Raw genomic sequence first — 57,671 nt, 5'->3', positions numbered from 1 at the left:
CCGGCGATCATTCTGGTGCGGCCCCAGCTTGCGGTGAATATCGGCATGTGCGCGCGGGCCATGGCCAATTTCGGCCTGTCCGACCTGCGGCTGGTCAGCCCGCGCGAGGGTTGGCCGCGAACGGGAGCGCGGCGCAAGGGCGCCTATGCGGCCGCCGCGGGCGCCGTTCATCTGCTGGAGCGCGCCACGGTTTACGATTCCACCGCGGCGGCGATCGCCGATCTCAATCATGTCTGGGCGACCACGGCGCGCGAGCGCGGCCAGTTCAAAAGGGTCGAAGTTCCGGCGCTCGCCATGCCGGAATGCGCCGCCGCCACGCTCGCGGGGGAACGGCACGGCATATTGTTCGGCCCCGAGCGCACCGGGCTCGACAATGACGACATCGCGCTGGCCAGCGCCATTCTGACCTTTCCGGTCAATCCGGCCTATGGCTCGCTCAATCTCGCCCAGGCCGTGCTTTTGTGCGGCTATGAATATTTCAAGGCGCGCGAGGGCGGGGCGCAGCCGTTCGAGCGTGACGAGCGCTCGCCCCCGGCCCAGCGCGAAATGACTTTGTCCTTCTTCGAATTCGTCGAAGGCAAGCTCGACGAAGCCGGCTTCTTCCGCCCGGAATCGAAACGCCCGGTGATGCAGCGCAACCTGCGCAACATGTTCCACCGCATGAACCTGACCCAGCAGGACGTGCGAACGCTTTGGGGCGCGATCGTCCGCCTGGTCGAGGGCCCGCGCGAAAAACCGCAGACGCGCAAGAGGATCAAGCAGAAGAAGCCGGAGGCGGCGGAGCCGGGCGAGGGCGGCTAGCGCCGCCGTTTCCCGATGTTGAATGATGCGGTTTCCGCGCGAGTGGAATAGTTTCCCGAATGGATCGTTCGGAAAGCGTGCAACGCCAAACGGGGCGGAATTCGGCGATGAGCCGAAGGTCTGGCCCGGGCCGGACGCCTTCAGACGGTCGAGGCCTCGCGGGATGCCCCGCCCGCCGTGCGCGTCGTCGCCGTCAACAGAGCATGCAACGCGTCAGGATCCGCGGGTTTGGCCAAGTGACGATCGAAACCCGCCGCGACGCCGCGCCTGCGATCTTTATCGCGGTCCCAACCGCTCAGGGCGACCAGCATGATGCTGCTTCCCTCCGGCATTTTTCTGATTTTCTCCGCGACTTCGTAGCCGTCCATTTCCGGCATGCCAATATCGATGAAGATGATGTCCGGTCTGAATTCGGGGATGCTGACCAGCGCCTCGGCGCCGCTGTAGGCGACGCGGACCTGCGCGCCGTACCCATCCAGCAACAGCGAGAAACTGTCGGCGACGTCATGATTGTCGTCGACGATCAACACCCGCGGCGCCGGGGCCGGGGCCGAGGCCGGGGCCGTTGCCATCGCCGGCGTCTCCTTGGCGCGCGCCGGCGCGGCGGTGAGCGGGAGCCGCAAAGTGAACGCGCTGCCCTTGCCGAGGCCGTTGCTTGCCGCACTTATGGCGCCGCCGTGCAGCGCCGCGAGGCTTTGCGCGAGGGATAGGCCGACGCCGACGCCATCCGCCGGCCGGTCGCCATCGCGCTCGCCCTGGAAGAAAAGGTCGAAAATATGCGGCAGGGCCTTGGGAGATATTCCCGCGCCATTGTCGCGCAAGGTCGCGATGGCGAAAGCGCCGTCGCGCCGGGTTCCGACCTCGATTTGGCCGCCCGACGGCGTATATTTCAAGGCGTTGCCGAGAAGATTCCCCACGATCTGGACGAGACGCACCGGATCGCCATCGACCGAAAGCTCCTTGGCGGCGAGGGAAACGCGCAGATCGCGCTTGTCGTCGAGCGAAGGCGTGGCCGCTTCGACCGCCTCGCGCACGATGGCGTTGAGATCGACGATCCGCCGTCGCAATTCGATCTTGCCTTGCGCGATGCGCGAAACGTCGAGAAGATCGTCGACCAGACGCTTGAGATGCGACGCTTGCCGCCCCATCATTGCGTGCAGCCGCTCGGCCTCGCCGGCGGCCAACCCGCGATGTTTCAAGACTTCCAGAGCATTGACGATCGGCGTCAGCGGATTGCGCAGTTCGTGGGCCAGCGTCGCCAGGAACTCGTCCTTGCGCCGATCCGCCGCCCGCACCTCCTCGCGCAGCAAATGAGCGTGGACCGTGTCCGCCGCCCGTCGCGCGCAGATTTGCGTGAGCCTCCGGTCGCGATCGGCAAAAGTCCGCGGCTTCCGGAAATGCACGGACAGCACGCCGAGGACCCGCCCCGTGGTGCAGCGCAACGGCGTCGAAATGACCGCGCGAACCCCGGCCGCCCGTAATTCCTCAAGGATTGGCGCGAAAATCGGATCAGCTTGAACATCGCCGACTTCCGTCTGCCCGTCATGGGCCAGCGCCAGGGCGCCGGGCGAGCAGTCCCCGACGGCCGCCACGGCGAAGCGGTCGATGTAACGCTGGTCGAAGCCGCGCTGCGCGACGATGCGCAAAGTCTTGTCCTTTTCGTCCAGAAATTGGACGACGCCGAAATCGGCCTTGAGCAATTCGATCGTGGCGTCGAGAAATTCTCGCAGCGGCGCGATGATTTCGCCGCTGTCGAATACGGCCGTGCTGAGGTCGTGCAGACTCGTCAAGGCCTTCAACTCCTCGGCGAGATCCTGTTCGGCGCGCTTCAGCCTGGTGATCTCGGCGAAAGTCAGGACGAGGCCGCTGATCCGCTGATCGAGGGTGCGATAGGGGCGGATGCGCGCCAGCAGCCAGCCGCCCTCCGTCGTCGGGATTTCATGTTCGATCGCCGTCAGGCTTTTCAACACCTGAACAGCATCCTGTTCCAGGCCGGGATAGTCGAGCTTGCGGGTGAAGTCGGCAATGGCGCGTCCGACGTCGCCTTCCGCGATGCTGAAATATTGGACGACTGCTGGCGTGAACATCCGGATCTTGAGATCGCTGTCGAGGAAAATCGTGGCGATTTCGGTCGCCGATATCAGGTTTTCCAGGTCGCTGTTCGCCGCCGAAATCGTCTCCAGCTTGCTTTTCAACTCGCTGTTGAGGGTCTGCAATTCCTCGTTCAGCGATTGCTGTTCCTCCTTGCTGGTCTCCAGCTCCTCGGCGGTCGAGCGATATTCCTCGTTGATCGACTGCAATTCCTCGTTGGCGCCGAACAATTCCTGGGTCGCCGCCTCCTGCTCCTTGCGGCTGGCGATCAGCCGGTCCTGCGCAGCGCTCAGCTCCTCGCGCAGGCGGACGACCTCCTCGCGATTGATGTCCTCGTCGCGCAGAGGCGCTTCGCTCGCCGGCGCCTCGCCGGCGTCGAGAAAGAAAACCAAAGCCTGGCCGCCGCTCTCGCGGGCGGGCGCCACCTGCAAGGCGGTCAGGCGGCGACGGCCGTCGAAGTTGACAACGACCGGCCGCGTCAGCGTCGATTGGCCTTTTTCCAGCGTGCTTTGCAGGGCCAGTTTCAGATCGACGCGCAATTCTGGGCGGGCATGTGCGGCGAGGTCAGCCGTGAATCCGCCCTCCGGCGCGCACAGAAAACGACCGGCCTGGGCGGAAAGGTGGACGATCCGGCCCGCGCCGTCGACGAGAGCGCTCGGCGGCGCCGCATGTTCGAGGCCGGCGGCATGGGCCTGCCGGCTGCTGAGCGGCGGCTCGGGGCCTATCAGTCTCAACTCCTCTGCGAACGCGACGTTGCGGCTGCGGACCAGTTGCGGCAACGGCGGCGCAACCTTCTGCGCCGGCGGCAGCGAGGCAAAAATCCGCGCGTCGCGATCTACGGCGTTGAACAGGCCCGAGGCGATTTCGACCGTCTCGGCCGAGCCGAGAAACAGATAGCCGCCTGGCTTGAGCGCGTAGTGAAAAAGGCTCAGGAGCTGACGCTGCAATTCGCGTTGCAAATAAATCAGGAAATTGCGGCAGGTGATCAAGTCGAGCTTGATGAAGGGCGGGTCCTTCAGCGCGCTGTGCGAAACGAACAGAATCAGGTCGCGCAGTTCCTTGCGCACCCGGTAATCGGCTCCGTCGGCGATGAAGAAGCGCCGCAGGCGCTCTTCCGAAACGTCAGTGCGGATCGTCCCCGGGTAGCGGCCTTCCCGCGCCACGGCCAGGGCGTTTTCGTCGATGTCGCTGGCGAAGATCTGGATCGAGGGATGAAGGCCGCGCCGGTCCGCCTCCTCCAGCAGGATCATGCCGACGCTATAGGCTTCCTCGCCGGTAGCGCACCCAGCCACCCAGGCGCGGATGGGCCCGTCGCCCTCCAGCCCGTCGAAGATGGGCGCGACGGCCTTCTTGGCCAAAGCCGCGGAGGCATCGGGGTCGCGAAAGAAAGTCGTGACCGAGATCAGCAGGTCGGCCAAAAGCGTTTGGGCGTGTTCCGGCTTCTCGCAAAGATACTGAAAATAAGCAGCCAGGTTGGGCTGGCGGGCGAGTTGCATGCGCCGGGAAATGCGGCGAAAGACGGTGGCACGCTTGTAGTTGGAAAAATCGTGGCCGACGCGTTCGCGCAAGAATTTCAGAATACGTTCGAGATTTGCCTCTGATTCCTGCTTGTCCAACCCGCGGAGCGCCTCCCCGCCGCGCATGGTTTCGGCCAGCTTCGCGGCGATTTCCGCGACCGGGGCGACGAAATCGGCGATGCCCGCGGCGATCGCGCTGTTCGGCATCATGGCGAATTCGGCTTCGTCCGGGTCCTGGACGAAAACGACGCCGCCGGCCTCCTTGATGGCGCGAACGCCACTCGCGCCGTCCGAGCCTGAGCCGCTCAGAACGATCGCCACGCCGTCGGCGCGCGCGGTGGCGACTGATTCGAAGAACACGTCGATCGGATGGCGGCGCCCGCGCGGCTCGTTGAATGGCCGGGCCTTGATGTCATCGCCCTGAATGACGAGTTCCCGGTCCGGCGGGATGACATAGACGCAGTTCGGTTCGAGCCGCGCCGACTTGGCGACCGCCTGGACGGGCATGGCGGTCGCCGCCGCCAGAATTTCGCTCAAAGCGCTAGGCTGCTCAGGCGCAAGGTGCATAATCACCACGAAAGCCGCGCCAAGGTCCGAGGCGATGTGGGAAAAGAAATCCCGCAGCGCGGGCAAACCGCCCGCCGATGCGCCAATGGCGCAAACGGGCGTGTGATGCGGCGTCGGGTCGCCGTTGCTGGCAGTATTGGCCATGCCTTGCAGATACCAGGGGCTGGCGGAACAGGAAAATCAGATGAGCATGCGAAAACACGTAGCCCTTATGTTTTCGTGACTTTCGACAAATATCCGAGCGCCCTTGCGGCGATCATAGAGCCGACCGAGGAGGGACGCAAACCGAAAGCACTGCGGCTCGATATTGACGGCCGGCTCGAGTCGCGGTCGGTCCCAGCCCTCAGCCCACCCTTTTCCACCCCTCCGGGCCGAGGCGCTCCTGCGGCAGATATTGCGCCTTGTAGCCCATCTTCTTCGAGCCCTCGACCCAATAGCCGAGATAGAGATGGGGCAGGCCGAGGGCGCGGGCGCGGGCGACGTGTTCGAGGATCATGTAGGCGCCCAGCGAGCGCTGCGGCTCGCTGGGGTCGTAGAAGGAATAGACCATCGACAGGCCGTCTTCGAGGATGTCGGTGAGGCAGGTCGCGACCAAAGGCCCGGCGCCTGCGCGTGCGCGCAGGCGATAGGCGATGAGCCGGCTGTCCACATGGCTGTCCTCGATCATCATGGCGTAGTCGAGCATGGCCATGTCGGCCATGCCGCCGTCGCTATGGCGCGAATCGAGATAGTTGCGAAAAAGAGCGAATTGTTCGGCGTCGGCATGCGCCGGGCCGATGGTCGCGGAGACGTCGGCGTTGCGGGCGAGGATGCGCCGCTGGGTGCGGCCGGGCGCGAATTCGTCGCATAGAATCCGCACCGAGACGCAGCCTTTGCAATGATCGCAGGCGGGACGATAGGCGATGGTCTGAGAGCGGCGAAAGCCGGAATGGGTCAGGGCGTCATTGAGATGCGCCGCGCGTCGTCCGACCAGATGCGTGAAAACCTTGCGCTCTTCCTTGCCGGGCAGGTAGGGGCAGGGCGCGGGGGAGGTCAGGTAGAATTGCGGCGGATCGCGCGGCTCGCTGGTCAATGGTTCCCCTTTCTATTCACGCGCGGCGTAACACGATGACCCCGGCGAGAATGTCGTGCAAGCACCTTTTGTCGGAAGCGAACAGGGAAAACAGCAGGACGGGCGCGAACAGGTACAGGCTTAGGTAGAAGAGTACCGCATGGACCGAGGCGTAAAGGAACGGCACGCGCGAACCGTCGGTCAGGCGCATTTCGAGGTCCATCGCCTTCATGCCCGGCGTCGCCATGCTTGAGCTGGAAATGGTCAGGCCGTTGTAGAAAAAGGCGACGAAGGGAAAGAGCGGCGGCAGGAACAGCCACGCGATCCCAAGCGTCAGCAGACCCAGCCCGAAGAAGATGGCGAAGGACAGAATCGACACCAGGATCAGGTCGAGAAGCAGTGCGAAAATGCGCCGGCGCCGCACCCCGGCCAGGGCGCTGGCGGGCAGGGGAGCCAGGGGATAGACGGCCGGACGGGCAGGTTCCCAGCTATTGGCGTTGCTCATGGTCGCGCGCTCCACACTTGCTGCGAAGCATTAATTTGGCGGTGGTCCTGGCCGGGCGCAAGAGGCGCGTTCACGCGCCGTTATGATTCGACGTCGGCGCGTTCACGCGCCGTTATGATTCGACGTCGGCGCGTTCACGCGCCGTTACGATTTGACGACGGCGCGCGCCCGCGCCGTTATTATTCGACAACGGCGGGCGCCTCATAGACCAGGAGCTGGGAGCCCCTGCGCGCGCCGCTCGCGCCGCTCGGCGTGAAGCCGAGCTTTCGCAGGAGCCGCCACGACGCCGCGTTTTCGCGCGGGCATTCGGCGATGACGCGCCTCTCGGGAAAGACTTCCCGCAGCCTTTCGAGCATGGCCCGCGCCATTTCCGCGCCGTAATGCCTGCCGTGGAAAGGCGCCCCCAGCCAGAAGCCGATCTCGATGTCGTTCGCGCTGCGGGCGACGGCGCCGACGCAGCCGATCATCGGCCCGTCAGCGCCGGCTCGCACGACGCCGAAACAGCCTTTTCTGGCGCCGGGCAGACCGATGAGATCCTGGGCGTCGGCGATGGTGAAGGGCTGGCGCAGAAACGAAACTCCGGCGGCGACCAGAGGATCGTTGGTCAGAACGACAAGTTGGAAAGCGTCGGCCGGCTGAAGCGGCCGGATGAATAGGCGTTCGGTCCGCATTCCCTCGTCGGGGAAAAGCTTTTCGCGCAGATGATCGATTTTCGCTCCACGCCCGACTTGCCTTGCACCCATAACACTTCCCCCAACCAGAGGACGCTTCCCCAATTCGGGCGGAATTTTTTTGGGCGCATGCGCGGCGCGGACAGGGCCGCCGGCCGCTTCTGCGTTCAAGCGCTCTTTTTGAGCATTTCCGCCACTTTCGGCGCGAAATAGGTGAGGATGCCGTTCGCCCCCGCCCTTTTGAAGGCGAGTAGGCTTTCCAGCATGGCCTTTTCGCCGTCGAGCCACCCATTCCGCGCCGCCGCCATAATCATCGCATATTCCCCGGAAACTTGATAGGCGAAGGTGGGTGCGGCAAAGCGCTCCTTGACCCGATGGATAATGTCGAGATAGGGTAGGCCCGGCTTGACCATGACCATGTCGGCGCCCTGTTCGAGATCGAGCGCGACCTCGCGCAAGGCCTCGTCGGTATTGGCTGGATCCATCTGATAGGTGCGCTTGTCGCCGGTCAGCACCGCCTTGGTCCCGATGGCGTCTCGGAACGGGCCATAGAAGGCCGAGGCGTATTTGGCGGCATAGGCCATGATCTGGACGTCCTGAAACCCTTCGCCGTCGAGCGCGGCGCGAATGGCGCCGACCCGCCCGTCCATCATGTCCGAGGGGGCGATGACGTCGGCGCCGGCGCGGGCCTGGTTGAGCGACTGCTCGACCAGAATGGCGACGGATTCGTCGTTGAGAATGGTTTCGCCCTCCATGACCCCGTCATGGCCATGGCTGGTATAGGGATCGAGCGCGACGTCGGTGATCAGGCCGACCTGCGGGACTTCCTTCTTTATCGCGCGACAGGCGCGGCAGACGAGATTTTCGGGATTGAGCGCCTCCGAACCGTTGGGGTCGCGCAGTTCGGGATCGGTATAGGGAAAGAGAGCGAGCGCCGGGATGGCGAGTTCGGCGGCCTGGCGCGCGGCGGTGACGGCCTGGTCCACCGAAAGGCGCTCGACCCCGGGCATGGAGGCGACCTCGGTCCGCACATTCTCGCCCTCGACGACGAAGATCGGCCAGATCAGGTCGTCGGCGGTCAGGACGTTCTCGCGCACCAGCCGCCGGGTCCATTCCGCCTTGCGGTTGCGGCGGGGGCGGTGGGTGAGGCCCAAGGAGCGGTCCATGGAAAGGTTCGGGGAAGGGCGGGGCGCGTCGGTCATGATCTCGTTCCGGAAAAGTCGCCTCCCATAACATATTGCGGCGGGCCCGCGAAAAATTTTGCCGCGCATGGTCAAATGCTTTATCGCAAGTGCGATCCAGCAGGATTTCCGAAAAGTGGTCGCCGGTTTTCGGACAAAAATCCTGCCAAAAAGAATGTGCAGGACCAAAGCGAATGGACAAGGCGGACCGCGCGCGCAAGGAATTCGACCCTGAGGGCTGGGGCGCCATCAAGGTCGGCGCGCGGCCGGGCCCCGAGGCGGAGGAGGCGCGGCGGCTGTTCGCCCTGACCCTGTTCGTCCGGGTCGTGGCGCTGCTGTGGATCCTGCAGGCGCTGGAGCAATGGCGGCGCATCATCGCGCCGGCGACCGGCTCCTTCGCGGACCTTTCGCCCTCAATGATGACGGCGACCATCTTCTTCGCCGTGCTCGATCCGGCGGCCGCGGTCGGGCTCTGGCTGCTGGCGCCCTGGGGCGGGGTGGTCTGGCTACTGACCCTGATCGCGCAGCTCTTCGTAGCCTGGTTCAAGCCGTCCTTCTTTCTTCTCGGCGGCGCCTTGAAGATCGCCGACGGCGTGCTGCTCGCGCTTTATCTCATCCTGTCCTGGCGCGCCAACAACGCTTCGGGAGAGCCTACGGCAATCGACAATCTCATCGCCCGGCTGCGCGAACTGGCGCGCCGGAAAACTCCGGAAAGCTGAACGGAAATCAACGTAAAGACTTGTTTTATTTCACACAAGATTCACTTCAATTCCGGCAAAAATCGGTAACGGGAGATTCAGCCTGTTATTTAAACTGGTTTTCATTCGGGCTGTTTACATTGCGGACTATCGAGGCCGCCGGGCAACAATCGGCGCGCAAACAAACCGCAGGGACGACCACGATGAACAACATGATGAAGAACAGCTTGTCCGCCGGCCGAGCCGAACGCTGCGCCGAAGTTCGCCCGGCCTACCTTGAGGCCCTCACCCTGGTGGAGCGCCTTCATCGCCGCCTGCTCGACGTCATCAAGGACGAGTTCGACCGCCGCGGTCGCTCCGACATCAACGCCGTCCAGGCGCTGCTGCTCTACAACATCGGCGATTCCGAACTGACCGCCGGCGAGCTGCGCACCCGCGGCTATTATCTGGGCTCCAACGTCTCCTACAATGTCAAGAAGTTGGTGGAAATGGACTATCTCCATCACGCCCGCTCCCGCATCGACCGCCGTTCGGTGCGCATCAGCCTGACCCCCCAGGGCAAGGAAGTGCGCGACATCGTCGCCGCCTTGTACGAGAAGCACGTCCTCACGATCGAGCAGATCGGCGGGGTGTCGGTCGAAGAGTTCAAGGTGGTCAACAACGCTTTGACCCGCCTGGAGCGCTTCTGGACCGACCAGATCAAATATCGCCTCTGATTTCAGGGCGCGCCGCGCCTTGACGCCTCGATCGATTGTTGCGCCGGGCCCACAGCGCCCGGCTTTTTTTTCGCCAGCCGGCGCCGCCTTAAATTCGCCGCGCTATTCGCGCCTTTTTAACCCTCATGATGGACACTAATCCGCGCGTAGTCCGCCGGCGCCGGCGCGCAAATGCGCCATGAAGATCGGCCTGGACCCGGGAGTTTTCGGAGCTTTATCCTTGAATATCGCTGAATTGTCGAGAAGCCGCGCTTTCTCGCCGCGCCGTAGGGGCGCGCTCGCCCGTTTCGCCCTTGGCGCCGCTTTCGGCGCTTTTGCTTGCGCCGCCCCGGCCTTGGCCATCGATGGGTTCGGCCAGGCCGAATGGGCGCAACGTTATGATTCCGATGCGGAACTGTCGGTCCAGCGATCCAATACGCCGCTGCTGTCGCCGCGGACTCTGGCGGCCACGGAACAGGCGATCGAGAGGTACAAGGGCATCGTCGCCAATGGCGGCTGGAACAAGGTTCCCGCCGGCGCGACGCTAAGGATCGGCTCCAGCGGCTCGGCGGTGCTCGCCCTGCGCAAGCGCCTGGCGATCACCGGCGATCTCGATCCCTCCGCTTCGCGCTCGGGCGTTTACGATTCCTATGTCGAAGCCGGCGTCAAACGTTTCCAGGCGCGCCACGGCCTGATTCCGACCGGCGTCGCCACGGCCCAGACCATCGCGGTGATGAACATCCCGGCGGATTACCGCCTGCACCAGCTCGAAACCAATATCGTCCGCCTGCGCACCTTCGCGGCCAATCTCGGCTCGCGTTTCGTCGAGGCGAACATTCCCGCCGCGATGGTCGATACGGTCGAGAACGACACGGTGATCACGAGCCACCGCGCCGGCGTTGGCCGCATCGACCGCCAGTCGCCGGTCATGCAGACCCGCGCGCTCGACGTCGATTTCAATCCCTATTGGACGGTGCCGGCCTCGATCATCCGCAAGGATTTGATCCCGCGCATGCAGGCCAATCCGAACTATCTGACCGAAAACCACATTCGCATCTACGACCGGAACAACAACGAGGTTCAGCCCGACCAGATCAACTGGCATTCGATGGACGCGGTCAACTACCGCTTCCGCGAGGACCCGAGCACCGAGAACTCGCTCGGCGTGGTGCGCATCAACATCAACAATCCTTACGGCGTCTATATGCACGATACGCCGGAAAAGGGCGTGTTCGGCGACGATTTCCGCTTCGTCTCCTCGGGTTGCATGCGCCTGCAGAACGTGCGCGACTATGTCGCATGGCTGCTCAAGAACCAGCCCGGCTGGGACCGCGACCATATCGACCAGGTCATCGCCTCGGGCGAGCGCGTCGATGTCAAGATCGATCCCCCGGTCAATGTCTATTGGGTCTATATCACCGCCTGGGGCCAGCCTGACGGCGTCGTGCAGTTCCGCGAGGACATCTACCAGCGCGACGGCTTCTCGACCGCGAACGCGGGCGCCGCGCCGGTGATCCAGCCCGTGGCCCAGGACGGCGTCAATCGCGGCGTCAACCGCGGCGCGGACCTCGACCCGGGTCCGGACGACCGTTAATTCGGCTTCGCTCCCGCGCCTCCGGCGTTTCGCGGCGGGGGCGTCGTTTTTTCAGGCGCTGCGAAACATCGGTCACGGCCGTCGCGTCCGTTCCCGTTGTTCAAGGTTGATTTCGATCGGCCAAGGCATTTGTTTTGTTCTTCAAAATCTGCCTGCCTTTCTCTCCATCGCCGCCCTTCTCGCGGCCGCCGCCGAGCGCCTCCTGTCCTGGCTCCTGCTGCTCCCGATCGGAGTCACGGGGCTTTGGGCGGGCGTAACCCATATTATCTTTCCCGAAATCGCCGCCGCTTACATTGGATGGCAGGTCAGCCCCTTCCAGTTCGAGGTCGGCATGGCCGACCTCGCGATTGGCGTGACCGCCTGTCTGGCGTTCTGGCGCGATCTGAGCTTCAAAGCCGCCGCCGTCGTCGTCGCCTCCATCTTTCTCCTCGGCGACGCCATCGGCCATGTCAGGCAGATGATCGCGACCGGCGATTTCGCCCCGGCAACGCTGGCCTTCCCTCCTATCTGGACCTCGTCTGTCCCTTGCTTGCGATCGTCCTTCTGGCGTTGGCGAAACGCGCATCGGGCGCCGCGCGCGATCGCTGACGATTGCGCCCGCGCATTCCAATAGCCTTTCTTCGCTGCGTTTCGCATGGTAAGTGGCGGGAAAATCCCCGTTTCCCGATGGAGCCCGAAATGAGCCAATCCAACGCCGCGGTGGCGACGAATCTCTCCAACAGCTTTTTCGGCGCCGCGCTGGCGGAATCCGATCCCGAAATCGCCCGCGCCATCGGGCTGGAGCTTGGTCGCCAGCGCAAGGAAATCGAGCTGATCGCCTCGGAAAACATCGTTTCGCGCGCGGTGCTCGAGGCACAGGGTTCGGTGCTGACCAACAAATATGCCGAGGGCTATCCGGGCAAGCGCTATTATGGCGGCTGCCAGTACGTGGACATTGTGGAAAACCTCGCCATCGAACGGGTGACGAAACTGTTCGGCTGCCGCTACGCCAATGTGCAGCCCAATTCCGGCAGCCAGGCCAATCAGGCGGTCTTTCTCGCGCTGCTCCAGCCGGGCGACGTCTTCATGGGCCTCGATCTCGCCGCGGGCGGTCATCTCACCCATGGTTCGCCGGTCAATATGTCCGGCAAATGGTTCAAGCCGGTTTCCTACGGCGTCAGCCGCGAAACCGGCCGGATCGACATGAATGAGGTGGAAAGGCTCGCCCATGAGCACAGACCAAAACTGATCATCGCCGGGGGCTCGGCCTATGCCCGGTTCTGGGATTTCGAACGGTTCCGGGCGATCGCAGACGCGGTTGGCGCTTATCTCTTCGTGGACATGGCCCATTTCGCCGGATTGGTGGCGGGCGGCGTCCATCCCTCGCCTTTTCCCCACGCCCACGTTGTGACTTCGACCACTCACAAGACGTTGCGCGGCCCACGCGGCGGCCTGATCCTCGCCGACGACGAGGAGATCGGAAAGAAAATCAATTCGGCGATCTTCCCCGGCCTGCAGGGCGGACCGCTGATGCATGTCATCGCCGGCAAGGCGGTCGCCTTTGGCGAGGCTTTGCGCCCGGAATTCAAGTCTTATGCGCGCAGGGTCGTGGACAATGCGAAGGCTCTGGCCGACGCCTTGCTCGCGGGCGGGTTCGACCTCGTCACCGGCGGCACCGACAATCACCTCATGCTGGTCGATCTGCGGCCGAAAAAGCTCACCGGCAAGGCGGCCGAAATCGCGCTCGGCCGCGCGGAAATCACCTGCAACAAGAACGGCGTGCCGTTCGATCCCGAAAAGCCCTGGATCACCTCGGGCATCCGCCTCGGCGCCCCCGCCGCGACCTCGCGCGGTTTCGGACTGGCCGAATTCGTGCAGGTCGGCGAAATGGTCGTCGAGACGCTCGACGGCCTCGCGCAAAACGGCGAAGCTGGCAATGCGGCGGTCGAGGCGTCGGTCCGGGCGCGGGTCGCGGCGCTGACCGACAGATTCCCGATTTACTGAAGACGGGCGCCTTGTTTTCGCAAAACGGCCGCTGAAACAATATAATTTAGAAAAAGTTGCGATTCGGCCGAATCGCGCTCTATTCTAGGGCGCGGCGCGGCTTTCGCGTTGCAAAAATTCGGGGAGCCACCGCCCGGCCTTGTTGTCGCCTTGTTGCGCACAGGCTTTGCCGGAATGGTAGGCTGTCTCGGCCTCGCGGGGATTGCCGTGCGACGCGAGGTGTGGAGAGGATTTTGAAGCGTAATCTCAAACGGCCGGAAACGGCCGGCATCAATGACATTCTGTCGCGCGACGGAGGAAATTTCGCGCTCTTTCTCGACTTCGACGGCACTTTGGTGGATATCGCGCCAACGCCCGGCGCCGCCGTCGCTCCGCCTGGGCTGCCCGAACTTCTCGCCCGTCTCGAAGCCCTGCTCGGCGGCGCGCTGGCGGTGGTCAGCGGCCGCGAAATCGCCGACATCGATCACCGCCTGCGCCCCTTTTGCGGGCGCGCGGCAGGCGTCCACGGCGCCGAAATCCGGTTCGATCCGAAGGGCGCGGTCACGAAACAGGGCGCGCTCGACCCGTCCGTTCTGGCCGGCGTCCGCCGCGTGGCCGCGCCCGATCCGCGTCTCCTGATCGAGGACAAGAGCGAGTCGGTCGCCATCCACTATCGTGGCGCCGCCGACGCCATGCCGGGCCTGGAGCGCGCGCTGGAAGAGGTCGCCGCGGCGGCGCCGGACGGGCTTTTGCTGTTGCGCGGACGCATGGTTTTCGAAATCCTGCGCGCCGGCGTCTCCAAGGGCGAGGCGGTGTCGCGTTTCATGGCGGCGGCGCCTTTCGCGGGCCGGCGCCCGGTCATGGTCGGCGACGACCGCACCGATGTCGCCGCGATTGAGGCGTGCATCGCCCACGGCGGCTATGGCTTCCGGGTCGCGGGCGGCCTGTTTTCCAAAGGCGAAGCGGAATTTTCGGACCCGGCGGCGGTCCGCGCCTGGCTCGCCGATCTGGCGGCCGGGCTTTCTTCCTGACGGGAGCATGATGAATGACGATCCATCCGTCGCTTGACCTTGCAGTGATCGGAAATGGCAATCTTTCGGCCCTGGTCGACCGTTCGGGAGCCATTGTCTGGATGTGCTGGCCGCGCGTGGACGGCGATCCCTTGTTCTGTGCGCTGATTGACGGCGAAAAGCCGGAAGACGGCTTTTTTTCCATCGTTTTCGACGACGAAAAGGGCGAAACCGAGCAGAGCTATGTGCGCAATTCCGCCATCGTGCGGACGATCGTGCGCTCGGAAAGCGGCGCCGCCTTTTCGATCACGGATTTCGCGCCGCGCTTCCACCGCCACGACCGCCTGTTCAACCCGCCGACGATCGTGCGGGTCCTGGAGCCCCTGTCCGGCCTGTGCCGCATCCGCATCCGCCTGCGGCCCCGCATGGCTTACGGCAGCCTGCGCCCGACCCCGGTCATGGGCAGCAACCACGTGCGCTTCGCCGCCGACGGCGGCGGGTCGATCCGCCTTTCGACCGACGCGCCGGTCTCCTATGTCGCGACCGAAGGGGCCTTCGTCCTGTCGCGGCGGATGACGCTGATCCTCCATCCCGACGAGCCCATGTCGGATTCGATCCCCCGCGTCGGCCGGGAATTCCAGGACAGGACTCTCGACTCCTGGCATACCTGGGTGCGCCACCTCAACCTGCCGTTCGAATGGCAGGAGCAGGTCATTCGCGCCGCCATCACTCTGCAATTGTGCAGTTTCGAGCAGACCGGCGCGATCGTGGCCGCGCTCACCACTTCGATGCCGGAGGCGCCGCGCGAGCAGCGCAACTGGGATTACCGCTATTGCTGGATTCGCGACGCCTATTTCACCGTCCTCGCCCTTAACCGCGTCGGCGCCTCGGTGACCATGGAGCGCTTCATCGACTATGTCACCAATATCATCTCGATGGAGGGCGGCTCGAACATGCGGCCGGTCTACGCGATCCTGCCCGAGTCCGATCTTGAAGAACGGGTTGCGCCCGATCTTGCCGGCTATCGCGGTTACGGGCCGGTGCGGATCGGCAATGACGCGGTCAACCAGGTCCAGCACGACGTTTATGGCAGCGTCATTCTCGCCGCCTCCCAGATGTTCTTCGACGAGCGTCTGCCGAAAAAGGGCGACGAACATCTGTTCGCCATGCTCGAACCGCTCGGCATGCGGGCGCTGGCGGTGGCGCTGACGACCGACGCCGGAATCTGGGAATATCGCGACAAGCCCTCGATCCATACCTATTCCGCCGCCATGTGCTGGGTCGCCTGCGACCGCCTGGCGCGAATCGCGACGCGGCTCGGCCTGCAGGAACGCGCGGAGCAATGGCGCAAATCGGCGGATGGCTTGCGCAACGAAATCCTCGTCCGCGCCTGGAACGCCAAGCTGAAGGTCTTCACCGGCAGTCTCGATTCCGACCACATCGACGCCAGCGTGCTGCTGCTCGCCGAACTCGGGCTGGTCAAAGCCGACGATCCGAAATTCGTTTCGACCGTCGAGGTCATCGGCGATGTGCTCGCCCGCAACGGCTATCTCTTCCGTTATGCCGCGCCGGACGATTTCGGCGCGCCCTCGACGGCCTTCACCATCTGCAGCTTCTGGTATGTCGAGGCGCTCGCCGCGATCGGCCGCCCCGAGGAGGCGCGGGTTCTGTTCGAAAAAATTCTCGCGCGCCGCAACCACGTCGGTCTGCTGTCGGAGGACATCGACCCGGTGACCGGCGAACTCTGGGGCAATTTCCCGCAAACCTACTCGTTGGTCGGGATCATTCTGTGCGCCATGCGACTATCGAAAAGCTGGGAGGTGGCGCGATGAGCCGCACGCGCCAAAACCTGAGGGCGTTTCTGGACAAGCCGGGCGTTTTTTACACCGCCCTCGGCATCGTCGCCGGCATCGTGCTCGCTATCGCGCTCGGCGCGCTGTCCTCGCTGATCATCAACGGCTGGATCCAGCGCGACATGGATCTGCGCGCCGAACTGATCTACCGCTCCATTCGCGATCAGGCCGCGGCCTCGGGCATCAACGAGCATAGCGCCCTGAGCAAGGTGATGGGGCGGATCGCCGAGGACGACCACATTCTCGGACTGGGCTATTGCACCAAGGACGGCAAGCTGGCGATCGCCACTTCTGCCATGCCGATCAATCTCGACTGCAAGGAATTCGCGCAGGCGAAATCCGGCGGTCTGACCGTGCTCACGCCCAAGCACGGTCACATCCGCATCAACAGTTTTCCCCTCACCGTCGGGTCGTCATCGGGCGAATTGCTGGTGGCGCACGATCTCGACGTGGTTGAACGCCGCGAACGCGACGCCCAGATTTACGTGACCGCCGCGCTCGCGGCGGTGGCGGTCGCATTCGCCATCCTCGCCACCGCCCTGGTGCTCGCGCTGCGCCGCAGCTGGATGCAGTCGCTGCGCGTGGCTATCGGCGAAAGCCTGCACCAGACGCCGCCGCCGGCGCAGCCGAACGGCCAATCCGCCGTCGATCGCCAGATTAACGCGCTGCTGGCGGACCTGCGCGTGCGGCGTAAATTCACCCATGGCATCTATGTCAAATGGTCGCCGGAAAGCCTGCGCCAGCTGCTGCAGGACGAATTGCCCGACGCTCAGGTGATGATCGTCTCGAACCGCGAACCCTATATCCACAACAGGATCGACGGTGAAATCCGTCTCCAGATTCCGGCGAGCGGCCTGGTGTCGGCGCTGGAGCCGGTGATGCGCGCCTGCCGCGGCGTCTGGATGGCCCATGGCGGCGGCTCGGCCGACCGGGAGACGGTCGATCGCAACGACCGGCTGATGGTCCCGCCGAACGACCCGACCTATAGCCTGCGGCGCGTCTGGCTGAGCGACGAGGAGCAGGACGGCTATTATTACGGCGCCGCCAACGAGGGCCTGTGGCCTTTGTGCCATCTCGCCTTCATCCGTCCGAACTTCCGCGAGTCGGATTGGGCCAGCTACAAGGAGGTCAACCAGCGTTTCGCCGACATCGTCGTGCAGGAGGCCAATTGCGAGAACCCCATCGTTCTCGTGCAGGATTATCATTTCGCGCTGCTGCCGCGTATGATCCGCAATCGTCTGCCCAAGGCGACCATCGTGACCTTCTGGCATATTCCCTGGCCGAACGCCGAGATCTTCTCGATCTGTCCGTGGCGCGAGGAAATCCTCGACGGCCTGCTCGGCTCGTCGATCCTGGGCTTCCACACCCAGTTTCACTGCAACAATTTCTTCGAGGCCGCCGACCGTTTCATCGAAAGCCGGATCGACCGCGAGAATTCCTCGATCTGTCTGCGCGGCGCCGAGACCCTGGTCAGGCCCTATCCGATCTCGATCGAATGGCCGCCGCGCGCGCTCGTCGGCCAGCCGCCGGCCAGCGTGTGCCGGGCCAATGTGCGCGCCCGCTTCGGACTCAACGAGGACGTTCGCATCGCCGTCGGCGTCGAGCGTTTCGATTACACCAAGGGAATTCTCGACCGTATGCGCGCGGTGGACGATCTGCTGACCATGTCGCCGCAATGGCGCGGCAAATTCGTGCTGATCCAGGTCGCGGCGCCGACGCGCTCGAAACTCGACGCCTATGCCGCCTTGCAGCAGGAGGCCGAAAATCTCGCCGAGACGATTAACGCCAAATATGCGCGCGGCGGCTGGAAGCCGATCCTGCTGGTGGTGCGGCACCACGAACCGAACGAAGTGTTCGAACTGTTCCGCGCCGCCGACGCCTGCGTCGTGTCGAGCCTGCACGACGGCATGAATCTCGTCGCCAAGGAATTCGTCGCCGCCCGCGACGACGAGCGTGGCGTGCTGATCCTGTCGAGTTTTGCGGGCGCGGCCTTCGAATTGCCGGAGGCGCTGATCGTCAATCCCTATGACGCCCACGGCATGGCCCGCGCCTATGACCGGGCCCTGCGCATGGACCCGGAGGAACAGGCCGAACGCATGCGGATCATGGTGGACCAGATCAGCGAGCGCAACGTCTATCGCTGGGCGGCGCAAATGCTGCTCGACGCCGCCTGGCTGCGCAAACGCGAAAGAATCGCCGCGCGGGTATGATGCGGGGAGAGCCGGGTCCGAATTGAGGGCACGACCGTACTCCCTCTCCCCAGCTCATTTCAATCCTTGCCGGCCGGTTTCTTCCGCGCCGGCTTCTTCGCGGGCGCGTCGGGCTCGAAGGGCGGTTCGTCCGAATCGACGATCTCCGGCTTTGCCTTGGCGCCTTTGGCCGCCGGCTTTTTCGCTACCGCGGTCTTTTTGGCCGCTGCCGTCTTTTTGGCCGGGGCCTTTTTCGCCGGCTTTTTCGCGCCGCCGGAGTCTATTTTGTCCTCGATCAGTCTGATCGCCTGCTCCAGCCCGATGTCGTCGAGCGTCATCGATTTGGGCAGGGTGGCGCTGATCTTCTCCCAAGACACATAGGGTCCGTAGCGCCCGGCGCGGGCTGTGACCTGGCCGCCGTCGGGATGTTCGCCGAGCACGCGCCCGCCGCCGGACGGCGCGCCCGCGGCCTTGGCGTTGACCAGCTCCACCGCCTTTTCCAGCGTCAGTCCGGTCATGTCGGTCCCGCGCGGCAAAGTGGCGTTGACCTTGCCCCACGCCAGATAGGGTCCGAAACGTCCCGCCTTGAGCGTGATCGCGCCGCCTTCGGGATGGTCGCCGAGCGCGCGGATTTCGCCGCCGGAGCCGCGCGCGCCGCCGCCGGCCTCCTTGGTCACGATGAGATCGATGGCGCGATTGGCGCCGATCTCCAGCACGTCGTCGTCCTTGGCGAGATTGGCGTAGGTCTTCTTGTGCTGGACATAGGCGCCATAGCGACCGATGCCGGCGAGAATCGGTTCGCCGGTCTCGGGATGTTTCGCCACTTCGCGCGGCAGCGAGAGCAGCGCCAGCGCCTTTTCGAGGGTGACGTCCTCGGGCTTGAGGTTGCTGGAAAGCGACGAGCGGCGCGGCTTGTCGTCTTTTCCTGCGTCTTGGCCCTCCTGGACATAGGCGCCGAAACGCCCGTCGCGCAAAGTGATTTCCTTCCCGGTCTTCGGGTCCTCGCCGAGAACCTTGACGCCGGGGCGCTCGCCCTCGACGCCGTTGGCCTCGCCGCCGCGGTTCGACAGGGTGCGGGTATATTTGCACTCCGGATAATTCGAACAGCCGATGAAGGCGCCGAACTTGCCGAGCTTCAGCGACAATTGGCCATCGGCGCAGACGGGGCAGGCGCGCGGATTGGAGCCATTTTCCTTGGCCGGAAAAATATGGGGCCCGAGCAGGTCGTTGAGGCTGTCGAGCACCTGCGTCGTGCGCAACTCCCTGGTGCCGTCGATGGCTATAGAAAAGTCGCGCCAGAAGTCGCGCAGCACCTGTTTCCAGTCGATCTCGCTGTTGGAGACGCGGTCGAGCTGCTCTTCGAGAGCGGCGGTGAAGTCATATTGGACGTAGCGGCCGAAAAAGCTTTCGAGAAAGGCGGTGACCAGCCGGCCCTTGTCCTCGGGGACGAGGCGTTTCTTGTCGAGCTTCACATAATCGCGCTCGCGCAGCACAGCGAGGGTCGAGGCATAGGTCGAGGGACGGCCGATCCCCAATTCCTCCATGCGTTTCACCAAAGTCGCCTCGGTATAGCGCGGCGGCGGCTCGGTGAAATGCTGGGTCGCGTCGATCTTGTCCTTCTTCAGGATTTCGTCGGGCGCGAGCGGGGGCAGGCGGCCGGAGTCCTCGTCCTCCTCGTCGTCCTTGCCTTCCTGATAAAGCTTCAAAAAGCCGTCGAAGCGCACCACCTGGCCAGTGGCGCGCACGTCCAGAACGCGGCCTCCCGCTTTCGCCTCGATCTCGGCGACGGTGCGTTCCAGCACCGCCGATTCCATCTGGCTCGCCACCATGCGGGTCCAGATCAGCTCATAGAGTCTGGCCTGGTCCGCCTGGAGATGGCGCGCCATGTCTTTCGGCAGGCGGGAAACGTCGGTGGGGCGGATCGCCTCATGGGCTTCCTGGGCGTTCTTGGCTTTGACCTGATATTTGCGCGGGACGCCGGGCACATACCGGTCGCCGAATTCGCGGCCGATCACCGCGCGGGCGCTCGCCACGGCCTCGGGCGCGACATCGACGCCATCGGTTCGCATATAGGTGATGAGACCGACGGTCTCGCCGCCGAGGTCCACGCCTTCATAGAGCTTCTGCGCCACCCGCATGGTGATCTCCGGCGCCATGCCGAGTTTGCGCGACGCTTCCTGCTGAAGGGTCGAGGTGGTGAAGGGCGCGTAAGGATGGCGCTTGGCGGGTTTGGCCTCGACGGAAACGACGCGGAAAACCGCATTTTCGAGGTCGCGCTTGAAGCCTTCCGCCTCGGCGCCGGCGCCGATGTCGAGCCGCGTGATCTTCTTGCCGTCGGCGCCGACGAGGCGCGCGGTGAAGGGCGCGCCGGCCTGGTTGCGCAGATGCGCGACCAGCGACCAATATTCGCGCGCGACGAATTTCTCGATCTCCAACTCGCGGTCGCAGACGAGGCGCAGGGCCACCGACTGCACCCTCCCGGCGGAGCGCGCGCCGGGCAGCTTGCGCCACAGCACCGGCGAGAGATTGAAGCCGACGAGATAGTCGAGCGCGCGGCGGGCGAGATAGGCCTCGACCAGATTCTCGTCGATCTGGCGCGGATGTTTCATCGCCTCAAGGATCGCGTCCTTGGTGATGGCGTTGAAAACCACGCGTTCGACCGGCTTGTCCTTCAGCACGCGCTTGGCGCGCAACACTTCCAGCACATGCCAGGAAATGGCTTCGCCCTCGCGATCCGGGTCGGTGGCGAGCACGATGCGGTCGGCGTTCTTGACCTTGGCCGCGATGTCCGACAGGCGCTTGCCGGCCTTGCCGTCCACTTCCCACAGCATCTTGAAATCGGAGTCGGGATCGACCGACCCGTCCTTGGCGGGCAGGTCGCGGACATGGCCGAACGAGGCGATGACCTCGAAGTTCTTGCCCAGATATTTGTTGATCGTCTTGGCCTTGGCAGGCGATTCGACGATGACGACGTCCATGCGGCAACCCCGAAGGCCGTTTGAGCGGCCTGCAAATCCCTTCGGGACGCGCCCCCCGCGGCCCTGAACGGGCCGGGAAAATGGGGGACCGGGGCGCGTCTGTCAAATGGTCCTTGCGCCGCGCCTGAAATTTGCGCATGGCTTCCCTCGCGCCCGCCGCTCACCCGGAGAGAGCCTCAAATATGTCCATTCCCGGCTTTTCCTTTGCGCACAAGCATCTGCTCGGCATCGAGGGCCTCAGCCGGCTCGACATTCTCCACCTGCTCGATCTGGCGGAGGAGGCGATCTCGGTGTCGCGCCAGGTCGAGAAGAAAAAGGCCCGGCTGTCGGGGCGCACCCAGATCAATCTGTTCTTCGAGGCCTCGACCCGCACCCAAAGCTCGTTCGAACTCGCCGGCAAACGCCTCGGCGCCGACGTCATGAACATGTCGGTGGCGACGAGTTCGGTGAAAAAGGGCGAGACCCTGATCGACACCGCGATCACGCTGAACGCCATGCGGCCGGACATCATCGTCGTGCGCCATCATCAGGCCGGCGCCGCCCATCTTCTCGCGCGCAAGGTCGATTGCGCCGTGGTCAACGCCGGCGACGGCGCGCATGAGCACCCCACGCAAGCCCTGCTCGACGCTTTGACCATGCGCCGCGCCAAGGGCCGCATCGAGGGGCTGACAGTCGCGATCTGCGGCGACGTGCTCCATTCGCGCGTCGCGCGCTCCAACATCATCCTGCTTTCGGCGCTCGGCGCGCGGGTCCGGGTGGTCGGGCCCTCGACCCTGATGCCGACCGGGATCGCGCAGATGGGGGTCGAGGTTCACAACAATATGCGCGACGGTTTGCGCGACGCCGACATCGTGATGATGCTGCGCCTGCAGCGCGAGCGCATGCAGGGCGCCTTTATTCCCTCTACGCGCGAATATTTCCGCTTTTTCGGGCTCGATTCCGACAAGCTCGCCTATGCCAGGCCCGACGCCATGGTGATGCATCCGGGGCCGATGAACCGCGGCGTGGAAATCGATTCCAGCGTCGCCGACGGCGAGCAGAGTCTCATTCGCGAGCAGGTGGAAATGGGCGTCGCGGTGCGCATGGCGGTGCTCGAGGCGCTGTCGCAAAATCTGCCCAACGCGTAACGGCGGAAAAGAAATTTTTTTACTTTGTGTTTGGAGCGAATCGCCTATCCTGATTCCAGCGAGGAACAGGCCGATGGCGTCACTCAAACCAAAGCGCGCACAAGCCGCTCTCGCTGTTTTGCCAGTAAAACCGCATATCCCTCCATCGTGCTGTCCGCCCTAGCAAGCGGATTGTGCGCCCGTCGATTCACATCTGAGGAGTCAGCGCGTGGGCAAGCAACTGGACCGAAGAAAGAGCCGCAATTCCCGTCAACATGGAGATGCCGAGATCATCGAATTCAAGGGGAACAAATTCCAGAACGATCGAGTCCTTCCCCCCATCAAGGCCCTCAACCCCACGCAGGCGCAATATCTCGCCGCTCTCAGGTCCTCTCAGCAAGTCGTCGTCCTCGGCCCTGCCGGCACCGGAAAAACCTGGATCGCCGCCACTTACGCCGCCGATCTCTACCGGGCCGGACAAATCGACAAAATCATCCTCACCCGCCCCAATGTGCCCTGTGGCCGCTCGCTCGGCTTCTTCCCCGGCTCCCTTCAGGAAAAATTCGCGCCCTGGGCGGTTCCGATCACCGACGCCATCAAGGAGCGCATCGGCGACGGCGCCTTCGACATTGCGGTGAAGCGCGGCGATATCGAAATGGCGCCCTTCGAGGTGATGCGCGGCCGCTCCTGGAAAAACGCCTTCATCCTGCTCGACGAGGCGCAGAACACCACGGTCGGCGAAATAAAAACCTTCCTCACCCGCGTCGGCGAAAACTGCATCAGCGTGGTCAACGGCGACGTCAACCAGTCCGACATCCAGCAGGCCTCGGGGCTGCGCAAGATGATCGAACTGATCCGCGCCCATGGCCTGCCGGTGCCGGTGGTCGAATTCGAACTCGAAGACATCGTGCGCTCGGGCCTCTGCGCCATGTGGGTTCGGGCCTTCGAGGGTGAGGGCGCCGCGCTATAGGCGCGGGAGTTCCCCACCTGGCCACCGCAAGGCGGCCGGGTGGGGGGCCGCGCCCCGAGCGCCGCCAACTTTGGCTTTTCGCAAAAGCCCCCTAAATTCGGCGCGGCGGCGAGACGGATTCGTCGCGCGAAAAGGACGCCCGGATGAGCCGCCTCGTCACTGTTCTGAATGGCCCCAATCTCAACCTGCTCGGCCAGCGCGAGCCGGAAATCTACGGCTCGGAGACCATCGCCGACGTTGAGCGCGCGTGCCATGCGCGGGCGAACGAATTGAAGCTGGAGGTGCATTTCCATCAAAGCAACCGCGAATATGAGCTGATCGACTGGATTCACGAGGCGCGGGGCAGGGCCGGAGGCATCGTCATCAATCCGGCCGCCTTCACCCATACGTCGGTGGCTTTGCTCGACGCCCTCAACGCCTTCGAAGGCCCGGTGATCGAGGTGCATATTTCCAACATTCACAAGCGCGAGGAATTTCGCCATCATTCCTTCGTTTCGCGCCGCGCCGACGGCGTCATCGCCGGCTGCGGCGTTCAAGGCTACGAACTCGCTCTTCTGCGCCTTGCCCGCCTGATCGACGCCACAGGGTGAGCGCACGGATTTGCGCCGTGATTGCCAGCGAAGGGAAGCAATCCTCCCCTCCCGTGAGCCCCGGCGTGGATCGTTTCACTCCTGGCCATGACCATTCCTGATTGGGCTTGTCTGCGAGCGACTGCGCCGATGCGCGTGAAACCAAAACTTCTCAAATATTTCTTCGGTTATCACATCGTGAACGGCGTCGCCGTTGCGATCGGCGTGCTGATCGTCGGGCTCGCATCATCGGGCCTGTTCGGCTTTGAGTCCGGCATGGCGGCGGCTCTGGGCGCGCTCTGCGTCTCGATCGCCGACACCTCGACGCCCTTTTCGGCCAAGCTGCGCATCCTGCCGCTGGCGTGGATTTGCGCCTCTGTTCCAGCCTTTGCCGCCGCCTTCGCCGGCGGAAGTCACCTCGCCGAAGGCGTGGTCGTCATCGTCTCCGGTTTCATCGCCGGGCTGCTGATCGCATGGGGCCGCTGGGCGCTTCCGCTCTCCGTGCTTTCGCTGCTGTCGCTGGTTCTTGCGCTGGGCGCGCCCGCCGTGACCCTTGCCGCCCGCCTGAATTACGCCGAGATGGCGACCTTCGGCGGCGCCTTATATATCCCATTGGCGCTTGCGCTCACCAAACTCACCGACGCCTCGGGCCGCCGCATTACGCTTGCCGAAGTCCTGCGCGAATTCGCGTCCTTCCTGCGCCGGGTCTCCGGCTTCTATCGCAAGGACGCCGACGAGGGCGAGGTCTGTCTCCGGGTGGTCGAGCAGCAGGTGTCTTTCGCCGATCATCTCCAGACCGCACGCAGCCTCATCGCCTCCGCCGCCGGGCGCCCCGAGGCGACGCGGCTGATCGCGGCGCTCGCCGCGGTGCTCGACGCCTTCGACGGCGTCGTTTCGATGCTGGCCGATCATGCGCCGCTGCGGCTGGCGCATGGCTCGTCGAACGGGGCGCCCGATGGCGCCTCGGCGTCAGCGGATGACCCGGCGGCGCAAATCGAGCGCCTTCTACGCGAAATGGCCGGCGATCTCGACGCGCTGGCGCTCGATCTGGTCGTCGGCGGCGGGCAATTGTCCTTTCCGAACCGAGAGCCGGAGCTCGACGCTTTTTCCGCAGCTATTGCAGCCATGGAGGCCGGGCAGGGCGCCGATCCGACCGTCCTGCGCGCCGCGCGCCTCACCCGCGCGCGCGTCGGACTCGCGTTGTCGCAGCTCGCCAGCCTTCCCGCCTTGCTGACCAGCCAGGACGCCGCCGAAAAGGCCATGGCCGGCGTGGACATGCGCGCCTTCGCGCCGCCGGTGAAAGTCTCGCTCGACGTCATCCTGCAGCACCTGCGCTGGTCGTCGCCGATCTTCCGCCACGCCGTGCGGCTCGCTCTGGCGCTCGGCTGCGGCTACGCCCTGACCGTGCTGGTTCCCGGTCTGGAGCACGGCAACTGGATTCTCCTGACCATCGCGGTGATCATGCGCGCCAGCTATGCCGCGACGCGCCAGAGACGCGACGAGCGGCTGCTGGGCACGATCCTCGGCTGCGGCGCCGCGGGCGCGCTTCTGTGGATCGGCTCGTGGCCGCTGCTGTTCGCGGTTCAGCTTCTCGCGTTGGCCGTCGCCCATGCCTATGTGAAGATCGACTACCGCCTGTCCTCCTTCGCCGCGTCGGTGATGGCGCTGCTCGCGCTCCATCTGCTCGATCCGACGAAGGCGCCGCTGGTCGCGGCGCGTCTGATCGATACGGGCGTCGGCGCCCTCATCGCCTTTCTGTTCACTTTCCTGCTGCCGCAATGGGAGCGCCATAGCGCGCCCGGCCTCGCCGACGGCTTTCTGCGCGCCCTGCGCCGTTACGCCGACCGGTCGCTGCGCTGGAACTCGCCGGAGCAGGATTACCGCCTGGCGCGCAAGAACCTCTTGGAGGCCTTTTCGGCCCTTGGCGAATCGGCGACGCGGATGCGCGCCGACCCCGAGGCCCAGCGCGCCGTCTGGCCCCATTACAGCAAACTGATCGCCGCGGCCTATGTCACCGCCGCGCAGATCGTCACTGTGCGCCTTCTGATCCGCAACCGGCGCGGTGATCTCGACCCACTGGCGAGCGAAAAGCTGCTGGACGCGACCCGGCGCGCGGCGATGGCGCAGCTGGATTTCGCCGCGCCTCCGCCGCCGCCCGCTGCGTCGCAAGATGGTCATGGCGAAACCGTCTTCGCCGCGTTGCGTCAGCGCTGCGAGGAGGTTTTACGCGAAGCAGAACGCTTGCGCGCGATCATTGCGGAAATTTGGACGCCCGCGCCGGTTGGTGACCAAAAGGGTGAAGGGCGTGCCCATGATGCGAGATCGGATGACCGAGCCGCACTCTGACCGCTCCAATTTATTCATTGTTAACGAACATCACAATGTAGTGAATATGAAAATATCTTTTAAATATTTAACATCTTGATTTATGAGCTAAAAGCAGCAATATCGGTTAATTACTACTGTAATTTTATTATTATTATATTTTTAGATAAAGCTCATGGCGTTGTTTTTTATAATTAAAACGAATAAAATTCAGACAATATAAAGTATTGAATAGTTCTAGCTAAACTATGATTGGCGAATGCGTATTATAGCTAGACCTTATGCAGGATATTTAAAAATGATCAAAACCTGAAGCCGCATCGAGCGCTATCGATAAGCATAAAACGCAACGGTGCAGGTCGTTTTCAGCGACAACCGAGGGAGGCGTCAATGAACACCAAGGCAACGGCGGTTAACGCAAAGATGACTATTGTCAAGATCGTGCTTGTCTCGACAGCGCTCGCGGCCTTTGCCCCCGGGATCGCATTTGCCGAATCTAAGGGGACCTCGCCCTATGTGACTCACTTCATTTTCCGGCCGCTGCAGAACCTCAAGGCTCCCGGCTTTTCAGCCGTCCTGTTGGAGGCAGTTGGAACCACCCAGAATCTGAAGGGAGAAAAGATGCTTGATAAGATGTCGGCGCGGTGCACGGCATTGAATGTCGATTCAGGGCCAAAGAAATATATCGACGGTGCATGCATCCTGGCCGACGCCGATGGAGACATGATTTTCTCGACCTTCGACACCCGCGATGTCGACAAGTCGCAGCCGACGATGAGTTGCGGCACGCACATCATTACGGGCGGCACCGGGAAATATAAGGGGATCTCGGGCAGCGAGCCTTTCGCATGTAACGCCATGCCTGCGCTGGCCGGCGAAGGCGGTTATTTCGCAATGGACATTCCGCATAACACGAGCTGGGAAATCAAATGACGTTACCCCCGCGCCGCGTTCAGGGGGCTGGCGGGCGGTCGAAAATGTGACGCTCGCAGGCGCGGAGGAGGGACGACACATGGAGTGCGGGCAGGTTGCCTTCCTGCCCGCGTATTTCGGCGTCGCGACGCGCCGCGCCGGCGCGGGATGATTTGTGGCGGGCGCCAGGCGCCTCATAAAAAGCTCGGCCGAGTTTGAACGGTGATACTTGCGGTTTGAACGATGATACTTGCGACGGCAGCGATTGCGTCGGTGATCCTCCGCCCATTGTCAACGGTGTTTAGCGGGAGCGCGCCTGTCTGGACGCCAAGCGGAGTCATTCGCTGAACAAAGTCAATCCGTCATAGAAGAATCCTGGTCTGGCTGAGTCGCGCGATTGGCGCGGGCGGCGCCGCCCGCTATAGTGTGCGACGGAAGCCTCGGAATCGCCGTGCCGGAAAAAGATCTCCGCATCGTCATCGTCGATCAGAATCCCCTGCGCACCGCGATTTTGCGCGACGGTTTGCGCGAGGCGGGACACGTTCAGGTGACGGTGCTCGAGTCCTCGCTCGATCTCGAACGGCGCCTTGGCGCGATCGATCCCGACATCGTGCTCATCGATCTCGAAAATCCCAATCGCGATGTGCTCGAACAGATGATCCGCATCAGCGGCGCCAATGCGCGGCCGGTGGCGATGTTCGCGGATAGTTCTGACAGCGCCATGATCAACGCGGCGATCGACGCCGGCGTCTCGGCCTATGTTGTGGACGGGCTCCGGAAGGAGCGGGTGAAAAATATTGTCGACCTGAGCGTTTCGCGCTTTAACGCCTTCGCGCGGCTGCGCGAGGAACTGGCGCATGTCCAGGGCCAGCTCGCCGACCGCAAGGCGATCGATCAGGCCAAGGGGCTGGTCATGAAGGCGAAGAACATCTCCGAGGAACAGGCCTATGCCATGATGCGCAAAGTCGCCATGAACGAGGGCAAGAAGATCGCCGAAATCGCCCGCTCCATCATCACCGCCGCGGAATTGCTGAAATGACCCGGCCTCTGCGCATTGGCTACATGCCCCTCACCGACGCCGGCCTGCTGTTCGTCGCCGCGGCCAAGGGCTTCGATCACGAGGAAGGGCTGGTTTTCGACCTGCGCCCCGAAACGTCCTGGGCCAATCTGCGCGACAAACTGGCGCTCGGCATCTATGACGCCGCCCATATGCTGGCGCCGGTGGTGATCGCCTCGACGCTCGGCCTCGAAGGTTTTGCCGCGCCGATGATCGGCGCCGTGGCGCTTGGCCTCGACGGCAACGCCATTTCCGTCGCACCCCCGCTCGCCGACTGCATGCGCGAGAAGGCCAAAGGCGATTTCGCCGATCCGGCGGTCACCGCGCGGGCGCTGGCGGCGGTCGTCGCGGAACGGCGCAACAAGGTCCTCCCGAACTTGCGTTTCGCCCATGTCTTTCCCTATTCCACCCACCATTATCAGCTCAAATTGTGGATGCGCCTCGGGGGCGTCGATCTGGAGGGCGTGCGCATGACGGTGACGCCGCCGCCCCTGATGGGGGAGAGCCTGCGCGGCGGCTTCGTCAACGGCTTCTGCGTCGGCGAGCCATGGAACAGCCTGGCGCGCGACGCGGGCGAAGCCGAAATTCTTCATCCTTGCCGGGCCTTGACGCCCGACTGCCCCGAAAAAGTTCTGGCCTTCCGCGCCGACGCCGCGGGCCAGGAAAAGGAACTGCCGCGCGCCGCCGCCCGCGCCGTGCGCCGCGCCGCTTTGTGGGGCGAGAGCCCTGAAAACAAGAAGGAATTTTGCTTCCTGGTCGCCGAGGGGCTTGGCGGCGGCGTGACGCCGGCGATGGTCGCCACGGTTCTCGGGCGCGACGGCCGGTCGGCTCCTTGGCTGCGGCTCGACGCCGATTCCACCGCGCTTTCGGGGATGCAGGCGCTCTGGCTCTATGTGCTGATCGCCGCCAATCGTCAGTCGCCGGTTTCCGAAGAATTCGCCGGGCGGGCGCGCGAGGCGTTCTGGCCGCAGGACGGCGCGCCTCCGGCGCCGTCCGCGCCGGCCTTTTTCGACGGGCCATTCGCGGAAGCGGACTGGCGCGACGTTCTCGCGGCGCTGTCGGAGCCGCAACGTGGCGATCCGACAGAGTCTGCATTTTAGGCCGATCGGTTAATATTATTGCTGATTTTGCTTATCAGTTCGGCGGCGCCACATATTTATGCAAAGCAAAAAAACACAAGAAACATCGTTAAATCAATTTGATAACGGTCTATTTGTCGGCTGGCGCCGGAATTGCTGTAAAGGCGACAGGTCAATGACGACCCCGATCATCGGTTCGTGAAAGCCAAAGGCGGCTTTTGCGTGAGGCTGGCTGGCGCCCTGACATGTTCAGGACGCCGGAAGAGCGGGTTCGTCATGCACTCCCTCCCGAAAGTCTCGCGTACGAACCCTTGCCCGGAGTCGTTCCAGCAAAGGGTCCGTCATGGGACAAGTGGATCAAACCAGCGTACCGACCAAGATCGTCGTCATCGGCAATGGCATGGCCGCCGGCCGCGCCATGGAAGAGCTTTTCGCCAAGCAGCGCCCGCCGCTGCAGGTGACGGTTTTCGGCGCCGAGCCGCGCGTCAATTACAATCGCATCATGCTGTCGCCCGTGCTTTCGGGCGAAAAGACCTTCGAGCAAATCATCATCCATGACGAGGCCTGGTACGCCAAGCACTGCGTCCGGCTGCGCTCCGGCCAGCCGATCGTCGCGATCGACCGCAAGGCCAAAACGGTCGTCACCTCGGGTGGCGACCAAGTCCCCTATGACAAGCTGGTGATCGCGACCGGATCGCAGCCCTTCGTCATTCCCGTGCCGGGCGCCAATCTCGAAGGCGTCGTCACGTTCCGCGACCTCGACGACGTCGAGAAGATGCACGCGGCGGCGGCGACCGGCGGCAACGCCGTGGTCATCGGCGGCGGCCTGCTCGGCCTGGAGGCGGCGGCGGGCCTCGCGCTCAAGGGCATGAAGGTTTCGGTCGTGCATCTCATGCCGACCCTGATGGAGCGCCAGCTCGACCCCAGCGCCGGCTATCTGCTGGAAAAGGCGATTTCCGAGCGCGGGATCGACGTTTACACCAAGGCCAATACCGAAGCCATTCTCGGCTCGGATCGCGTCACCGGCGTCAAGCTGAAGGACGGCGCGATCCTGCCGGCCGATCTGGTGGTGATGGCGGTCGGCATCCGTCCCAATTTCGGGCTCGGCAAGGCGGCGGGCCTCGACTGCAACCGCGGCATCGTCGTGGACGACTGGCTGCGCACCAGCGATCCCGACATTTTCGCGCTCGGCGAATGCGTGGAGCATCGCGGGCAATGCTATGGCCTGGTCGCGCCGCTCTATGAAATGGCCAAGGTTCTGGCGAGCGAACTCGCCGGCGAAAAGCCGTCCGGTTTCGTTCCGGCGGTCACCTCGGCCAAGCTGAAGGTCACCGGCATCGACCTGTTCTCGGCCGGCGATTTCTCCGACGACGACGAGAACAACGAGATCGTGCTGCGCGATCCCGCGCGCGGCATTTACAAGCGCGTCGTCATCCACGACAACAAAATCATCGGCGCCGTGCTCTATGGCGACACCGAGGATGGCGGCTGGTATTTCGATCTCCTGAAAAAGGGCGAGGACGTCGGCGCGATCCGCGACACCTTGATCTTCGGACAGGCCTATCAGGGAGGGTCCCCGCTGGACCCTACGGCGGCCGTTGCAGCCTTGCCGGATGATGCGGAAATCTGCGGCTGCAACGGCGTATCCAAGGGCTCGATCGTCGCGGCGATCACGTCGGGGGGCCTCGCGACCCTCGAAGACTTGCGTGCAAAGACCAAGGCTTCGGCCTCCTGCGGTCAATGCACCGGCAAGGTCGAACTGCTGCTCGCGGCGACGCTCGGCGAATCCTACGAATCCTCCGGCCGCAAGCCGATGTGCAAATGCACCGACCTGACCCACGAGGAGGTGCGCCGTCTCATCAAGACCAAGCCGCTGAAGTCGCAGCCGGCGGTGATGCAGGAACTGGGCTGGAAGACCTCGGGCGGCTGCCCGTCGTGCCAGCCGGCGCTGAACTATTACCTGCTGTGCGACTGGCCGCTCGAATACAAGGACGATTACCAGGCCCGCTTCATCAACGAGCGCGTCCACGCCAATATCCAGAAGGATGGCACGTTCTCGGTCGTGCCGCGGATGTGGGGCGGCGTCACCAGCGCCGCCGAATTGCGCGCCATCGCCGATGTGGTGGATCAGTTCAAGATCCCGATGGTCAAGGTCACCGGCGGCCAGCGCATCGATCTGCTTGGGGTCAAGAAGCAGGACCTGCCGGCGGTATGGGCGCAACTCATCGCCAACGGGCTGATGTCGGGCTTCGCATATGGCAAGAGCCTGCGCACGATCAAAACCTGCGTCGGCTCCGAATTCTGCCGCTTCGGCACCCAGGATTCGACCGGGCTCGGCATCAAGTTGGAAAAGCTGATGTGCGGCGCCTGGACCCCGGCGAAACTGAAACTCGCGGTGTCGGGCTGCCCGCGCAATTGCGCGGAATCGACGGTCAAGGACATCGGCGTGATCTGCGTCGACTCCGGCTACGACCTCCATATCGCCGGCGCCGCCGGCCTCCACGTGAAGGCGACCGATCTGCTCGGCCATGTCGATAGCGAGGAGGAGGCGCTCGAATATATCGCGGCGGTGGCGCAGAAGTATCGCGAGGAGGCCAATTACCTCGACCGTCTCTACAAATGGGTCGAGAAGACCGGCCTCGAGCACGTCCGCCGCGCGATCATGGAAGATCACGACAACCGCAAGGCGCTCTATGAGCGTTTCCTGCTGTCGCAGCGGGTGGCGCGCAAGGACCCCTGGGCCGAACGCGTCGCGGGCAGGGACCTGCACGAGTTCATGCCGCTCGCGGTGATCTCGCGCATCGCGGCCGAATGAGATTTCAACAAGGATGACGACAATGCACGACGTCAAGACCTATTGGTTTGACTGTGGCCCGGTGACCGCGATTCCGCTGCGCGGCGCGCGGACGGTGGTGACGCCGCGGCGCGAAATCGCGGTGTTCCGCACCGCGAACAACGACATTTTCGCGCTTGAGAACAAATGCCCGCACAAGGGCGGACCTTTGAGCGAAGGCATCGTCCATGGCCACAAAGTGGCCTGTCCGCTGCACAATTGGGTGTTCGATCTGGAAAGCGGCGAAGCGCTCGCGGAGAAAGCCTGTGTGCGGACCTTTCCCGTGAAGATCGAGCGCGGCCGCATCTATCTCGACATGGGCGTGGCCGCCTCGGGGTGATCTCTCCATTTCCCCGCATAGGGCGTCCTTGCCGACGCCCTATGCGGGAAGAGAGGAATCCCTTCGCCGGAGTCGGAGCGCATGATGACGAAAACGATCTCAACCACCTGCCCCTATTGCGGCGTCGGCTGCGGCGTGAGCGTCGAGGTCTCGGCGGAAAGCGCGCGCGTTTCCGGCGACAAGACCCATCCAGCCAATTTCGGCCGGCTCTGCGTCAAGGGCGCCTCGCTCGCCCAGGTGCTGACGCTCGAGGAGCGCCTGCTTCATCCGCGCATCGCCGGCGCGCGGGCGAGTTGGGACGAGGCGCTGGAGACGGTCGCCCGCGTCTTCAGCCAGACCATCGCGGCGCACGGGCCGGATTCGGTCGCCTTCTATGTCTCGGGCCAGCTCCTGACCGAGGATTATTACGTCGCCAACAAGCTGATGAAGGGGTTTATCGGCTCGGCCAATATCGACACCAATTCGCGCCTGTGCATGTCGTCCTCGGTCGCCGGCCACAAGCGCGCCTTCGGCGCGGACACCGTGCCTGGATGCTACGAGGATCTGGAGGCAGCCGATCTCGTCGTCCTGGTCGGCTCCAATCTCGCCTGGTGCCATCCCATCCTGTTCCAGCGCCTCGCCGCGGCGCGCGCGAAGCGCAACGGCCTGCCGCTGGTGGTCAATATCGACCCGCGCCGCACGGCGACGAGCGAAATCGCCGACCTTCAGCTCTCGCTCGCGCCGGGCTCGGATGTCGCGCTCTTTTCCGGCCTGCTGCGCGAACTCAACCGCGCGGGCAAGCGCGCGAAAAAATTCGTTTCGCTGCACACCCATGGCGTGGAGGAATCGCTCGCGGCGGCAAAAATCTGGACGCTCGACAGGGTCGCGGCCGAAACCGGCCTCAACAAGATCGACCTGCGCCGGTTCTACGATCTCGTCATCGAAAACGAGAAGAGCGTCACCGTCTATTCGCAGGGCGTCAACCAGTCCTCGTCCGGCACGGACAAGGTCAATGCGATCATCAACACGCATCTGCTGACCGGGCGCATCGGCAAGCCGGGCTGCGGTCCGTTTTCGGTGACCGGCCAGCCCAACGCCATGGGCGGGCGCGAGGTCGGCGGACTGGCCAATATGCTCGCCGCCCATATGGAGCTGGACAATCCCGTCCATCGCGCGCTGGCACAGGATTTCTGGGGCGCGCCCGCGATCCTCGACAAGCCCGGCCTGAAGGCGGTGGACCTGTTCAAGGCGATCGACGAGGGGCGGGTCAAGGCGGTCTGGATCATCGCAACCAATCCGGCGGACAGCCTGCCCGACGCCGATTTCGTCCGCGCCGCGCTGAAGAAATGCCCTTTCGTCGTCCTCTCCGACGTCGCGGAGAAAACCGACTCCGCCGCGCTCGCCCATGTCCTGCTGCCAGCCGCGGCCTGGGGCGAGAAGGACGGCACGGTGACCAATTCCGAGCGCCGGATTTCGCGCCAACGCAAGCTGCGCGAAGCGCCGGACGAGGCGCGCGCCGATTGGGAGATCGTCTGCGACGTGGCGCGGCGCATGGGTTTCGGCCAGGCCTTCGCCTTTGAAAACGCCGCCGCGATCTTTCGCGAACATGCCGCGCTCTCGGGCGTCGAGAACAACGGCGCGCGCGATTTCGACATTTCCGCCTGCGCCGACATTTCCGACGAGGATTATGACGCGCTGGCCCCGTTCCAATGGCCGTGGCGCAAGGGCGAGGCCCGTTCCGACGCGCCCAGGCGTTTCTTCGCCGACGGCGGCTTCTTCACGCCCGACGGCCGGGCGCGTTTCGTCGCCACGCCGTTTCGCGGCCTTGCGCAAAAGGCGGGGCAGGGCGAATTCGTCCTCAACACCGGCCGGGTGCGCGACCAGTGGCACACCATGACCCGCACCGGGCGCGCCGAGCAATTGTCGCAGCATATCGCCGAGCCTTTCGCCGAACTCAATCCGCTCGACGCGGCGATGATCGGGGTTGAGCACGCGGGTCTGGTGAAGCTCTCGAATGCGCGCGGATTGGTCCTGCTGCGCGCCCAGATCACCGACCGGCAGCGGCGCGGCAGCGTCTTCGCGCCGATCCATTGGACCGACCAGTTCGCATCCAATGCGCGGGTGGACGCCCTGGTCGCGACGGTGGTCGACCCCTTTTCCGGCCAGCCGGAATCCAAGGGAAGCGTGGTTGGCGTCGAACCGTTCGACGCCTCCTGGCACGCTTTCGCCCTGTCCCGCGCCAAGCCGCGCAATCTCGACTGCGCCTATTGGGCGATGGCCCGGATCGAGGGCGGCTGGCGCGTCGAACTCGCCGGGAGCAACGAGGTCGCGGACTGGGAGGATTTCGCGCGCCGTCTGTTCGGACTCGGCGCGCAAGAGGGCGAATTCGCGGCCATGCACGACGCGCGCTCCAACGCCTTTCGCGGCGTGGCGACCGGGGAAGGCCAAGTCCTCGGCGCACTTTTCGTAGCGCCCGGGCCGGTCGCCGTCGCCCGCTCCTGGGCCTGCGAAGAATTCGCAAGCGGCGACGCCGCTCCCCTGGCGCTTGTCGCCGGGCGCCCGCCGCGCACGCGCCGCGACCCGGGCCGCAAAATCTGTGTCTGCCTGAATGTCGGCGCGAACGTCATTCTCGACGCCATCGCCGAAAAACAACTCGGCAGCGGCGACGCCATTTCCGCCGCCACCGGGGCGGGAACCGGCTGCGGCTCCTGCCGACCCGAAATCCAGCGCTTGTTGGACCAGGCAAGAATGGAAACGCCGCAAGACAACGCCGCCGTCGCGGCCAGCAATTCCTGACTGAGCGAAAAAGGTGAATAGATGAAACTCTCCGAGCTGAAACAATCCGGCCACTGGCCCACGCTGCTCTCCGCCTTCCTTTATTTCGACATCAGCTTCATGGCCTGGGTCTCGCTTGGCCCGCTCATGGCCTATGTCGCCAAGGAAATGCATATTCCCATCGAGCAGAAGTTGACGCTCGTCGCCATTCCCGTGCTGTTCGGCGCCATCTTCCGCATTCCGCTCGGCATCCTCGCCGATACGATCGGATCGAAACTGACCGGCACGCTCGGTCAGCTGGTCGTCGCCGGCGCCTGCGCCCTGGTGTGGCTGTTGGGCCTGCACAGCCCGAACCAGGTGGCTTTGTTCGGCGTCATCCTCGGCATCGGCGGCGCCTCTTTCGCGGTCGCCCTGCCGCAGGCGGGACGCTGGTATCCGCCGCATCTTCAAGGCGTGGTCATGGGCATCGCCGGCGCCGGCAATCTCGGCGTGGTGCTCGACACCCTGTTCGCGCCGTCGATCGCCGAACATTGGGGCTGGCAGGGCGTTTACGGCGTGCTGCTCATTCCGATGGTCGCGATCCTCGCCTTTTACCTCTTCGCCGCCAAGGACGCTCCGGGGTCCATCAACCGCGTTCCGTTCTCGACCTATGGCAAGCTGCTGCTCGATCCCGACAGCCGCTGGTTCATGTTCTTCTACTTCATCACCTTCGGCGGCTTCGTCGGCCTCGCCTCGGCTCTGCCGCTCTATTTCGTCAACCAGTTCCACACCACCCCGGTGGCGGCGGGCCTGATGGTGTCGATGATCGTGTTCTTCGGCTCGACCTTCCGTCCGGTGGGCGGGGCGATCGCCGACCGGGTCGGCGGCGTGAAATCGCTGTCGGTGATGTTCTTGATCGTCGCCGCCGCCTATTTCGCCGTCGCCTTTCTTCCGGTCGGCCCGGCGCCGGCGACCGGCGGCTGGTCGCTTACGGAACTGCCGCCGGTCGCCTGGCTCGCGGTGCTGCTGTTCTCGACCGGCGCGCTCTGCCTCGGCATGGGCAATGGCGCGGTGTTCCAACTCCTGCCGCAGCGCTTCCGCAATGAGGTTGGCGTGATGACCGGCCTCGTCGGTTTCGCCGGCGGCATCGGCGGCTTCTTCCTCGCCAAGGCTCTGGCGACCTCCAAGGGCATGACCGGCGGCTTCATGGCCGGCTTCCTGTTCTTCGGCTGCCTCGCGCTGCTCGGCGTCGCCGGCCTGACCTTCGTCAAGCACCGCTGGCGCACCACCTGGGGCGCGGTGTCGGGCGCGCGCATCTGAAGGTTCGTCCCCTCCCGGCGTCGGGCGATCGCAAGGACGCCTCATGCGGGGAGGGGGCGCGGATTTGACCTTGCCTGCCCCGACGGTTGCGATTTAATCGGACGGAGGAGAGCGCCAATGTCCGAAATTCGTCCCGAGGCCTTGCCGGCCGCTATCGAAGCCAAGGCGAAGGACGCGTCGCGCCAGGCGCCTCTGGCGCCCGTCTCGTGCGGCGAAGCGCCTCTGGCGCCCGTCTCGTGGGGCGAACTGATCGACAAGATGACCATCCTCGAAATCAAGAGCAAGCGGCTGACGAGCGAAACGGCGCTGGCCAATGTCCGCAAGGAACTGGCGCTGCTCTCCAAAATCGCGGAAGCGCGACTCGCGGGCGAGGTCGTGGCGCGCAAGGCGGAATTGCGCGCGATCAACGCCGAATTGTGGGAGATCGAAGACCGCATTCGCGAGAAGGAGGCGCGCCAGGAATTCGACGCCGATTTCATCGCGCTGGCCCGGTCCGTTTACCGGCGCAATGACGCGCGCGCCAAAGTCAAACGCAGAATCAATGAATTGCTGTCGTCCGAATTGGTGGAAGAGAAAAGCTACGCCACTTATTGAGCGGCCATCGCCATGAACCGGCTCATTCGCCACGGCCACGATCTGCGCTGCGAAATCGGTTTCGCCAGCGAGCGGGGGCGGCGTCCCGACAATCAGGACTTCGGCGCGGCGCGGATCGGGCGCGCGCGCATCGACTCCCGCACCGACGCCGCCGCGGTCGTCGCCGACGGCGTCGGTGGCCACAGGGGCGGGCGGGAGGCGGCGGAACTCGCCGTCCGTGGCTTTCTCGACGGTTATTTTTCGCTACCCGGATCGCTCGGCGTTCGCCTTGCGGCGGCGCGCTCGCTCGACGCCGTCAATTCATGGATCGTCGCCCAGGGGCGGGTCGACGCCGAGCGCGCCGGCATGGCGACGACCTTCACCGCGCTGATCCTTTCCGGCCGTACCGGCCATTGCGTCCATGTCGGCGACAGCCGGCTCTATCGTTTCCGCGAGGGCGCGCTGGATCAGATCACCGACGATCACGTCATGGGGGGCGGTTTCCAACACGTGCTGCGCCGCGCCGTGGGCATGGAGGACCCGGTCCGGCTCGACCACCTTGCCTTCGCTTTGCGTCCGCTTGAACGTTTCCTCCTGTGCAGCGACGGCGTGCACGGAGCGCTCTCCGACGCGAAAATGCGCGAAATCCTCAGCCAGCGCGCGGCGCCGCAACAGACGGCGCACGACCTGGTCGCCGCCGCGCTTGCCGCGGGCAGCGCCGACAATTGCACGGCTCTAGTGGTCGATATTCTCGACACGCCGCCGGCCGACGAGAGCGATCTGCGCGATTTTTTCGACGACCTGCCGATAAGGCCGCCGCCGCAACCGGGCGAAGTCCTGGACGATTACCGGCTCGACGCTTTGCTTTCCGACGGCCGCTACAGCCGCCTGCTGCGCGCCGAGGACTTGCGAAGCGGCGCCCATGTCGTGATCAAGTTTCCCCAGCCGCGCGTGGCCGAGGACGCCGCCTTCCGCCGCGCCTTCGTCAACGAAACCTTCGTCGCCAGCCGCGTCCGCAGCCCGTGGATCGCCGAGGTGATCGAACAGCCGCCGGAGCGCCAGACCCGGCTCTATTCGGTCATGCCTTTTTACGAGGGCGAAACCCTTGAGCAACGGCTGAACCGCGAGCCGCGCATTTCCTATGCGGAAGGCGCGCAGATCGCCGCGCGCCTCGCCCGCGCCGTCGGGGTGCTGCATCGCGCGCGCATCATCCATCGCGACATCAAACCGGACAATGTGCTGCTGCTCAAGGACGGCGGCCTTCGCCTGCTCGATCTCGGCGTCGCCCGCCTGCCGCAGGTCGAGGATTTCGCGCCGCAGGACATCCCCGGCACCCCCTCCTATATGGCGCCGGAGCTTTTTTCCGGCGCGGCCGGCGATGAAATGTCCGACCTGTTCGCCCTTGGCGTCACCGTGTTCCGCCTTTTTTCGGGCGCCTATCCCTATGGGGAAATCGAGCCCTTCACCAAACCGCGTTTTGGCGCGCCGGCCTCGCTCGCCGCTCGCCGCCCGGACCTGCCGGCCTGGCTCGAAGGCGCGGTCGCCAAAGCGATCGCGGTCGATCCCGCGCAACGCTACAGCGACGTGCTGGAATTCGCTTTCGAGATCGAAAACGGCGCCCGCAGCGCCCGCCCCGCCGCGCCGAAGAAGAAAGCGCTTTACGAGCGCAATCCGCTGCTCTTCTGGCAGGTTTTATCCGCCCTGCTGGCGCTGGCGCTGATCGCGGTCCTGGCGCGGCGGTGAAATCCATTCCGCGCCCATCCGCTTCTCACCCATGGCGCTATTTTTAGTGGCCGAGCCCGAGGACATGGGACGTTGCCTTCCTGCCAATCGCGCGCAGATTATGGGCAATTTCGCGGGCGCCGACGATTGGCTGCGCGCTGTTGCCGGTGAGCTATGCAACCGCTGACATTCGTCATTTTTCCAAGCCGGATGGACATTCGCGCCGCAGACACAGCGTGACCGGCGTCGGCGGCGCGATCATTTCCGCGAGCGCCCTCGCGTCCTTGGGACCGAAGTCATCCCAAGCTTTTTTTTGGCTCCGTCCATCGCCTCGTGGCGCAGGCCAAGCAACTCCCGTCAGGACGTTGTTGGAAGCCGCTGACCAATGCGCGCTTCAATCTCGAAGCTGTCGTTTACGCGCGCAAAAGCCAAGACTTTCGATATAAATATATTATGTTGAATTTATAGTGTGTTGTCGTTGCATAAGTCAGGTTCGAAACTCCGCTGCAAATCCACCATGCGCACCATCATGGCGCGGCGTGGATCAAACGGCAGGTCTTGAAATCCCCAGCGCGCGTAAAAGCCGCGTACGCCGTCATCAAGCGGATGCGTGGTGACGCCGATGCTGCCGACGATTTCGGAGGCGCGCAGCGCTGATTTAAGCGCAAACAGCAGCAGCGAGGCGGCGTGCCCCTGGTTCTGAAAATCCTTGTCCACGGCGAGCTGACCAAGCAGCATGACGGGCACGGGATCGGGGCGATTGCGCTGCTGCGGCTTGGGAAGGAACGCGCGTTCGATTTGGGAGGCGCTGAGAGTCACATAGCCGACGATCCGCCCCGACGCGGCATCGGCGATCACGTTCACGCGCGAAGCGCCGCTTGCTTGATTGGCCCACGCATGGCGTCGGAACCAGATATTGAGGGATTCCCTGCCGCAATCGAAAAAATTGCGGTCGTCATCTTCGGCTAGCGGACGCGGCGGCGTCACCGCCATGTCATCGTTCCCAAGACGGCGGCCGGCGCGCGAGTTCGGCGAGAGCAGGAATCGCCACGGCGGGGCGATTGACCCACGCTTCAAACGCTTCCCAGTCCTTGGCAGGAATGGTGACAATGCTTCGGTTGAGCATTTCCACTTCGGCGGCTTCGAGGGATTTGCGGCGTATGAAGTCGCTGAGGCTGGTGTGAGCTTCCGCTGCCGCCGCTTCGAGAATGGCCCGCTCGTCGGGATTGACCCGGACGCTGAGAATCGAGGTTGTGTTTGGTGTGTTCGCCATATGTATGACAATGGCATACAAAGTCGCAGTTTTCAACCGTTGCCTTTGCCGCATAACTATGTGATAATAATTTTTATCATATGGTTTTAGGAGGGGCTGATGAGTTCCGATCTTTGGACGTGGGGCGGCACGTATTTCGGCCGCCGGGCAGGCGATGAACTGTGGACTCACTCCGGTCGTCATGTCGGCCGCTTTCAAGGCGACAAAGTGTTTGGTTCGGATGGCCGCTATCTTGGCGAAATCAAGAGCGGCAAGCTGATCACGCATTTATCGTCGCGAACGCGTCGAGGCCGTAGCTTTACACCTCATGCTTCGCGGGTCGGACATGTTCCTTACGTCGATCACGTCGGCACGGTCATGTATGTCGGCTATGAGGACTTTCCGGGGCCGGAGACGTTCAAATGAAACGCGACATGGACCTGATTCGCGAGATGCTCCTGAACTTGGAGAGCTGGCCGATGGAACGTGGTGCGATCGTGGCTATTCCTCCAGAGAGCCCCGCATTTTTGGCGGGCGGGCATTCCGGCCACGAGATTGAATATCACCTCAACCTGATCAAGGAAGCCGGCTTCATTAATTGCCCCGCTGAGGCTATGACCCATCTCTATTTCAGTGGGCTTACGTGGCAAGGCCACGATTTCCTCGACTCCATACGCGACCCGGAAATTTGGGCGAAGACAAAAAAAGGTGCGGCGGCGGCGGGAGGATTTACCGTCGATCTTCTCAAAGACCTTGCGAAGGGTCTCGTGAAAAAACAGATCGAGGAATTCACGGGTGTCAAACTCTAACCTCCCCGCCGCATTCGTCGATAGCGCGCCCACCATCATCGCCGCCGGGGGCGAGCGCGCCTCTTATCGCTTCTTTGAATTCTTCATGGCGCAGATCAGGAATCCGCATACGCGCCGCGCCTATGCGCGCGCCGCGCAGGAATTCTTCGCCTGGCTTGAGGCGCACGGCGTGACGCATCTCACGGCGATCGAAAGCGTCCATGTCGCCGCTTATATCGAGCAGCTGCAAAAGGCGCGCTCGGCCCCGACCGCGAAACTGCGCCTGGCGGCGTTGAAGCATCTGTTCGACTGGATGGTGATCGGTCAGATCATGCCGACCAGTCCGGCCGCCGCCGTGCGCGGGCCGCGCCATATCGTGCGGCGCGGCAAGACGCCGGTGCTCGATCCGTCCGAGGCTCGCCAACTCCTTGACGCGATTGACACGACGACCGTGATCGGCCTGCGCGACCGGGCTTTGATCAGCTTGATGGTCTATTCCTTCGCGCGCATCGGCGCCGCGATCGGCATGCAGGTCGAGGACGTTTACACGCAGAACCGGCGGCTTTGGGTGCGCTTGCACGAAAAGGGCGGCAAGCAGCACGCCATGCCCTGCCATCACAATCTTGAAGCCTATCTGCACGCCTATATCGGCGGCGCGGGCCTGGCGACGGAGCCGAAGGCGCTGTTGTTCCAAAGCTACAGCCGCGCGACGGGCCAGCTCACAGGCAATCCTCTGCCCCAGGCCAACGCCTATGCGATGATCCAGCGCCGCGCCAAGGCGGCCGGACTCAAGACGTGCGTCGGCAACCACACTTTTCGCGCCACAGGCGTCACGGCGTACTTGAAAAACGGCGGCACGCTCGAACGCGCCGCGCAGATGGCGAACCACGCCAGCACCCGCACGACGCAGCTTTACGACCGCCGCGCCGAGGAAGTGTCGCTCGACGAGGTCGAGCGGGTAATGATTTGAATTTTAAGAGCGGTTTCGCGAAACTCTTGAGTTTCGAAGCCCAATCTTAGAGTCCGAGCATTTTCGTTACTGTTGCCGATGCTACGTCTGATATGATTTTAATCGCCATATCGTAGGCGACCTTTCCGAGCTTCGCGAGAAGGGGTTTTAGTTGAAGCGCGGCGCTTTCGGCTTTCTTCGATTCGGATGTGAGATCGGGAATCAGCGTTGCCACTTCATCAGCTACAGCGTCGCCAAGATCAGAACGAAAGAGGGCGACAAGGGTTTTCATGCGCTCTTGTCGGGCTGCAATTTCTGGGCTTCCCGGTATTGTGTCATAGTAAGCCAACACGGAACTGGCCAGCTTGATAAGCCGAATGGCGGCCTCTTCATTCCAAGGCGCTAACTGCACATCTTCGCAAGCGGCAAGAAGCGCGTCGATTTCGTCGCCGTAGCCCAACGGCGAGTCCGTATAATGAGCCGCATTGCGGCTGAGCGTTTGTGCGGCCTCTTTAAGAGAGGCAAGAAATTCGAAACAGGCGTCGCTCAACATGTGACGTGGGTAGCACATCGCGATGGACGCGGGAATCTGTCGTGTCGCGTCAAAAATCATGAATCGTCATAATCCAGCTCGCCGCTTGCAAAAGGTAAACCTTTCGCAAGGCTACAGGCGCGACCTCCATCTTGTCGAATTTCGTGAGTTTCGAAGGGCGTAAGAGAGCAACGGCTTTTTGCCGGCCGCTCATAGCGTGATCCCGCCCTTGCTGGTGGCGCTCGTTGCCGTCCGCAACCCCCCGAATGGGGCCATTGCCGGAGGCAATGTCGGCGCCGTTCGGCCTTCGAAGCTCACCACAAGAAAAAACACCACGAGCGCCGACCGGATCGGCGCGCGCGGTTCATTGCTTGATCGCGTTGTCGAGGTTGCGCGCGCCCGCGAGCGCCGCCGCCTGCGACGCGTCGATCCACGCCGAGCCGACATCCATGCCCTTGACCTTGGCCCCGTCGAGGCGCGCGCCGCGGAAATGGGCGCCTCCGGCGTCGGCGCTGGTGAGATCAGCGCCGGAGAAATTCGCGCCCTTGAACTGGGCGAATTCGAGATCGGCGCGCGAGAGATTGGCGTTGGTGAAATTCGCGTCGGTGAGATTCGCCGAGCGCAGAATGCCGCGCATCAGCCCCATCGACTGGTTCCTCATGTCGGCGGAGGCGTTGGCGCCGGTGAAATTGGCGCCGACCATGCTCGCCCCGGTGAAATCGCCGGCAAGACGCGCATTGGTGAAATTGGCGCGATCCATTCGCGCCTTAACCATCTGCGCGCCGAACAAGCTGGCGTTCGCGAAATTGGCTCCGGTGAACTTGGCGTCCAGGGCCCAAACCTGATCGAGTTTGGCGCCGCTGAGATTGGCTCCGCTGAGATTGGCGTGGTTGAGCCGCGCCCCGCGCAGATTGGCGCCCGACAGATCGAGTTTCGAGAGGTCGAGCCCGTTGAGGCTCTTGTCCGAGAGGTCGAGCGGAGCGCCGGTTCCGTGTTTGGCGATCAGCGCCTCGACCTGGGCGCGGGTCATGTCGGCCTTGGTGAAGGCGGGCGAGGCCAGATCGACGCCAGCGAACATATTCTGCGCATGGGCGCCGTCGGCGAATGCCGGGAATGCGGCGATGGCGAGAAGGATTCCGAGCAATTTGAGATTTTTCTTGTTCATTGACTCCTCCACCCCGTCTGAAACGCGCGAAAGGGCGCAAAGGTCCATTCGCCCGGGGCCGCGCATTGGTTACGCCGCCTCAGGTCGAGGTTTCGCGGCGCGGGATGACGAAACGGAGCGTCAGCCGCCGCCCGGCGATGGCGCCGCCGAGACCGTCGGTGATCGGCGTCGGCAGGCAGGCGCTGAACCTGGCCGCGACCCCGTCGATGAAGCGCCGCCGCGCCTCGGGGGCCGCCGGAAGTCTGGAATAGGTGATATGCGGCTTGCCGAACAGCGAACCGTCGCGCTTGAGGCTGAAGGCGACCGTCAATTGCTCGCCGGGATCGCCCCCGACGCCCTTCATGCAGGCGCCGAGATTGGCGAACAGTTCGCGCAAATTGTTGGCGGGGGCCGCAAAAGCCGGCGCCGCCAAGCCAGACGCAAGAAAAGCCGCCGCCAGCGCCGCGCGCCAATGCAATCGCAATTTCGCTCTCCGATCCCAGGCGCCGCGACAAGGCCAATCCGTCGCCGCGGCAGCCGATTGAACCGCGCCGGACCCGCCGAAGCAAGCTGCGAGATTCGCGAGACGCTTTTGTCGCTGCGCCGTTGTGCGATTTCAGGAAAATTCGCGACGCGGAAATCCAGTCACTGATTTTGATCGCGGCCTCACGGACTCCCTCTCGCGGGGTCCGTTACCCGCAAGGTCACGACGAAGCCGCCTTCCTTCAATTCATGCGATTGCGCCGAAGCGGAGCGACCCGGTTCAGCCCATCGACCCAATGGAGCGGCCTCGCGCCGATCGTCACCGCGATCGTTTCCCCCCGCCAGCAGATCGTAGCCGCCGCCGGTCCAACGCCATTCCGAGCCGATTCGGTTTCCGGCTCATGCCAACTTTGGCCAGACCGCACGGCTGGAATAACAACGCGCGGGCCTCGCGGTTCCGCTCTAGCTCCGACTTTCAACCCGTCAGCTCGCTCCGGAACACCTGCAATTCGCGCTCGCGCTTCGCGCTCGTCTTCGGATAGCTCATGTCGAGACTCTCGAACGTGTCGAGGAGGATCTGCGAGACGATCAGCCGGGCGTTTTCCTTGTCGTCGGCGGGAACGACATACCACGGCGCGGCGTCGGCGCTGGTCGCCTCCAGGCATTCCTCGTAGGCCTTGGCGTAGTCCTTCCAGAATTTGCGCTCCTTCAGATCCGCGTCGCTGAACTTCCAGTTCTTCTGCGGGTCGTCGATGCGTTCGAGAAAGCGCTTTCGCTGTTCTTCCCTCGAGAGGTGGAGGAAAATTTTGACGACGCGGGTTCCGTTGACGCCAAGATGCTTTTCGAAATCGTTGATGGAGCGGTAACGCTCGCGCCAGACCTTCTTGGCATGATGCGGCGCGTCCAGAATGGCTTCGCTTTCGAGAATGTCAGGATGCACCCGGACAACCAGCACCTCCTCATAATAGGAACGATTGAAAATCGCGATCCGTCCCCGCTCCGGCAGATCGCGTGTCGTCCGCCAGAGAAAGTCATGCTCCAGCTCTGCTTCCGTGGGCGCCTTGAAGCTGTAGACCCGACAACCCTGAGAATTGACGCCGGACATCACGTGGCGGATCGCGCCGTCCTTTCCCGCCGCGTCGGTCGCCTGAAAAATCAGCAGGATCGCGTGACGATTGGAGGCGTAATGGAGGCGCTGCAACTCGGCGAGCTTCGCGACGTGCTCTTCCAGCAAGCTCTTGTATTGGTCTTTGGATTTGTAGACGGGATCGACCATCGTCGGCCATTTCTTGCGGTTGACGTCGTCGCCCTCCCGCATGCGAAAGTCCTTCGGATGGATGTTCATTGTCACTCCTTTTTGCTGGCGAGGCGCCGCCTAGGCGATTCCAAGACGGCGGAAAACTGGCAGCTTCACGAAATCAAGGATGATGGCGAAGGCCGCGGCCGCGGCAAAGGCGCTGGCGAGCATCCAGGCCGGCAAAGGCGTCATCGCGACGCCTGCCGCCGCCAATGTCGAGGCGATCGAGATATCGACAACCGACGATACGGCGAGCCAGAGGCTCGGACGAGAACCCCACAGATGGCGCCGTTGACGAATGGCGTAGATAATTGCCTGGCTTCCGAACACCAAGGCGGTAAACGCGAGTGTCCTGAGTTCATCGATCCCGAGTTCCATTTCAAATTTACCGACGGCAAGAACGCCACTGCAGAAGGCCAGCAGGAAAATCGCCATGACGGCTCCCGCGATCGTCAAGCGGCCAATCCGCCAGCTATTGGGGAGCGGAGACGGTCGGACGTTGTCAGTTGTAAGCGACATTGCCAAAAAATCGCCCGCGATCATCACGATGACCATGAGCAGCGGGGTCAGAATGGCGTGACCCGTCATGAGCAGACCTACGATGAGGAAGAGCACCGTCACGATCTTTTTGATGATCGAGTTCAGCGTGTACGTCAGGATGCGCTGAAAGGTAATTCGCCCTTCCTTGACTGCGGCGACGATCCCGGCGAGACCGGGTTCGGTCAGCACCATGCCGGCCGCCGATTTGGCGACGTCGGTCGCGGTCGAGACCGCGATTCCCAGCTGGGCTTGACGCAAGGCAGGCGCATCATTGGCGCCGTCGCCGCACATGCCGACGGTATGGTCGCCCTTCTGGAAAGCTTTGACGAGCTTGTACTTGTCCTCTGGCAAGACACCGGCGAAGACCGCGAATTGCTCGGGACGAACGGCCTCGGGAATCGGCCCCGGCGGACAGACGTCGCCAACAAGTCCCACGGCTTTCGCAACAATGGCCGCGGTCGCCGGCGCATCGCCCGTGACCATCACGGTGCGCACGCCGAGCCCGTGCAATTCTTCGATCAGCGCCGCGGCGTCCTGGCGAGGCGGATCGCTGAGCGCGACAAGTCCTGCGAGCTTCATCGCTGTCGCGGGCCCGACGGCGACAGCCAACACCCGAAATCCCTTGTCTTCAAGCTCCTTGGCGGCGGCGGCGGCGGCAGTCGGCGACGGCTTGACAAGGCCGACGACGACGGTGAAGGCGCCCTTCACGATATGCTGCGGGTTTCCCGTCGCATCGGTTGCAGTCGCTTCCGACATCTTTTTGGCTGGGTCGAAGGCGGAAAATTTGACCAGCTTCGGCGCGTCGGAGACGGCCTTGCTTGCGGCCGCCGCGCGGATCGCTCCATCAACCGGGTCATCGCCGCCATCGGAACTCGCGAGCGCGGCCAGCGCCAGAACATGCGCCTCGTCAAATCCTGGCATGGGCCGAACGGATGTAACCGTCAGCGCGTTTTTTGTCAGCGTGCCGGTTTTGTCGGAGCACAACACAACGATCGACGCCGCTTCATCCACGGCGGAAAGGCGTGTGGGAAGGACGCCATGCCTTGCCAGAGACCTCGCGCCGAGGGCCGCGGCGAGAGTAAAGGTCGCTGGAAGCGCGACGGGTATCGACGCGAGGACCGCCGTCAGGACAAGGGGTATGATGTCCGTGACCGGCATGGCCAGATACCAGGCGTAGCTCACCAGCAGCACGATGACGACGCCATTGAACGCGGCGAGATTGCGCACCACGCGCAGAACGGCTTTTTGCTGTGAACTCACGACATGGGCGGTACGAACGAGTTCGGCCGTACGGCCGAACTTGGTGCGTGCGCCGGTTGCCGTAACCTCCGCCTCGGCTTCGCCGCGCCGAACCAACGCCCCCGCGAAGGTCTGAACGCCAGCGTCGGCTTCGATAGGTACGGATTCTCCGGTGAGCATGGACTGGTCGAGCAGAACTTCGCCGCCTGTGAGCTTAACATCTGCCGCCACCACGGCGCCCAGCGAGAGCTTCACCAGATCGCCGGGGACCAGGTCCGCGGCGGGTATGGTTTTCCATGCCCCGCCGCGTTTGACAGAGGCGGACAGCGCAAGCCGCGACTTCAAAGCGGCGAGCGTCGCCTGGGCGCGGCTTTCCTGGAAGAGTCCAAGCGCGGCGTTGAACGCCAGAAGAAGGGCGATAATCGCCGCCTCGACAAATTTGCCAAGCGCCAGTTCAAGCACGATAACGACTTCGAGCATCCAGGGCACGGGCGCCCAGAATTTCTCCAGCGCCATGCGAAAAGGGTGCATGCTCGTGTCGGGCATGGCGTTGGGGCCGTATTGAGTCAGCCGCTTTTGCGCCTCTGCCGCGGTGAGTCCGTCCGGCGACGACGCCAACTTTGTGTCGACGTCCGCCAAAGGCGGAGTTTTCAGACCATTCTTTGGGTTGGCCTGCGAACCGGGGTTCGATCCGGAAACCTTGGGCTCGGCTGCATTTGGGGTCATGGCGGATCTTCCTTCGATCAGGTCGGCGAGGGCCGAACGAGCGCCAGCGTGTGCTGCGCGATCATCAGTTCCTCGTTGGTGGGGATGACCCAGACGGACACGGCGCTGTCGGGGGTGGAGACGCGCGGTCCGCCGGATGCGTTCGCCTTGTCGTCCAACGTCACGCCGAGCGACCCGAGCCTGCGGCAAAGAGCTGCGCGCACCCGGACGGAGTGCTCACCGATGCCGGCCGTGAACACGAATGCGTCCAGCCCGCCAAGCACGGCCGTGTAGGCGCCGGCGTATTTGGTCATCGCATGGACAAAATAGTCGACCGCCGCTATGGCGGCCGGCGCCTCGCTGTCCTGCAGGACATGCATGTCGCCGCTGATGCCGGAAAGCCCGAGCAGGCCCGCGCGTTCGTACAGCATTTTTTCCAGCGACGCGGCGTCGAACAGCTCGCTGCGCAGCAGATAGAAGAGCGCGCCCGGTGGCACGTCTCCCGAGCGCGTCGCCATCGGCAGGCCGGACACCGCGCCAAAGCCCATCGAGGTTTCGATGCTCTTTCCGTCAAGCATGGCGCACATGCTGGCGCCGCCTCCGAGATGCGCGGCGATCACCCGGCGGGCTTGCGGCGCCAACTTCGGAACCTGCCGGCTGATATAGTCGTAGGAGATGCCGTGGTAACCCCAGTGGCGCATGCCCGCATCGCGGACATCTTTCGGAAGCGCATAGGTCTGCGCCACTTCCGGCATCGTGCGATGGAAGGACGAGTCGAAACAGGCGACTTGCGGCAGGCCGGGGAAGGCTTCGGCAAAAGCCCGGGCGCCGCGGATGTTGAAGGGCTGGTGCGATGGCTCCATGGCCGTGAGCGATTGGAGGTAGTCGAGCACTTCGCCGTCGATCAGAACCGGCGCCTCGAAGCGGGCGCCGCCAAGCACGACACGATGGCCCGCCGCGATCACCTTCGCGCCTGCGAGGTTCGCCTCCAGCCAGGTGATGACGAATTGCATCGCGGTCTTATGATCGATCGCGCTGTCCTTGCCCCAGGCGTGGGCGTCCAGCGGCTTGCCGCCGGCGTCATGGACGATGAAATGTGGATCGGTCTGCATGTTGTCAATACCGCCGCGGCACAGGAGCGGCAGCGAATTGATCGCGTCCAGCGCATAGGCGGCGAACTTCAGGCTGGTGGAGCCCGCGTTGAAGACGGCGATGGCGTCGCTCATGGCCGATCATTCCGCGGTTTGAGGAAAGAGGATCGCCGGATCGCGCGCCATCGCATCGGCATAAAGGACCGCCGCCGCGGCCGAGAACCGACACGCCGCGGGCGTGTCGGTGCGGCTCGTCAAAATCACCGGCGCCCGCGCGCCGACGACCCGGCCGGCCGTCTGCGCGTCGGCCATGAAGGCGAGGTTCTTGTAGACCATGTTGCCCGCCTCGATATTCGGCGCGATCAGGACATCGGCGAGACCCGCGACCGGTGACGAGATGTGCTTGATCCGGGCGGCTTCGGCGTCAACGGCGGCGTCGAGATCGAGCGGACCGTCGACGACGCCGCCGACGATCTGCCCCCGATCCGCCACCTTGGCCAGGATCGCGCCATCGAGCGTGGCCGGCATCTTCGTGCTCACCATCTCCACCGCGGCGAGCACGGCGACTTTCGGCATGTCGACGCCAAGCGCACGGGCGAAGCCGATGGCGTTCTGGCAGATGTCCCGCTTCTGGTCGGTATCGAGCGCGATGTTCAGCGCGACATCGCTGATGACGAAGCGGCGCGCATCGGTCGGCGCCGAGACCATCACGCAATGGCTGATGAGCCGGCCGGCAAGGAGTTTCGCGTCTTTCTGCATGACCGCATGCAGGAGCACCTCGGTATGAAGGCTGCCCTTCATCAGCGCCGCGACCTCGCCGGCGCCGGCGGCGGCCGCGGCCTTGAGCGCCGAGTCTTCCGGGCCGTCTGTCGGCACGATCCAGTATTTCGCGATATCCAGATGCGCCTGATCCGCAATGCGGCGGATTTCGGCCTCGGGCCCGAACAGCACCGGCAGAATCAACGCGGCCTCGGCGCTCTCGACCACGCCGGCCAGCGCGTTGGCGCTGCATGGATGAACGACGCCGGTCGGCATGGGTTTGAGGTCCCGGCAGCGCTCGATCAGCCCTTCGAGGCGGTGCTCCGGCGCCTCGCGCTGCTGCCGCGTCACCGGCGCCGACACTTCCAGGACCGCAGTCGCGATGACGTGGCCGGCCGGATCGGAGCAAAGCCCGTCCAGCACGACGATCCCCTAATCGGTGCGCTTCTCGCGCACGACGAGACGGGCGGTCATCACGGCGTCGATCGGCAATGCGCCCTTGATCCGTAACGAGGATGCGCGCACGCAAGCGCCAGGTCCCGGCAGCGACGAACCGACCAGCCCGGTCAGGATCGCCGTGACGATGCCGGCCGCCGCCTGGCTCTCGCCCGGCGCGGCCGGCAGGTCGACATCGCCGACGGCGGCTACCCAGGCGCGCACGTCGCCCGCCTGGAGTCTGCGCTCGACCGACGCGCTGTCGCCGGGCGCGATCTCTTCAAAGGTCTTGTTCACGATGATCCGCATGACATTCAACTCCGAAGGGATCGGCCGTCTGACCTTGGCGCGGGCGACCGCGAGAAAAGCAAGCGCTCGGTCCCGCGCAGCGCCGGGGACTCAGCGGGACGCAACAGCAGCCGGGCGCTTCTCGCGCGGCGCGACGAGCAGGTCTGACAAGCGCGTCAGCCGATCGCGCGCGGCCGGGAGGGGCGATCCCCCCGCGTCGATGATCGCGTTCACCTGTCGGAGGAGTTCGCTGCGTGCGTCCGCTTCGGGCACGATCGACGCGAGCGCCTCGAGAGCACGGTCGGGTTCGAGCTGCAACACGAAGAACTGGTCGCGCACCAGCACCTTGAACTGGGCGATTGATAAATGCATGAGCCGCTGGCGCGCGACATTGAGCGCGAGCGCACAGCGCTGGTCGGTCGCGCGATCCGCCGCCATTACATGCAGCACCGTCCGCGTCAGCGCTTCATCGAAGCCGCCGGTCTTCAGCATGGCCTCGTAGCCGTCCGACCTGGCCTGGCGCGCCGCCAGATCTTCGGACAAAGGGCCTAGAACCGGCCGCGCGTCGCTGTCCCCGTTGACCCCGAGAAGCGCCTGGATGAAAGGTGAGCCATAGACGGCGAAGAACATCTTCTCGGACAGGTGGTCCCTCATGACGCGGTAGGGGTCCAAATCTGCGGTGATCTGGTCGGATATCCGGGTTTTGAAGCGCCAGGAACGGATTATCCGCCGGGACGGGCTTGCGCGACGCCGCTGCCTCGGCAGCCAGTTTCTGAACCGGCCGCATCCAGGGATTTCTGTCGGAGAACAGGGTGTAGCTGAGCCTCAACGGGTCAAGGGTCCGCATAAGGTCGGCGGTCGGCTGGTTGGCCAGCGCGCGGACCACGGGCTGCATGAATGTGCGATAGAGCGACAGGTTGAGGTCCGACAGCCGGGCTACGGCGGCAAAGGCGCGGTCGTCCGCGGGACTGTTGCGTCCCAGCGCACGGATGTCGTCAAGCGACCGCTGTTCGAAGCGCGCGATCCAGTCGCCGGTGACGAACCCGCCCGCAGGGACATCAGCCGGCCGTGGCGAGAGCACCATCTCGTGCAGGCCGGGCGGGAGGCAGTCGATGACATCCATCATCTGCACGAATTCCTCGTCCTGCTTGGCCCCCACCTTGGTGGAGACGAAGATAGCGAGATGTCCGACCTTGTGGCTCAGGCAGTAGACGATCGTCCGGCCTGTGGCGCGAATGTCGTCGACATCGCGGTAGATGTCCAGGATCCAGCCCAGCGCCTGCTGCGGCGGACTGATATTGTCTTCCGACGAGGCGAACACGATGATCGGCGACGTGATGTTGCGGATGTCGAACACCGTGCCGTCGTGCGATTTGAGATCGTTGCGGGTCAGCTTGTCGCCGATGAAAAGGTTGTCGACCAGGAACTGCAGCTCGTCGCCGTTGAGCTCGATGAAGTCGCCCCACCATTTCTCGAAATCGAGATAGCGCTCCGCCCCGGTGTCGATGTGGGTGTAGGTTTCATACTGCTTGCCCCAGATCCAGTAGGCCGGATTCAGCATGTCGAAATTCAGGACGAGGTTAGCGCCATCGAACTTCCCGTCGCCAAGTTCGCTCGTCAGGGCGGTGAGCCAGCTTCCGCCAAGCAGGCCGGCGGAATAGCGCATCGGGTCCTTGCCATGGACGCCTTGCCAGTGGGACATAGGGGATCCGGGGACCAGGCAAGGGCCGAAGAGATCCGGCCGCAGCTTGGCCACCATCAGCGTCTGATAGCCGGCCTGGCAGTTGCCGATCGCAAACGGACGCGATGCACCCGGGTGGAGATCGACCACACGCTCGAAGAACTTCACCTGTCCCTCGACGACGTCGAGGAATTGCTGGCCGGGCTCGGGCAGTGCGCTGAAGGCGATGAAATACACCGGGTGGCCCGCCTCCAGGGCGTCGCCGATCTCGCTCTCCGCCTTGAAGCCGCCAATGCCCGGTCCCTGGCCAGCGCGCGGATCGACCACCACGACCGGGCGTTTGCGGGGGTCGGTCGCGCGCCCCAGCGTCGGCAAGATGCGCAACAGCGAATAGTTGATCGGACGTGGCAGCGACCGGCCGGTCATGACGACTTCGTGGTCGAAGCGCAGCACGGTCGCGGTCGGGCGGGAGGTGATCTCGATCTCTTCATTGCCGCGACGCCGCAGCAGGTCAACGAACAGAACGCTGCGCTGGAGCGCATCGATCATGTAGGCCGGCCAGGCGTTCATGACATTGCCGGGAGACGCCGCGAAGAGAGCGGGGAAAGCGCGAGAGTCCGCGGCGGAAGGATTTTTGGCAGGAGCGGCCTTTGATGTCGGCTGATGTGTCATTTGATCTCCCGGGACGGATGTGTCCGGGTCGCTTGGTCGGCGGGCTGTTCTGATCCGATTTCGCGCCCCGGCGTCTGCGTTTTCCACGTCCGGGCGCATGCCGGGGAATGCTCATGCGGGGATGGGACGGTCACGCGTTGGCGCCCAGCGGCTTGCCGGCCTTGTCAAGCAGCTCGAGGAACGGTTTGACGATGTCGATCGGCATCGGGAAAACGACCGTCGAATTCCGTTCGGCTCCGATTTCCGCCAGCGTCTGCAGATAGCGCAACTGCATCGCGGCCGGGATGCTTCCGAGGATCCGGGCGGCGTTGAGGAGAGTTTGCGACGCCTGAAACTCGGCCTCCGCATGGATGACCTTGGCGCGACGGTCGCGTTCCGCCTCCGCCTGTTTGGCGATAGCCCGCACCATGTTGTCGGTCAGCTCGACCGTTCTGATCTCGACGTTGCTGACCTTGATGCCCCAGGTTTCGGTCTGGGCGTCGAGAATGCTCTGGACATCGGCGCTGAGCTTTTTTCGTTCCGAGAGCATTGCGTCAAGCTCGTGCTGACCGAGGACGGCCCGCAGCGTCGTTTGAGCGAGCATGTTGGTGGCGGGAAGATAGATAGTGTTGAACGTGGATAATTGCCCGCTCGGGATCGACGACATTGAAATAGAGCACGGCGTCTACTTTCATCGAGACGTTATCGCGCGAGATCACGTCCTGACTCGGGATCTCGATGACCTGAATGCGTAGATCGACCCGCACCATTTCCTGAAAGAAGGGGAGAAGCAAAACCAGGCCAGGCCCTCTGATCCTTTGGAAACGCCCCAGGGTGAAGACGACGGCGCGCTCATACTCGCGTAGAATTTTTACCGCCGCGAGCGCCACGACAAGAGCGACCAGGACCAAAGCCGGGATGACATAGAGAAACATGATGTCGCTCCTTTCAGACCGATACGAAGACATTCGTCGCGGTAAAAGCGGATCTGCCGCACAGCTCGATCGGCGCGCCGTCCGGTCGGCGGCGACGAGACCCCTCGGCCGATTTTGGAATGCGACGCACACAGCGCGCGGTTGCTGCGGTGCGGCAGATTCGGAAAATACTCAGAGCCGACCGCCGGCCCGCGGACCAGAAGGAGGGGGCTGAGCGCGCTTTTCCCGCGCGCCTTCCAGGCTTGCGGCGAGGGCGAGGCGAACTCGCGCCGCCATGCGCTGGCTATGATTGCGGCCGACGGCGATGTTCTTGCTGGGATGGCCGGCGAGAACCCTTTCCATGATTTACCGCTGTCGCGGCGCGAGCTTGCCGACGCTCTCGACGCCCATAGCCTTCAGGCGGGCGATTCTGGGCGAGTTCGCGTTATATGGGCGGCATAGTAGAGCCTCAACGCGTGACCGCGCTCGCTCCGTGCGGACCTTCCCATTTCCGGAAAACGACCCACTCAGGCAATGTCAAAGAAAGCCAGAACAATAGGCTTGATGCACACCGTTCCGGCTGGATTGCTATCACCTATGGTGGTGATGGCGGTAATGACGATGGTGGTGGTGATAATGATGGCGCTGAGGAGCGCCCACCACGCCTTTGACGCCGCCGACGACGCCACCGGTCACTCCACCGACCACGCCGCCAACCGCTGCGCCAACCGGACCGGCGGCGCGCCCACCTTGGGCCGCGCCTCGCTCGCCACCCCTGATAACGCCCTGAGCCTGTGCGGCGAGGGGCGTCGAAAGGACGACAGAAAGGCCAAGAAGGCCGGCGGTTAAAATCAACCGGGTTTTCATTGGTAAACTCCGTTTGCTTGCTGCGCCCCCGAATTGGCTCGGCAGACCTGCAACACATGGAAAATTATCAGACGCGCCGACCGCCGAGGCAGGTTCGGAATGTACTCATCCAACCTGCGACCGAAGATCAGGCCAACCGCCGGACGCAGACTTCTTCCTCGCAACCTCCCGATCAGCGGCCGAAGACGCCCGTCTGACGACGTGCAATGGTGTAACGCCTTATCTTTCAAAAGGAAAAGCCGCGCCTCGGTGACGAAGCACGGCTCAAAAAAAACATCGGGGGGACGAATAAGTATCCTGACTTATGTCCGAGTGGTCTTCTGCGCCGCTTCCATTTGCTTTTTCACCGGCTCGAAAGCGGCAGTGAACACGGCGTTCGTCAACTGGGCGATTTGACGGCTATCATTGACGGCTGCTTCAACGCTCTCTTTAATCAGCCTTTGCTGCAATTCCATAAACTCCGCCGGGCTTTTCACGGCGCTAAGCGCTTCCATGGCGGCGGTCAGGTTCTTGACATTCCTTGCCGCCAATTCCTGATAGGTTTTGATCAAGTCCTGAACGGCGGCGGCAGAGCCTTTTCCGCTTTCGGTCAGAGTGTTGGAACTTTCTTTCATGATCTTGTCCGCGGCTTGGGCGCTCTTGGACAGTGCGTCGGCGCTTGCTGTGGAGATCTGCTGTTCGAAGGTGTTGGCCATAATTCGAAATCCTTGGCTATCGGGGCTTGTTGGCATTTCTGCATCGTAACGGTCGACGAAGCCGCCGGTAGGCTCGGAAAGTACTCACAGGCGCCGCGGCGCTGTTGCGGCTGTTTGGGCGCCGTTTTTTCCAGCCCGGCGATGAAAGCCCGGCAGGGGCGGCAATAAGCCGTCCCATGGTGTCGGAAAGCGTTCTCGATCAGCCTGGGGGCGAACGTCTACGTCGCGTAAGGATGGCTACTGGGCGCCGCCAGGCTTTTCAGGAGCGCTGGGCTTCTGGGCAACGCTGCGATAAGCCGCCGCCGGCCAGGATAACGCTCTCGGCAGTTCCGCTACGACCTTCTCGACGAATTGCGATGCGGAGCCGGCGTTCCAGTTTGCTGTAATCGTGGGCGCTAGCGTGACGCCAACGCCGACAAGATAGGCAATCACTAACAGGGCGATAAGCATGCGCATCGTGTCCTCCTCCACGTGTCGATCAAAACGAGAAGCAATGGTGATGCGCCGATCGTGACGTCGAACGTCGCGCCAAAATACTGATCACTGCGTTACCGACAGCCTCGGCCTGGACCGGGTCACAATTCGTGCATTCCAAACGCTATCCGCCTTCGAGCAATCCGATAAACACGATTCCCGAAAGAATTCCGCCGAAATCGGCAAGGTCGCCGATCCAACCGCTGACGGGAATCAAAAAGCCGAAGCCGACCGCAAACAATGTCACGCTGATAAGGCCGCTCCCTAGCACCGACATTTTGTCGCCCCGTTCTGATCGCCGGCTGCCAGCGGGATCGTCAGTCTCGCCTGCAGCGCTAACAGTTTTGCACAATGGAGATGAGTGAGCGGTCGCGACAGCGACGGAATCTACTCATCTCCTTCCAGTCGAGACATCGTCCGCGCGCATCTTCGTTCCGATGCTGGCGGCGCGCCGGACCAACGCCTCGCGACGCGATCCAGTCCCGGCTATCGCCGCAAGGTCCATAGGTGTTTTCCGACGCTGCCGCGCGATGATTCCGTCTCTTAGATTTCTATCTGCGCGATATGTTATGGCGCCGGACCGCCCGGCGGCTACGCCCCAGCGGCTCCAGATCGCCGAGAGGGCCAAAAATGTACACGCTTCTGATTGTCACCCCTTGGGCGTTGTCCTAGGCTACGGCGGCCGTTGTCCTGGTCATGGCCAAGCACGGCGGCGCTTACCCGGCGGCATGCGACGGCGACCCGCCCTTTGCGCTCGCGCGACCATCGGCTTTCCCTTTTGGGCAGGCCCTGGTTCCGCAGCGATCCAACGGATCAGCGATCGGCCGAAAACGCATGACAATTTTGACCGTCAAGCATGTCACGACCTATTCCTACGCCACGCCGGTACGGCTCGGAGAGCACCGGATGATGCTCCGCCCACGCGATAGCAACGATCAGCGGCTTTTGAACGCCACGCTCGATATCGAACCGCGGCCCCATAACCTGCGCTGGATTCACGACGTGTTCGACAATTGCGTGGCGATTGCGAATTTCTCCGGCGTGACGCAGAGCCTCCGGGTGGAGAACAATCTGACGCTCGAGCACACCCCCTACGAGGGGCCGGAATTTCTCCTGGAGGATCGCGCGCGGCATTACCCGTTCGCCTATGACGCCGACGAAATTCCGGATCTGGCTCGTCTGATCGAGCGGCACTATCCGGATCCCGCCGGCGAACTCCATCATTGGGTTCAGCGATTATTCCCTCAAGGACGCCCAATCGAGACGGGCAGGCTGCTGATGACCTTGACCTATGCGATCAAGGAGGGGCTGACCTATGAGCGCCGCACCGCGAAGGGAACGCGCAGCCCGCTGCAGACGCTTTCCTCGGGGCGCGGCACGTGCCGCGATTTCGCAACCTTGATGATGGAGGCGGCGCGCGCCATGGGCTTCGCCGCGCGCTTCGTCTCGGGCTATATCTATGTGCCGGATCGCGACGTCGACGATCGCCATCTCGGCGGCGGCTCGACGCATGCATGGTGCCAGATCTATCTGCCCGGCGCCGGCTGGGTCGAATTCGATCCGACCAATGGCATCGTCGGCAGCCGGGATCTCATTCGCATTGCCGTGGCAAGGGAGGCGCATCAGGCCATTCCCCTCCATGGATGCTATTTCGGCGACCCTGAGGACGATGCGGGAATGGAGGTCTCCGTCCATGTTCGACGGCTCCCCGAAAGCGCGCCTTTGACCACGGGTGATCAGAATCTTTTGCAATGGGATGGAATTTCGGGCGAGGCGCATCGCTCGAACGCGTCGAACCGTTCGGACGAAACGGCGGAGCAACCCAAACACGAGGACTGCTAGATGCTCATCCGGGCGGGATTTGACATCGCATTTGAATGTCCTGCGCAGACGCCGATGCTGCTTCAGCTCAACATCCATCCGTCGCGAGAAGCGGATCTGGTTTCGCCGGATGTCATCAATTCCGTTCCGCCTCTGCCGATGCG

The 57,671-nt window shown here is 63.7% G+C and carries 47 protein-coding genes and 3 pseudogenes (2 of these 50 cut by a window edge); 28 read left to right on the top strand and 22 right to left on the bottom strand.

Going from position 1 to position 57,671, the window contains the following annotated elements; all coding sequences use genetic code 11:
- Positions 1 to 801: the 3' portion of an RNA methyltransferase gene (locus tag K2U94_RS13475; protein ID WP_243067700.1), read on the top strand. 48 nt of this gene lie to the left of the window's left edge; 801 of the gene's 849 nt are visible here — the last part of the coding sequence; its start codon lies beyond the left edge, outside the window; its stop codon occupies positions 799 to 801.
- Between the two features lie 140 nt (positions 802 to 941).
- Here K2U94_RS13475 and K2U94_RS13470 read toward each other — a convergent pair whose 3' ends face one another.
- The 5 genes from K2U94_RS13470 to hemB all read right to left on the bottom strand — a co-directional run bounded on the left by K2U94_RS13470 (position 942) and on the right by hemB (position 8,405).
- The gene (locus tag K2U94_RS13470; protein ID WP_243067699.1) at positions 942 to 5,120 is read right to left on the bottom strand and encodes a chemotaxis protein CheB; all 4,179 of its coding nucleotides are present in this window, start codon (positions 5,118 to 5,120) and stop codon (positions 942 to 944) included.
- Between the two features lie 199 nt (positions 5,121 to 5,319).
- The gene (locus K2U94_RS13465) at positions 5,320 to 6,048 is read right to left on the bottom strand and encodes an arginyltransferase (RefSeq protein ID WP_243067698.1); all 729 of its coding nucleotides are present in this window, start codon (positions 6,046 to 6,048) and stop codon (positions 5,320 to 5,322) included.
- 16 nt (positions 6,049 to 6,064) lie between these two features.
- Complete coding sequence (locus tag K2U94_RS13460) at positions 6,065 to 6,532, bottom strand: RDD family protein (protein WP_243067697.1); 468 nt, start codon at positions 6,530 to 6,532, stop codon at positions 6,065 to 6,067.
- Positions 6,533 to 6,711: 179 nt separating this feature from the next.
- Positions 6,712 to 7,275: a GNAT family N-acetyltransferase gene (locus K2U94_RS13455; RefSeq protein ID WP_243067696.1), complete on the bottom strand. Its 564-nt coding sequence runs from the start codon at positions 7,273 to 7,275 to the stop codon at positions 6,712 to 6,714.
- 95 nt (positions 7,276 to 7,370) lie between these two features.
- Positions 7,371 to 8,405 (bottom strand): porphobilinogen synthase, encoded by a 1,035-nt coding sequence (gene hemB / locus K2U94_RS13450; protein WP_243067695.1) that lies wholly within the window; start codon positions 8,403 to 8,405, stop codon positions 7,371 to 7,373.
- Between the two features lie 173 nt (positions 8,406 to 8,578).
- On the opposite strand from hemB, the gene K2U94_RS13445 reads away from it, so the two are divergent.
- The 8 genes from K2U94_RS13445 (at position 8,579) to K2U94_RS13410 (ending at position 18,406) form a co-directional block, all read left to right on the top strand.
- On the top strand, positions 8,579 to 9,103 hold the full coding sequence (locus K2U94_RS13445) for a DUF6163 family protein (protein WP_243067694.1): 525 nt from the start codon (positions 8,579 to 8,581) through the stop codon (positions 9,101 to 9,103).
- A 191-nt stretch (positions 9,104 to 9,294) separates the two neighbouring features.
- Positions 9,295 to 9,798 (top strand): transcriptional regulator LdtR, encoded by a 504-nt coding sequence (gene ldtR / locus K2U94_RS13440; protein WP_243068875.1) that lies wholly within the window; start codon positions 9,295 to 9,297, stop codon positions 9,796 to 9,798.
- Positions 9,799 to 10,018: 220 nt separating this feature from the next.
- Positions 10,019 to 11,371: a L,D-transpeptidase family protein gene (locus tag K2U94_RS13435; RefSeq protein WP_425332524.1), complete on the top strand. Its 1,353-nt coding sequence runs from the start codon at positions 10,019 to 10,021 to the stop codon at positions 11,369 to 11,371.
- 106 nt (positions 11,372 to 11,477) lie between these two features.
- Positions 11,478 to 11,984, top strand: coding sequence for a DUF6790 family protein (locus tag K2U94_RS20805; protein ID WP_369334838.1), 507 nt, complete (start codon positions 11,478 to 11,480; stop codon positions 11,982 to 11,984).
- Positions 11,985 to 12,049: 65 nt separating this feature from the next.
- A complete protein-coding gene (gene glyA, locus K2U94_RS13425; RefSeq protein WP_243067692.1) occupies positions 12,050 to 13,354 on the top strand; it encodes a serine hydroxymethyltransferase in 1,305 nt (434 codons plus the stop codon).
- Between the two features lie 233 nt (positions 13,355 to 13,587).
- On the top strand, positions 13,588 to 14,364 hold the full coding sequence (gene otsB / locus K2U94_RS13420; protein WP_243067691.1) for a trehalose-phosphatase: 777 nt from the start codon (positions 13,588 to 13,590) through the stop codon (positions 14,362 to 14,364).
- A gap of 14 nt (positions 14,365 to 14,378) precedes the next feature.
- Positions 14,379 to 16,175 carry a glycoside hydrolase family 15 protein gene (locus tag K2U94_RS13415; RefSeq protein ID WP_243067690.1) on the top strand — a complete coding sequence of 599 codons (1,797 nt, stop codon included), beginning with the start codon at positions 14,379 to 14,381 and terminating at the stop codon, positions 16,173 to 16,175.
- The gene (locus tag K2U94_RS13410; RefSeq protein WP_243067689.1) at positions 16,172 to 18,406 is read left to right on the top strand and encodes an alpha,alpha-trehalose-phosphate synthase (UDP-forming); all 2,235 of its coding nucleotides are present in this window, start codon (positions 16,172 to 16,174) and stop codon (positions 18,404 to 18,406) included. The genes K2U94_RS13415 and K2U94_RS13410 overlap by 4 nt, the downstream gene beginning before the upstream one ends.
- A 59-nt stretch (positions 18,407 to 18,465) precedes the next feature.
- On the opposite strand, the gene topA is transcribed toward K2U94_RS13410, so the two are convergent.
- Entirely contained in the window at positions 18,466 to 21,363 is a 2,898-nt protein-coding gene (topA, locus tag K2U94_RS13405; protein WP_243067688.1) for a type I DNA topoisomerase, read from the bottom strand.
- A gap of 182 nt (positions 21,364 to 21,545) precedes the next feature.
- On the opposite strand from topA, the gene K2U94_RS13400 reads away from it, so the two are divergent.
- The 13 genes from K2U94_RS13400 to K2U94_RS13340 all read left to right on the top strand — a co-directional run bounded on the left by K2U94_RS13400 (position 21,546) and on the right by K2U94_RS13340 (position 38,923).
- On the top strand, positions 21,546 to 22,490 hold the full coding sequence (locus K2U94_RS13400; RefSeq protein ID WP_243067687.1) for an aspartate carbamoyltransferase catalytic subunit: 945 nt from the start codon (positions 21,546 to 21,548) through the stop codon (positions 22,488 to 22,490).
- 271 nt (positions 22,491 to 22,761) lie between these two features.
- Entirely contained in the window at positions 22,762 to 23,439 is a 678-nt protein-coding gene (locus K2U94_RS13395; RefSeq protein WP_425332551.1) for a PhoH family protein, read from the top strand.
- Positions 23,440 to 23,582: 143 nt separating this feature from the next.
- Positions 23,583 to 24,029 (top strand): type II 3-dehydroquinate dehydratase, encoded by a 447-nt coding sequence (aroQ, locus tag K2U94_RS13390; protein ID WP_243067686.1) that lies wholly within the window; start codon positions 23,583 to 23,585, stop codon positions 24,027 to 24,029.
- A gap of 129 nt (positions 24,030 to 24,158) precedes the next feature.
- Positions 24,159 to 26,354 (top strand): FUSC family protein, encoded by a 2,196-nt coding sequence (locus K2U94_RS13385; RefSeq protein WP_243067685.1) that lies wholly within the window; start codon positions 24,159 to 24,161, stop codon positions 26,352 to 26,354.
- A gap of 369 nt (positions 26,355 to 26,723) precedes the next feature.
- Positions 26,724 to 27,266 (top strand): hypothetical protein, encoded by a 543-nt coding sequence (locus K2U94_RS13380; RefSeq protein ID WP_243067684.1) that lies wholly within the window; start codon positions 26,724 to 26,726, stop codon positions 27,264 to 27,266.
- A gap of 430 nt (positions 27,267 to 27,696) precedes the next feature.
- A complete protein-coding gene (locus tag K2U94_RS13375) occupies positions 27,697 to 28,284 on the top strand; it encodes an ANTAR domain-containing response regulator (RefSeq protein ID WP_425332523.1) in 588 nt (195 codons plus the stop codon).
- Complete coding sequence (locus K2U94_RS13370; RefSeq protein ID WP_243067683.1) at positions 28,281 to 29,402, top strand: CmpA/NrtA family ABC transporter substrate-binding protein; 1,122 nt, start codon at positions 28,281 to 28,283, stop codon at positions 29,400 to 29,402. The genes K2U94_RS13375 and K2U94_RS13370 overlap by 4 nt, the downstream gene beginning before the upstream one ends.
- Positions 29,403 to 29,724: 322 nt before the next feature.
- On the top strand, positions 29,725 to 32,196 hold the full coding sequence (nirB, locus tag K2U94_RS13365; protein WP_243067682.1) for a nitrite reductase large subunit NirB: 2,472 nt from the start codon (positions 29,725 to 29,727) through the stop codon (positions 32,194 to 32,196).
- 22 nt (positions 32,197 to 32,218) lie between these two features.
- The gene (nirD, locus tag K2U94_RS13360) at positions 32,219 to 32,554 is read left to right on the top strand and encodes a nitrite reductase small subunit NirD (protein ID WP_243067681.1); all 336 of its coding nucleotides are present in this window, start codon (positions 32,219 to 32,221) and stop codon (positions 32,552 to 32,554) included.
- An 84-nt stretch (positions 32,555 to 32,638) separates the two neighbouring features.
- Positions 32,639 to 35,329 (top strand): nitrate reductase, encoded by a 2,691-nt coding sequence (locus K2U94_RS13355; RefSeq protein ID WP_243067680.1) that lies wholly within the window; start codon positions 32,639 to 32,641, stop codon positions 35,327 to 35,329.
- Positions 35,330 to 35,350: 21 nt separating this feature from the next.
- On the top strand, positions 35,351 to 36,607 hold the full coding sequence (locus K2U94_RS13350) for an MFS transporter (protein WP_243067679.1): 1,257 nt from the start codon (positions 35,351 to 35,353) through the stop codon (positions 36,605 to 36,607).
- A gap of 117 nt (positions 36,608 to 36,724) precedes the next feature.
- Positions 36,725 to 37,201, top strand: coding sequence for a DUF6165 family protein (locus K2U94_RS13345; protein ID WP_243067678.1), 477 nt, complete (start codon positions 36,725 to 36,727; stop codon positions 37,199 to 37,201).
- 12 nt (positions 37,202 to 37,213) lie between these two features.
- Positions 37,214 to 38,923: a bifunctional protein-serine/threonine kinase/phosphatase gene (locus K2U94_RS13340; RefSeq protein WP_243067677.1), complete on the top strand. Its 1,710-nt coding sequence runs from the start codon at positions 37,214 to 37,216 to the stop codon at positions 38,921 to 38,923.
- Between the two features lie 441 nt (positions 38,924 to 39,364).
- Here K2U94_RS13340 and K2U94_RS13335 read toward each other — a convergent pair whose 3' ends face one another.
- Positions 39,365 to 39,895, bottom strand: coding sequence for a GNAT family N-acetyltransferase (locus tag K2U94_RS13335; protein WP_243067676.1), 531 nt, complete (start codon positions 39,893 to 39,895; stop codon positions 39,365 to 39,367).
- A 1-nt stretch (position 39,896) separates the two neighbouring features.
- Positions 39,897 to 40,211 (bottom strand): type II toxin-antitoxin system TacA family antitoxin, encoded by a 315-nt coding sequence (locus K2U94_RS13330; protein ID WP_336606164.1) that lies wholly within the window; start codon positions 40,209 to 40,211, stop codon positions 39,897 to 39,899.
- A 63-nt stretch (positions 40,212 to 40,274) separates the two neighbouring features.
- On the opposite strand from K2U94_RS13330, the gene K2U94_RS13325 reads away from it, so the two are divergent.
- From K2U94_RS13325 to K2U94_RS13315, 3 genes are read left to right on the top strand one after another with little or no spacing between them, the layout of a single operon-like run.
- Positions 40,275 to 40,580 carry a hypothetical protein gene (locus tag K2U94_RS13325; RefSeq protein ID WP_243067675.1) on the top strand — a complete coding sequence of 102 codons (306 nt, stop codon included), beginning with the start codon at positions 40,275 to 40,277 and terminating at the stop codon, positions 40,578 to 40,580.
- Positions 40,577 to 40,963 carry a DUF2513 domain-containing protein gene (locus tag K2U94_RS13320; protein WP_243067674.1) on the top strand — a complete coding sequence of 129 codons (387 nt, stop codon included), beginning with the start codon at positions 40,577 to 40,579 and terminating at the stop codon, positions 40,961 to 40,963. Before K2U94_RS13325 ends, K2U94_RS13320 begins: the two co-directional genes overlap by 4 nt.
- A complete protein-coding gene (locus tag K2U94_RS13315) occupies positions 40,950 to 41,912 on the top strand; it encodes a tyrosine-type recombinase/integrase (protein WP_243067673.1) in 963 nt (320 codons plus the stop codon). The genes K2U94_RS13320 and K2U94_RS13315 overlap by 14 nt, the downstream gene beginning before the upstream one ends.
- 46 nt (positions 41,913 to 41,958) lie before the next feature.
- Here K2U94_RS13315 and K2U94_RS13310 read toward each other — a convergent pair whose 3' ends face one another.
- From K2U94_RS13310 to K2U94_RS13260, 12 genes and pseudogenes are all read right to left on the bottom strand, one after another.
- Positions 41,959 to 42,504: a DUF2321 domain-containing protein gene (locus K2U94_RS13310; RefSeq protein ID WP_243067672.1), complete on the bottom strand. Its 546-nt coding sequence runs from the start codon at positions 42,502 to 42,504 to the stop codon at positions 41,959 to 41,961.
- A gap of 283 nt (positions 42,505 to 42,787) precedes the next feature.
- Positions 42,788 to 43,588, bottom strand: a complete 801-nt coding sequence (locus K2U94_RS13305; RefSeq protein ID WP_243067671.1) for a pentapeptide repeat-containing protein — start codon at positions 43,586 to 43,588, stop codon at positions 42,788 to 42,790.
- A gap of 79 nt (positions 43,589 to 43,667) precedes the next feature.
- Positions 43,668 to 44,051, bottom strand: coding sequence for a hypothetical protein (locus tag K2U94_RS13300; RefSeq protein ID WP_243067670.1), 384 nt, complete (start codon positions 44,049 to 44,051; stop codon positions 43,668 to 43,670).
- 474 nt (positions 44,052 to 44,525) lie between these two features.
- Positions 44,526 to 45,395, bottom strand: coding sequence for an ADP-polyphosphate phosphotransferase (locus tag K2U94_RS13295; protein ID WP_243067669.1), 870 nt, complete (start codon positions 45,393 to 45,395; stop codon positions 44,526 to 44,528).
- A 30-nt stretch (positions 45,396 to 45,425) separates the two neighbouring features.
- Positions 45,426 to 47,765: an HAD-IC family P-type ATPase gene (locus K2U94_RS13290; RefSeq protein WP_243067668.1), complete on the bottom strand. Its 2,340-nt coding sequence runs from the start codon at positions 47,763 to 47,765 to the stop codon at positions 45,426 to 45,428.
- A gap of 104 nt (positions 47,766 to 47,869) precedes the next feature.
- The gene (locus K2U94_RS13285) at positions 47,870 to 49,057 is read right to left on the bottom strand and encodes an acetate/propionate family kinase (RefSeq protein WP_243067667.1); all 1,188 of its coding nucleotides are present in this window, start codon (positions 49,055 to 49,057) and stop codon (positions 47,870 to 47,872) included.
- 6 nt (positions 49,058 to 49,063) lie between these two features.
- Positions 49,064 to 50,104, bottom strand: a complete 1,041-nt coding sequence (locus tag K2U94_RS13280; protein WP_243067666.1) for a bifunctional enoyl-CoA hydratase/phosphate acetyltransferase — start codon at positions 50,102 to 50,104, stop codon at positions 49,064 to 49,066.
- 9 nt (positions 50,105 to 50,113) lie between these two features.
- Positions 50,114 to 50,425 (bottom strand): hypothetical protein, encoded by a 312-nt coding sequence (locus K2U94_RS13275; protein WP_243067665.1) that lies wholly within the window; start codon positions 50,423 to 50,425, stop codon positions 50,114 to 50,116.
- 90 nt (positions 50,426 to 50,515) lie between these two features.
- Complete coding sequence (locus K2U94_RS13270; protein WP_243067664.1) at positions 50,516 to 50,896, bottom strand: hypothetical protein; 381 nt, start codon at positions 50,894 to 50,896, stop codon at positions 50,516 to 50,518.
- 123 nt (positions 50,897 to 51,019) lie between these two features.
- Positions 51,020 to 51,076: pseudogene (locus K2U94_RS20800) on the bottom strand (hypothetical protein); the annotation flags it as partial.
- Between the two features lie 58 nt (positions 51,077 to 51,134).
- Positions 51,135 to 52,634: pseudogene (locus tag K2U94_RS13265) on the bottom strand (DUF3141 domain-containing protein); the annotation flags it as partial.
- 253 nt (positions 52,635 to 52,887) lie between these two features.
- Positions 52,888 to 53,671: pseudogene (locus K2U94_RS13260) on the bottom strand (slipin family protein).
- Between the two features lie 576 nt (positions 53,672 to 54,247).
- Between K2U94_RS13260 and K2U94_RS20650 the strand changes: the two are divergent.
- Positions 54,248 to 54,499, top strand: coding sequence for a hypothetical protein (locus K2U94_RS20650; protein WP_336606163.1), 252 nt, complete (start codon positions 54,248 to 54,250; stop codon positions 54,497 to 54,499).
- Positions 54,500 to 54,819: 320 nt separating this feature from the next.
- On the opposite strand, the gene phaP is transcribed toward K2U94_RS20650, so the two are convergent.
- Both phaP and K2U94_RS13245 read right to left on the bottom strand, forming a co-directional pair.
- Complete coding sequence (gene phaP, locus K2U94_RS13250; protein WP_243067661.1) at positions 54,820 to 55,212, bottom strand: phasin family protein; 393 nt, start codon at positions 55,210 to 55,212, stop codon at positions 54,820 to 54,822.
- A 237-nt stretch (positions 55,213 to 55,449) separates the two neighbouring features.
- A complete protein-coding gene (locus tag K2U94_RS13245) occupies positions 55,450 to 55,668 on the bottom strand; it encodes a hypothetical protein (RefSeq protein WP_243067660.1) in 219 nt (72 codons plus the stop codon).
- Positions 55,669 to 56,520: 852 nt separating this feature from the next.
- Here K2U94_RS13245 and K2U94_RS13240 point away from each other — a divergent pair.
- Together K2U94_RS13240 and K2U94_RS13235 are read left to right on the top strand one after the other, a co-directional pair.
- Positions 56,521 to 57,528: a transglutaminase family protein gene (locus K2U94_RS13240; protein ID WP_243067659.1), complete on the top strand. Its 1,008-nt coding sequence runs from the start codon at positions 56,521 to 56,523 to the stop codon at positions 57,526 to 57,528.
- On the top strand, positions 57,529 to 57,671 hold the start of the coding sequence (locus K2U94_RS13235; RefSeq protein WP_243067658.1) for a transglutaminase-like domain-containing protein. Its footprint extends 679 nt past the window's final position; 143 of the gene's 822 nt are visible here — the first part of the coding sequence; its start codon is at positions 57,529 to 57,531; its stop codon lies beyond the right edge, outside the window.

Origin of the sequence: Candidatus Rhodoblastus alkanivorans (assembly GCF_022760755.1) — a bacterium.
GTDB lineage: Bacteria > Pseudomonadota > Alphaproteobacteria > Rhizobiales > Beijerinckiaceae > Rhodoblastus > Rhodoblastus alkanivorans.
This window is presented reverse-complemented; position numbering and strand designations above follow the sequence as displayed.

Bases quoted from the DNA above. Each gene is read 5' to 3' on its own strand.
- K2U94_RS13385 (WP_243067685.1), top strand. From the start codon at position 24,159: ATGCGCGTGAAACCAAAACTTCTCAAATATTTCTTCGGTTATCACATC.
- glyA (WP_243067692.1), top strand. From the start codon at position 12,050: ATGAGCCAATCCAACGCCGCGGTGGCGACGAATCTCTCCAACAGCTTT.
- K2U94_RS13275 (WP_243067665.1), bottom strand. From the start codon at position 50,425: ATGCGGATCATCGTGAACAAGACCTTTGAAGAGATCGCGCCCGGCGAC.
- K2U94_RS13240 (WP_243067659.1), top strand. From the start codon at position 56,521: ATGACAATTTTGACCGTCAAGCATGTCACGACCTATTCCTACGCCACG.
- K2U94_RS13445 (WP_243067694.1), top strand. From the start codon at position 8,579: ATGGACAAGGCGGACCGCGCGCGCAAGGAATTCGACCCTGAGGGCTGG.
- K2U94_RS13245 (WP_243067660.1), bottom strand. From the start codon at position 55,668: ATGCGCATGCTTATCGCCCTGTTAGTGATTGCCTATCTTGTCGGCGTT.
- K2U94_RS13470 (WP_243067699.1), bottom strand. From the start codon at position 5,120: ATGGCCAATACTGCCAGCAACGGCGACCCGACGCCGCATCACACGCCC.
- K2U94_RS13415 (WP_243067690.1), top strand. From the start codon at position 14,379: ATGACGATCCATCCGTCGCTTGACCTTGCAGTGATCGGAAATGGCAAT.
- K2U94_RS13335 (WP_243067676.1), bottom strand. From the start codon at position 39,895: ATGGCGGTGACGCCGCCGCGTCCGCTAGCCGAAGATGACGACCGCAAT.
- K2U94_RS13400 (WP_243067687.1), top strand. From the start codon at position 21,546: ATGTCCATTCCCGGCTTTTCCTTTGCGCACAAGCATCTGCTCGGCATC.
- K2U94_RS13355 (WP_243067680.1), top strand. From the start codon at position 32,639: ATGACGAAAACGATCTCAACCACCTGCCCCTATTGCGGCGTCGGCTGC.
- K2U94_RS13320 (WP_243067674.1), top strand. From the start codon at position 40,577: ATGAAACGCGACATGGACCTGATTCGCGAGATGCTCCTGAACTTGGAG.
- nirD (WP_243067681.1), top strand. From the start codon at position 32,219: ATGCACGACGTCAAGACCTATTGGTTTGACTGTGGCCCGGTGACCGCG.
- K2U94_RS13370 (WP_243067683.1), top strand. From the start codon at position 28,281: ATGACCCGGCCTCTGCGCATTGGCTACATGCCCCTCACCGACGCCGGC.
- phaP (WP_243067661.1), bottom strand. From the start codon at position 55,212: ATGGCCAACACCTTCGAACAGCAGATCTCCACAGCAAGCGCCGACGCA.
- K2U94_RS13410 (WP_243067689.1), top strand. From the start codon at position 16,172: ATGAGCCGCACGCGCCAAAACCTGAGGGCGTTTCTGGACAAGCCGGGC.
- K2U94_RS13325 (WP_243067675.1), top strand. From the start codon at position 40,275: ATGAGTTCCGATCTTTGGACGTGGGGCGGCACGTATTTCGGCCGCCGG.
- K2U94_RS20650 (WP_336606163.1), top strand. From the start codon at position 54,248: ATGGTGGTGATGGCGGTAATGACGATGGTGGTGGTGATAATGATGGCG.
- topA (WP_243067688.1), bottom strand. From the start codon at position 21,363: ATGGACGTCGTCATCGTCGAATCGCCTGCCAAGGCCAAGACGATCAAC.
- K2U94_RS13460 (WP_243067697.1), bottom strand. From the start codon at position 6,532: ATGAGCAACGCCAATAGCTGGGAACCTGCCCGTCCGGCCGTCTATCCC.
- K2U94_RS13455 (WP_243067696.1), bottom strand. From the start codon at position 7,275: ATGGGTGCAAGGCAAGTCGGGCGTGGAGCGAAAATCGATCATCTGCGC.
- K2U94_RS13305 (WP_243067671.1), bottom strand. From the start codon at position 43,588: ATGAACAAGAAAAATCTCAAATTGCTCGGAATCCTTCTCGCCATCGCC.
- K2U94_RS13380 (WP_243067684.1), top strand. From the start codon at position 26,724: ATGAACACCAAGGCAACGGCGGTTAACGCAAAGATGACTATTGTCAAG.
- K2U94_RS13350 (WP_243067679.1), top strand. From the start codon at position 35,351: ATGAAACTCTCCGAGCTGAAACAATCCGGCCACTGGCCCACGCTGCTC.
- K2U94_RS13310 (WP_243067672.1), bottom strand. From the start codon at position 42,504: ATGATTTTTGACGCGACACGACAGATTCCCGCGTCCATCGCGATGTGC.
- hemB (WP_243067695.1), bottom strand. From the start codon at position 8,405: ATGACCGACGCGCCCCGCCCTTCCCCGAACCTTTCCATGGACCGCTCC.
- K2U94_RS13345 (WP_243067678.1), top strand. From the start codon at position 36,725: ATGTCCGAAATTCGTCCCGAGGCCTTGCCGGCCGCTATCGAAGCCAAG.
- K2U94_RS13285 (WP_243067667.1), bottom strand. From the start codon at position 49,057: ATGAGCGACGCCATCGCCGTCTTCAACGCGGGCTCCACCAGCCTGAAG.
- ldtR (WP_243068875.1), top strand. From the start codon at position 9,295: ATGATGAAGAACAGCTTGTCCGCCGGCCGAGCCGAACGCTGCGCCGAA.
- K2U94_RS13295 (WP_243067669.1), bottom strand. From the start codon at position 45,395: ATGAACATCCATCCGAAGGACTTTCGCATGCGGGAGGGCGACGACGTC.
- K2U94_RS13270 (WP_243067664.1), bottom strand. From the start codon at position 50,896: ATGCTGAAGACCGGCGGCTTCGATGAAGCGCTGACGCGGACGGTGCTG.
- aroQ (WP_243067686.1), top strand. From the start codon at position 23,583: ATGAGCCGCCTCGTCACTGTTCTGAATGGCCCCAATCTCAACCTGCTC.
- K2U94_RS13340 (WP_243067677.1), top strand. From the start codon at position 37,214: ATGAACCGGCTCATTCGCCACGGCCACGATCTGCGCTGCGAAATCGGT.
- nirB (WP_243067682.1), top strand. From the start codon at position 29,725: ATGGGACAAGTGGATCAAACCAGCGTACCGACCAAGATCGTCGTCATC.